We start from the raw sequence: 55111 nt of genomic DNA, 5'->3' as shown, positions 1-55111 counted from the left end.
GATCCAGGCCCATGGCATCGCGCCAGACCGGATCGAGGCCCACGGCGTCGGCTACCTGGCCCCCATTGCCAGCAACGCCACCGAAGAGGGCCGCAAGGCCAACCGCCGGGTCGAGGCGATCCTGCTGCCCTGACCCCCCTGATCGCAAAAGAAAACCCCGGCCAGTGACCGGGGCGTGAGGTCCGTGACTGAGACACGGGAGGGGAGGATCAGCAGGGCTGGATCACCAGTCCAGCGGGCCCTTGTTCTGGAAGGCCTCGACCAGGAAATCGATGAAGGCGCGCACCTTGGGCTGGGTGAACCGGCCCGGCGGATAGACCGCATAGATGCCCTGCATCTCGGTCGGCAAATCGGGGATCGCATCCTCGACCAGGCCCTGTTTCATCGCCTTGTGGTAGAGGAAGGACGGCAGATAGGCGATGCCCAGCCCCGCGATGGCCGCGTTCAGCAGCGACTGCCCGTCGTTCACCGACAGCCAGCCGGCGGTGCGGATCTGGCGTTTCTCGCCCGAGGGCGCCGTCAGCTTCCACACGTTGCCCGAGGCCTGGCTGGAGTAGTGCAGCAGCTTGTGCTCGTTCAGGTCGTCGATCTTGGCCGGTCGCCCGTATTTCTCGAAATAGGACGGGGCCGCGATCATCCGCTGCGCCGTCTCCGTCAGCTTGCGGGCCCGAAGCGAGCTGTCCTCCAGCTCGCCAATGCGAATCGCCATGTCGAACCCTTCGGAGATCAGTTCGACGTAGCGGTTGTTCAGCACCATGTTCACGGTGATGTCGGGATATTCCTGCAGGAAGCGGCCCAGCACCGGCGACAGGTGATTCACCCCGAAATCCGTGGCGACCGAGATTCGCAGGATGCCGGAGGGCGCCGATTGCATCGAGGTCACCAGCGCATCGGCCTCGCCCGCGTCGTTCAACACGCGGCGGGCGCGGTCATAGTAGGCCAGACCGATTTCCGTCGGCGACACGCGGCGCGTGGTGCGGTTCAACAGGCGGGCGCCCAGGCGCGCCTCCAGCGAGGAGACATGCTTCGAGACGGCGGATTTCGAGATCCCCATCTTCTTCGCCGCGTCGGTGAACCCGCCCTGGTCCACCACCGTGGCGAACGCCTCCATTTCCGTCAGCCGATCCATAGTCCTACCTGTATTACCGGATGGTCAGCGACGTTTATCAGCGTCGATCAAGGCAGGAAGTGGGCAGGCAGCCGACAATATCGCGATTTTCCACGGGATAGTTGCAGCTGAGGAAACGGGAGGCGCCGAATGGCGTCACTCTCGAAAAACCGGCGCTGCGGCTGCGCTCAGGCGGTGCCGGTTTCGACGCAATGGCGGCGGAAGGCGCGTTTCAGCATGTCCAGTTCCGCCCGCAGCAGCAGGATCTCGGCCTGGACTGTATCGCTGACCTCTTCCCCGGCCATGACCACGAAGGAATTCAGCACCTCGTCGGTGGCCCGGTCGCGGATCAGGAAGATCTGCACACCATCCGACAGGACCTCCGGCGGGATCGGCACGGTGACGGCCCAGTCGCCCGGCGCCTCCATCTTGGCCACGGCCACGTCGTCGATGCGTTCGTCGTGGACCACCACCTCGATCTGCGGCGCCGGCGCGCCGTCGGGCACGGACAGGACCCCTTCCCACTGGCCGGCGAAAAGGCGGGTCTTGCTCAGGGTGGTCTGGCTGGTCATCGGGGCACCTTGATCGGGGTTTGGGGAACGGGGCCGGCGGGTGGATCACAGATCGGCGCGGGGCCGGCGGCTGAGGGTGAAATCGCGCAGCGTGACCTCGTTCATCTGCGGCCCCTCGAAGATCAGGTCGATCCAGGCCTTTTCGATCCGCTTCTCGTTGATGTCGGAATAGGCCAGGTCGAACTCGACCATGCGATCGGCCTCGTGCAGGGGCAGTTCGCGGATCAGCTGTTCGGTGTTGGGGCCGTGCTTGATGTTCAGCCGGGCGAAGATCGCCAGCGGCTTTTCCATCTGCACCAGCGTGTCGAGGCGGATCAGGTGGCGTTTGCGCAGCCCCTCCAGCGCCTCGTCCGGCAGGTTGACCACCAGCGACAGGAAGGACCCGTCGAAGCCGAAGACATCCATGCGCAGGGCATAGGGCGCCAGGTCGCTTTCGCGGTGGTTGCGCACCTGGCGCAGGGTCAGCTCCGACGTTTCGCAATCGTGGAACATCGTCACCTCTTCGCCCAGCTTCTCGCCGGAGGCGACGGCGGTCAGCCCGTGCTGCGCCAGCGGGCCGCGCCACAGCTGCGGCCGCCAGGACCAGTCGGTACCATGGGGCACCGGGAAGGCATTCGACCCGATGGTGGGCAGGGCCAGGCGGCTGTCGCCGAAATAGATCAGGTAGTCGAGGCTGCCGCGCAGGGCCCGGGCCTGGTTGCGCTGCGCGCGCAGCTCGGACAGGGGGGCGGTGTGCACCTTGCGGGCCCGGCTGCTCCAGCGGCGCAGTTCGGACCGGTTCACCAGCCTGTCGAGGAATGAGCGTCGTGGTCCTGCCATCTTGCCGTCGGTCCGTCCTGTCTCTGCCTGCCGCTCTGGGCACTCTCCCGGCCCGAGGGGCATCGCCGCCCGTGGTCACCGCATCAGGTTACCCCAGCCGGGCCGGGAAACAACCATGTGCGGCGGCAGCGCTGCATCGCAGAGGGCCGCCTATGGCCTTTCTGCCGCGCCGGTCGCGCCCTCAATCGGGCGCGTTGAGGGTCGTGCCCAATCCTTCGGGCTCCTGCTCGGCCAGGCCGGCCCCATCGGTGGCGGCCTTGGCGGCCGGGTCCTGGCCGCCGGGCCGGTCGGGGCTGGCGGCCCGGATTGCCCGGGCCATGGCCAGCAGGATCGGTCGGCCAGCGGCGCCGGCGACCGAGCTGTCCTTCGGCCCGTAGGCCGCCAGAGACACCGCGTAGCCGTTCAGCAGGAAGGTGGCCCGCCATTGCCGGGGATCGGCGGCGGACACGCGCGCATTGCCGCCCTTGCCCAGGTGCAACAGGCGCACGCCGTCGCGGTCCATTACCTCCAACACGTCCATCCCGGCGAAATCCGCCGCCAGCGCGCGCGCCGGGGGCAGCTCCGCGCCCTCATAGGGTGTGACCGTCGCGGTCAGCAGCGCCAGGGCCACCGGGTCGCCCATCTCGCCGCCTGACAGGATGTCGCAGCGGGCCAGCAAGGCGAAACCGCCCCGCGCCCGGGTCTTCAGGCTTCGCCCCTCGATGCAGTAATCCTCAGGCCCGCGGATCACCACGTCGCCCCCTGCCGTGGCAGCAGTGACCAGAACCGGTCCGATCGGTCGACGCATGGAGGCAAAGAGCCCGCCGCCCCGTCCCTGTTCCTCAACCTGTCGGAACCCGGCAGACGGTGTGCCCGCGGTCTCCAGGCAAGCCGAGAGCATAAGGCAAAGCGGCAGCAGAAACGCCGCACGCCAGGGGCGCGCGGCGGCGGTCAGGGCGCGGGCCGCGCGGGACGTGCCCCGCCCGGCCCGGAGCCGATCAAAGATCGGCGTAGACATGCTTCTCGGCCTTGCCGCCGGGATGGGTCACGGCGCCCAGGTAGGTCGAGCCGACCAGCTGGGCATATTTCCACAGCGCGCCGGAGGCATAGATCGTGTCCTTCGGCCCGGCCCAGTCGGCCTTGCGGGCCTCCAGCTCGGCCTCGGGCAGGTCCACGTCAATGGTGCCCTTGATGGCGTCGATGGTGATCATGTCGCCGTTCTTCAGCAAGGCAATCGGCCCGCCGTGGGCCGCCTCGGGGCCGACGTGGCCGACGCAGAAGCCGCGCGTCGCGCCGGAGAAACGGCCGTCGGTGATCAGCGCCACCTTCTTGCCCATGCCCTGACCCGACAGGGCCGCGGTGGTGGCCAGCATCTCGCGCATGCCGGGACCGCCGGAGGGGCCCTCGTTGCGGATGACGATCACTTCGCCTTCCTCGTAGCCACGGTTCTGCACCGCCTCGAAGGCATCTTCCTCGCATTCGAAGACGCGCGCGGGGCCGGTGAAGACCTGCTGCTCGGCGGCCATGCCGGCCACCTTCACGATGGCGCCTTCGGGGGCGATGTTGCCCTTCAGGCCCACGACGCCGCCGGTCTTGGTGATCGGCGTGTCGATGGAATAGATCACCTTGCCATCGGCCTCGCGGTCGATGCGATCCAGTTCCTCGCCCAGCGACCGGCCCGAGGCGGTCATGCAGTCCTCGTAGATCAGGCCCGCCTTGCGCAGCTCCTTCATCACCACGGGGATGCCGCCAGCATCGAACAGGTCCTTGGCGACATAGGTGCCGCCCGGCTTCAGGTCGACGAAATAGGGGGTGTCGTGGAAGATGTCGCAGACGTCGAACAGGTTGAAGTCGATCCCGGCCTCATGCGCGATGGCAGGCAGGTGCAGACCGGCGTTGGTCGAACCGCCGGTGCAGGCCACGACGCGGGCCGCGTTGATCAGCGATTCCTTGGTGACGATGTCGCGGGCGCGGATGTTCTTCTCGATCAGGTTCATCACCGCGCGGCCCGAAGCCTCGCCGTATTGATCGCGGGATTCATACGGCGCGGGCATGCCCGACGAGTTCATCAGCGCCAGGCCAATGGCCTCGGACACGCAGGCCATGGTGTTGGCGGTGAACTGGCCACCGCAGGCGCCGGCGGAGGGGCAGGCCACCCGTTCCAGCATCGCCAGAGCGGCGTCGCTCAGGTCGTGATTCTGGTGCCGGCCCACGGCCTCGAACATGTCCTGCACGGTCAGATCGCGCGAGCGGAAGTCCTCGGGGATCTCGTCGACCTGGGGCGCCTTGCCCGGCAGGATCGAGCCCCCGTAGATGAAGACCGACGGCACGTTCAGGCGCACCATGGCCATCATCATGCCCGGCAGCGACTTGTCACAGCCCGCAAGGCCCACGACCGCGTCGTAGCAGTGGCCGCGCATGGTCAGCTCCACCGTATCGGCGATGGCTTCGCGCGAGGCGAGCGAGCTGCGCATGCCCTCGTGGCCCATGGCCATGCCGTCGGTCACGGTGATGGTGGTGAATTCGCGCGGCGTGCCCTCGGCGGCCTTCACGCCCAGCTTCACGGCCTGGGCCTGACGGTTCAGGGCGATGTTACAAGGGGCGGCCTCGTTCCAGCAGGTCGCGACGCCGACCAGCGGCTGGTGAATCTCGTCCTCGCCAAGGCCCATCGCGTAAAGGTAGGAGCGGTGCGGCGCGCGCGACGGACCTTCCGTGACATGGCGGCTGGGCAGTTTGGACTTGTCGAACTTCGTCATGGAAGCAGCTCCCCCGATCTTGTGGCTGGCATGGGGATAAATGACCGCCCCGCCCCGCACAAGCCCGTCCGGCGCAGATGCGACACGGCGGCCCGCCCGGCGCGGGCGCCTTTGTGCCGCGGGGCACGGCGCGAGAAGCGCGATTGCGGGCGCCCCGGGGGGGCGCTAGCTTGCCTCGCATGACAGGCCCTTCCCCCGACTCGACACCGCCCTGGCGGGATACACCGCCCGCCCTGTGGCGCACCGGCGCGGGGTTCTTGCTGTTCGTCGTCTTCTACGCGGTGCTGCTGTCGCTGTGGTTCATCGCGCTGACACCGATCATCTCGGCAATGATGGCGGGGCGCCAGGTGGCCACCCTCGTCATGCTGTCGTCCTTCGCGGTGGCGCTGCTGGCCCTGGAACTGGTGCTGCGGCTTCTGCACGGGCGTGGCCTGGGCGTGCTGATCGGATCGCTGCCCCTGACCCTGCGCCAGGGCGGGCGGGTCCTGCTCTACGCCCTGCCGGTGGTCCTCGTGATCTCGCTGCTGCCCATGTCCGAGGCGCTGGAGCCACGCCGCTACCTGTCGACCGGCACCTGGCTGCGCTGGCTGGTGCCGGGGCTGACGGCCGTGGCGATCCAGGTCTCGGCGGAGGAGTTCCTGTTCCGCGGCTACCTGCAAGGGCGGCTACAAGCGCGGCTGGATCACCCCGCGCTGTGGCTGGGCCTGCCCGCGCTGATCTTCGGGGCGCTGCATTTCGACGCTACCGCAGGCGACAACGCCATCTGGTTCGTCGTCTCTGCCGCGGCATTCGGGCTGGCCGCCGGCGACCTGACGGCGCGGGCGGGCACCCTGGGTCCGGCGCTGGCGCTGCATTTCCTCAACAACTGCATCGCCCTGCTGGGGGTGTCCTTCGGCGACGAACTGGGCGGGCTGGCCCTTTACCACCTGACGATCCGCCAGGACGATCCGGCGCTGCTGCCGCTGATCCCGGTGGAACTGGCCAGCACCTTCGTGCTCTGGCTGACCGCGCGGCTGGCCCTGCGGCGATGAGCGCCTTCTTCGACCCGGCCCGCGCCTACCACCGTCACGGTGCCTTCGCCGCCCCCGCCCTGCAAAGCCCCGAGCTGTGGCGCATCCTGCTGGGCCTGACGGCGATCGAGGCGATCTTTGCCCTGGCGATCCGGGGTTTCGATGCGGCGCTGGACAGCCTGGCACCGGCCCTGGCCATCGCCGTCTTCGAGGGCACGACGCCTGCCGGGCTGATGGTGCAACTGGCCAGCTATGGCTTCTTGGGTCTCGCCACCGCCTTTGTCACCGAACGGCTGCACCACCGCCCCGCCCGCAGCCTGATCGGAGCCCGCGGACAGGGCCTGCGGCTGATGACCCGCGGCTTTCTCGGCGCCATGGCCTTCTACATGGTGGTGCAGTTCATGCCGCCCTGGAGCGACTTCGCCGCCATCGAGGAGATCCGCCCCGCCGGTCCCTGGCTGCTGGCCCTGCCGCTGGCACTGGCGGCGCTGCTGGTGCAGACGGCCTCCGAAGAGCTGCTTTACCGCGGCTACCTGCAACAGCAGATCGCGGCGCGGTTCGCCCATCCCGCGATCTGGATGGTGGTGCCCAACCTGATCTTCGCCTCGGTCCACTGGAACGAGGGATCGGGCTGGGCCGATAACTGGCAGTATGTCATCTGGGCCTTCTGTTTCGGGCTGGCCTGCTCCGACCTGACGGCCCGGTCCGGCAACCTCGGCCCCGCCATCGGCCTGCACCTGGCGAACAACGCCTATGCCTTCCTCTTCTTCGGCGAGGTGGGCGGGCTGGACAGCGGACTGTCGCTGTTCCTCTTCCCCGCCACCCCCGAGATGCCGGACATGGCCGGGGCGGGCGCCGACGGGCCGATCCTGACCCTGATGCTGGCCGTGGAACTCTTCGTGCTGGCGCTCGCGTGGCTTTCCGCTCGCCTTGCCATCAGGCGCTGATTGCAATCCCCGCCCCGCGCGCTTATTTCAGGGCGCGACGGAAACGCCCCAAAGAGGCCACGATGAACTGGATCAGCAATTACGTCCGGCCGCGGATCAACTCGATCTTCTCGCGCCGGGAAGTGCCCGAGAACCTCTGGTCCAAGTGCGACAGTTGCGGGACGATGCTGTTCCACCGAGAGCTGAAGGAAAACCTGAACGTCTGCACCAGTTGCGGGCATCACATGGGGATCTCGCCGCGCGACCGCTTCCGCAACCTGTTCGACGGCGGCATCTTCACCGAGGTCTCCGTGCCGGAACCCGTGGCCGACCCGCTGCATTTCCGCGACCAGAAGAAATACCCCGACCGTATGCGTGAGGCGCGCCGCAAGACCTCCGAGAAGGAGGCGATGCTGGTGGCCGAGGGCGAGATGGGCCGCGCGCCGGTCGTCGCCGCCTGCCAGGACTTTTCCTTCATGGCCGGGTCCATGGGCATGTACGTGGGCAACGCGATCATCGCCGCCGCCGAACGCGCCGTGCAGAAGAAGTGCCCGCTGGTGCTGTTCTCCGCCGCCGGGGGCGCGCGGATGCAGGAAGGCATCCTGTCGCTGATGCAGATGCCGCGGACCACCGTGGCGGTGCAGATGCTGAAAGAGGCCGGGCTGCCCTACATCGTCGTTCTGACCCACCCGACCACCGGGGGCGTCACCGCCTCCTACGCGATGCTGGGCGACGTGCAGATCGCCGAACCCAATGCGCTGATCTGCTTCGCCGGGCCGCGCGTGATCGAACAGACGATCCGCGAACAGCTGCCCGAGGGCTTCCAGCGGGCGGAATACCTGCTGGATCACGGCATGCTGGACCGCGTGACCCCGCGCACCAAGATGCGCGAAGAACTGATCACCATCACCCGCATGCTGATGGGCCAGCCGCCCGCCGTCGCCGGAGACCTGCCGCCGCCCGCCCCGATGACCGAGGCCACCGAGGCGGAAGCCGAGGCCGAAGCGCAGGCTGCCGCTGCAGCAGCCGAGGCAGAGAACGCAAAGGCCGAGGCCAAGCCCGCCGACGCCGGCAAGAAGAGCAAGTCCGAAAAGTGACCGCAGCGACGTCCGACGCGCTTCTGGCGCGCATGATGCAGTTGCACCCCAAGGTCATCGACCTGGTGCTGGACCGTGTCTGGCGGCTGCTGGCCGCGCTGGATCATCCCGAGGAAAAGCTGCCGCCGGTGATCCACCTGGCGGGCACCAACGGCAAGGGATCCACCCAGGCCATGTTGCGTGCGGGCATCGAGGGGGCGGGCAAGACGACCCATGCCTATACCTCGCCGCACTTGGTGCGCTTCCACGAACGCATCCGCTTGGCCGGCACGCTGATCCCCGAGGATGAGCTGACGGTGATCCTCGACGAATGCCTGGCGGCCAACGGCCCCGAGGCAATCACCTATTTCGAGATCACTACCGTCGCCGCCCTGCTGGCCTTCGCCCGCACGCCCGCCGACTGGTGCCTGCTGGAAACCGGCCTGGGCGGGCGCCTGGACGCGACCAACGTCGTGGCCCAGCCGGCGATGACCATCATCACCCCAATCTCCTTGGACCACGAGGCCTTCCTGGGCGACACCCTGGCCCGGATCGCCGCCGAGAAGGCCGGCATCCTCAAGCGGGGCGTGCCCTGCGTCGTCGGCCCCCAGCCCGAGGAGGCTCTGGAGGTGATCGAGGCCCGCGCCGCCGCCTTGGGCGCGCCGCTGCTGGCCTACGGGCAGCACTGGCATGCCTGGGAAGAACGCGGGCGGCTGATCTTCCAGGACGAAAACGGCCTGCTGGACCTGCCCCTGCCCGCCCTGCCCGGCGCCCACCAGATCCAGAACGCCGGCGCCGCCCTGGCCGCCCTGCGCTACCTGGGCTTCGACGAGGCCGCCTGCGAGGCGGCCGTCACCTGCGCCACATGGTCCGCGCGGCTGCAAAGGCTGACGACGGGCACCCTGGCAGAGGCCGCCCCCGAGGCGGAGATCTGGCTGGACGGCGGACACAACCCCGCCGCCGGCGAGGCCCTGGCCGACTTCCTGTCGTCGCGCCCCGCCCGGCCGACCCACCTGATCTGCGGCATGCTGAACACCAAGGATGCCAGTGGCTACCTCGGCCCCCTGGCCGCATGCACCGACGGGCTGACGGCGGTGACGATCGCGGGCGCGGATGCCGCCCTGCCCGCCGACACCCTGGCGCAGACAGCGCGGGACTGCGGGATGCAGGCACAGACGGCGCCAAGCATAGAGGCGGCCCTGGCGGCCATCGTCGCCGAGACGCCCCAGGCCCGTGTCATGTTCTGCGGATCGCTTTATTTCGCGGGCGACGTGCTGCGGATCAACGGCTGACCCGGCTTAGGCGGGGTGGCAGCCCCCCCTTGGCCCGGAACCTGCGGAAATTTCCGTTACTTCAAGAGTGACTCGTAAGACGCTGTTCCGAATCGGGTTTCCGAATCACGTCTTGACCGGCGGGACGAAACCATCCGTAAGCCGATTCGTTTTGCATTGACCGATTCGATCCGATTCGCATAAAGTCCTTACAGATCAGGCGTTCATCTGCATGGGACGGCTCGCACAGCAGCCTATCACCGCGTGCCGGACCATGTCGCAGACTTGGGATCTATCGGGCAGAACACAGGGGGTCGGACAACGACCCCCTTTTTGCTTTCAGGCGCCCCGATGGGGCGACGGGTCGGACAGCGACCCCCTTTTTGCTTTCAGGCCGCTCCTCCCGGAACCCGGACGGGGGCCCCGCGCTGCCTCAGTCGTCTTCGGCGCCCCAGTCCTTGTCCTGCATCTCGCGCAGGCGGCTGGCGGTGCGCTCGAACTCGAACACCCCTTCGCCCTCGCGATAAAGGCTTTCGGGCTGATCCGCGGCAGAACAGATCAGCCGCACCTTCGCCTCGTAAAGCGCGTCGATCAGGGTGACAAAACGTTTCGCCTCGTTGAAATTCGACCGGCCCAGGCAGGGGATGTCTTCGAGGATCAGCACCTCGACCGCCTCGGCCACGGCCAGGTAATCGCCCGGGCCCAGCATGGCCCCGCAGAGGTCGTGGAATGACGCCCGCCCCACGCCGGAGCGATAGGCGGGAATCGTCACCTCGCGTCCCTTCACCTTCAGCACCAGCGGCTCACCGGCGCCGGTGTCGCCGGTCAGGTCGTGCCAATAGGCCTCGATCTGACGGCGTGCCTCGGCATTGACGGGGGTGAAATAGACCTGCTGGCCGGACAGGCGGTGCTGCCGGTAGTCATGCGGGCTTTCCAGCTCATGCACCACCAGCCGGTCCTTGATCAGCTCGATGAAGGGCAGGAACAGCTGCCGGTTCAGCCCGTCCTTGTAGAGGTCATCGGGCACCCGGTTGGAGGTCGTGACCACCACCACGCCTGCATCGAACAGCGCTTCGAACAGGCGGCCGACGATCATCGCGTCGGTGATGTCGGTGATCTGCATCTCATCGAAGGCCAGCACCTTCACGTCCTCGACCACCTTGGCGGCGACGGGGGCCAGGCTGTCCTCGGTATTGGCCTTGCGGGCGGCATGCATGCCCTCGTGGATCTCCTGCATGAAGGCGTGGAAGTGGACACGGCGCACCGGCACGTCCAGGCTTTCGACGAAGAGATCCATCAGCATCGACTTGCCGCGCCCGACACCGCCCCACAGATACAGACCCTTCGGCGCCTCGGGGGCCTTCCTGCGACCGAAGAAGCCGCGCTTCGCCGGCTGGGCGGTCAGCCCCTCGCGGATACGGTCGAACTCGGGCAGGACGCGTTCCTGCGCGGGGTCGGGGCGGATCTCTCCGCTGGCGACGCGGGCGTGGTAGATGTCGGACATGCTCTGGCTCATGGGGGGCTAGATAATACGCCACCCCCGGCTGGGAAAGCGCACATTCTCGAATGACCCGCCTCACGAAGGCTGAATTGACTGCGCGCGACCAAAGTCTAATCTGCGCCCAATCTTTGGGAGGACCTCCGACATGACAGCCGCCCCACGCCTGCTGACCCCCGTTCTGATCGTGGGCTGCCTGATCATCCTGGTGAACTTCGCCATCCGCGCCAGTTTCGGGGTCTTCCAGATCCCGATCGCCGAGGAATTCAACTGGATGCGCGCCGACTTCTCGCTGGCCATCGCGATCCAGAACTTGGCCTGGGGGATCGGCCAGCCCCTGTTCGGCGCCTTCGCCGAGAAGCTGGGCGACCGGCGGGCGATCATCCTGGGCGCGGTCATTTATGCCGCGGGCCTCGTGGCCTCCTCCTTCGCCGTGACACCCGAGGCGCATTGGGGGCTGGAGATCCTGGTGGGCTTCGGCATTGCCGGGACGGGCTTTGGCGTGATCCTGGCGGTGGTGGGCCGTGCGGCGGCGCCCGAACACCGGTCCATGGCGCTGGCCATCGCCACGGCGGCGGGCAGCGCCGGGCAGGTCGTCGGTGCGCCGGTGGCCGAATTCCTGCTGGGGATGATGCCCTGGCAGAATGTCTTCCTGGTCTTCGCCGCGGCGATCCTGGCCGTGCTGCTGCTTCTGCCGATGATGCGCAGCCCGACACCGCCTGCGACCAAGGCGGAGTTGGAGGAGACGCTGGGCCAGATCCTGCTGCGCGCGGGCAAGGATCCGACCTTCGCCATGATCTTCCTCGGGTTCTTTTCCTGCGGCTACCAGCTGGCCTTCATCACCGCGCATTTCCCGGCCTTCGTGACCGAGCTTTGCGGGCCCATTGCCTCGGGCGGGATCCTGGCGTCGCTGGGCATCACCACCACCTCGGCGCTTGGCGCCATAGCCATCTCGCTGATCGGGGTGTTCAACATCGGCGGCACGCTCTTCGCCGGCTGGCTGGGCAACCGGCTGCCGAAGAAATACCTGCTGGCGGGGATCTACACCCTGCGGACCATCGTGGCGGGGACGTTCATCGTGCTGCCGATCACGCCGGCCTCGGTGCTGATCTTCTCGGCCCTGATGGGCGGGCTGTGGCTGGCGACGGTGCCGCTGACCTCCGGTCTGATCGCCCATATCTACGGGATGCGCTACATGGGCACCCTTTACGGGATCGTCTTCCTCAGCCACCAGATCGGCGGCTTCCTGGGTGTCTGGCTGGGCGGCAAGATGTACGACATCCACGGCGACTACACGCTGGTGTGGTGGGTCGGCGTGGGCGTCGGCGCCTTCTCGGCGCTGATCCACCTGCCGGTGCGGGAAAACCGGCCCGGCCTGCCGACCTCGGCCGCGGCCTGAGGAGCAGGGGCCGCGGCGCGATCAGATCTCGCCGTCTTCCCACAGCCAGTCGCGGAAGGCGCGCACCACCGCCTCGGGGTGCGACAAGGGCAGCCAGTGGCCTGCCCCCGGCACCTCCTTCTGGACCGAGGCCCGGTTCCAGCGCGAGATGACGCCCATGCCTTCCAGCGGGATCACCTGGTCCTCGCTGGCCCAGATCGACAGCATCGGCAGGCCGGCCTTGGCGATCTTGCGGTGTTCCAGCTCCATCGGGTCGCGCAGCACGCCGCGCAGGGAGGACAGGACGGCAGGGGTGAAACCGCGCCAGTCGGCCTCCGCCGCCTGCATCCGGGTGTATTTGCGCGGCACGCCCTGGGCTTCGGCCCGCCGCGCAATGCGGCGATGCTGACCGGGGAACAGCAGATAGAACAGCCAGCGCCCGGTCGCGCCGCCATCGCGGATGCGGCGGGTCAAACCGGTCGGGTAGCCGCCCATTCCGGCGGGCGCCACCAGCACCAGCTTCTCGATCTGCGACGGATAGCGCGCGGCGAAAGCGGCGGCGATGGCACCGCCCATCGAATAGCCGAAGAGCGTGACCGGCTCGGCCACGTTCAGCGCCTCCAGCAGGTCCACGAGCTGGCCAACGAAGAAATCGGCATCCTGCGCGCCATCGGGCCGGTCGGACCAGCCCCGCCCGTAGAGGTCATAGCTCAGCACGCGATAGCCCATGGCCACCAGCCCCGGCACGACGCCATCCCAGGCATAGGCGGGCGTGGTCAGCCCGTGGACCAGCACCGCCACCGGGTCATCCTCATCCCCGTGCCACTGGAAATGGATGCGCCCCCTAGGCAGATCGGCGATCTCGCCCGGGGGCCTGTCGCGCCTCTCGGCCACCTTGGGGCGCAGGTCCTCGCGCAGGAAGGGCGCCCAGGCCAGCGCACCGCCGCCCAGGACCAGGCCGATCAGGGGCGCGACGTTCACCGCGCCTCGCGCCAGGCGTCGAGGACGTGGCGGGCGGTCATCAGGTCCAGATGCGCACCGCCGCCGTTCTTGAACAGGGTGATCCCCTCGTCGTCCGTCCGGGTGAAGGCGCCGAGGTCGTAGTAATCCGCAACCAGGTCCGCGCGGGTGATCGCGCCGCTGTCCAGCGGGATCTGGATCTCGCCGATATGTCCGACGGTGGTGTCGAAACTGTCGACGAAGATGCGGGCCCGTTGCAGGGCACTGTCCATCGCCTCGCGCATGTCGGGGCGGTAGGCGCCGATCAGGTCGACGTGGGTGCCAGGTTTCAGCCAGGCACCGTCCAGGTAGGGTTCGGTGGCCATGGTGGCGCAGGTCACGATGTCTGCCCGGCCCACGGCGGCGGGCAGGTCGGTCACCGCCTCCATCGCCGGGTCGCCCTCGGCCAGCGCCTCGGCACCGGCGGGCGTGCGGTTCCACACCAGGAAGCGCGCCTGCGGAAAGGCCGCGCCGTAGGCTTCTCGCAGGGAGGCCGCGACGGCGCCTGCCCCCACGATCAGGATCACCCGGCTGTCAGGCCGCGCCAGGCGGCGGGCGGCCAGCAGGCTGTCGCCGGCGGTCTTCCACTTGGTGACCAGGTGGAAATCAACGATGGCCTCCAGCGTGCCGTCTTCGTCCGACATCAAGTTGACGGCACCGTTCACCGCCGGCTTGCCCACGGCCTTGTTACCCGGGTAGATCGTCGCGGCCTTCACCGCCACGCCCAGCCCGTCGATCCAGGCAGAGCGGGTCAGCAGCGTGTCCTCGCCGCGATAGAGGAAGGTATCCCCGATCTCGGCCTTGGGCAGATCATGCGCTGCAGCCAGCGCATCGGTCAGCCGCAGCCAGTCGAGGACGCTTTCGCCCTCTTGATAAGAGATCATGGCAATGTCGCTCATGCGGCCTCCTCCTCGCTCAGCAGCCCCTCCGCCACCAGGCGCGCGGCCCAGCCCTCGGGGTGCTCGAATTGATGGGTGCGCCAGCCGCGTGCGGCGGCGGCAGCGATGTTGTCGGCCCGGTCGTCGGTGAACAGCAGCTCGGCGCCCGACAACCCGCTGCCCTCTTCCAGCATTTCGTAGATGCGCGGGTCGGGCTTGATGACGCCCAGGTGACCGGAGACATAGCCCTGGTCGAATTCGTCCAGCACCGGGTATTCGGCGCGGGCTATCTCATAGGTGCCGATGCCGAAGTTGGACAGAGAGAAGACCGGGATGCCCTTGCCACGCAGGGCGCGCAGCAGGCGCCAGGAATGGGGGATGGCAGGCGAACACATGGTCAGCCAGTCCTCGTGCCAGGTCATGATCTCGTCATGCCATTCAGGATGGTCGGCGGCCAGGCGGCGGGCCAGCTCGCCCATGTCCTCGCCCCGGTCGACACGTTCGTTCATCGCGGCCAGGTCGACAGAGGCAAATATCTCCCGCCGCTTCTCCTCCCCGTACTTGGCGTCATAATGTGCCTCCGGGTTCCACTCCAGCAGCACGTTGCCGATGTCGAAGACGACGGCCTTGATGGGCGTTGCGGTCATAGGTCTTGGGTCCGTTTGCTATTTCGCAGCGCTGCGCAGTGCGGTTTCCAGAGCGTTCAGAAAACGAGAGCGGTCCGCCTTTGTAAAGCCCTTGCCCCCGCCGCCCGCGCCCAGCGGATTGGCGGCGCGCAAATCGGCCATCAGATCGCGCATCGCCAACTGCTGGCCGATGTTGGCCTCGGTGAACGTCTCGCCGTTGTGGCGCAGGCAAGTGGCCCCGGCGGCCACGCATTTCGCCGCCAGCGGGATGTCCCCGGTGACCACCACGTCGCCCGGGCCAGCGCGGTCGGCAATCCACATATCGGCCACGTCCGGCCCCTCCGCCACGATCTGGTGCCGCACGTAGGGATTGGCCGAGGGGCGCAGTCCGCCGTTCGACACCATCCAAAGGGTCACCTTGTGGCGGGTCGCCACCTTCTCGGCCTCGGCCTTCACCGGGCAGGCATCGGCATCAATGTAGATCTCGGTCATCGGGCTCCGTTTCGGGTCAGGCATCCGGGTTCAGGACCCGGGGATCAAGCACGCAGGGTCAGGATCTCGTCCAGGGGTTTCTTGATCTTCGCCACCTCGGGCACCGTGGCATCTGCCGCCGGGTGGCCGACGGCCAGGATCATCACTGGCTTCTCATGCTCAGGCCGGTCGCAAAGATCGTTGAGGAACCGCATCGGATTGGGCGTATGGGTCAGGCAGGACAGGCCCGCTGTATGCAGCGCGGTGATCAGCATGCCGGTGGCGATGCCCACGCTTTCGGGCACGTAGTAGTTCTTGTATCGCTCGCCCTCCTGCGTCAGCCCGTAGCGCTGCGCGAAGATGACGATCAGCCAGGGCGCGACCTCAAGATGCGGCTTTGCCACGCCCGTCCCGATGGGTTCCAGCGCGGCCAGCCATTCGTCACCGGCGCCACCCGCGTAGAACTTCTCCTCCTCCGCCTCGGCGGCGGCACGGATGCGCGCCTTCATCGCCGGGTCGGCAATGGCGACGAAATGCCAGGGCTGGTGGTTCGCGCCAGAGGGCGCCAGGCCGGCGGCGGCGACGCAGGTGGCAATCACCTCGGAGGCAACGGGCCGGTCGCTGAACGCGCGCACCGAATGGCGCTGCGCCATCAGCGCGCGGAACGCCTCCGCCGCCCGTTGCATCTCCTCCGGGGCCAGCTCTCGCCGGTCCGGCAGCGGCAACGCCCGGTAGGCCACCTTGCCCTTGCTGTACATCCATCCCCCTCGGGCCGAAAAGCCCGTTTCCCTTGCGCCGGATCATCGCAGAGCGGCCTGTGGCGTCAACCTCTGGCCGCAACCCTTGCCGTGGCCCGACACAAGCGCCATTATCTCCCGGCAAACGCGGAGGTTACATGACCCGTCAAACATCCCCCGGTCGTCGGGGGCGAAAATACGATCAGGTTCTGGAAGGCGCCCGGCGCATCTTCCTGAAGGACGGGTTCGACAAGGCCAACGTCGATGACATCGCCCGCGAGGCCGGGGTGTCGAAGGCGACACTCTACAGCTACTTCCCCGACAAGCGGTTGCTGTTCATCGAGATCGCCCGCAGCGAATGCCATCGCCACGCGGATCAGGCCAAGGATTTCGTCCTGCCCGACCTGCCCGCCGAGGAGCTGCTGACCGCCATCGCCCGGCGCACCGTGCACGACCTGAGCCACCCGCTCGTCGTGTCGATGTACCGGCTGGCGACCTCGGAATCGAACCGCTTTCCCGACCTCGCCCAGGCCTTCTACGAGGCCGGGCCGCAGTTGACCCTGGGAAAGCTCTCGACCTACCTGGCGGAAGCGACAGAGCGGGGCGAGCTGCAGGTGCACGACCCGGACCTGGCCGCCGATCAGTTCCTCGCGCTGTGCAAGAGCTCGCTGATGCTGAAGCTGCAATTCGGCATGATCGACGCCCTGCCGGCCGCCGAGGGCGAAAGAATCGCCGACGAGGCCGTGAAGACCTTTCTCTGCCGCTACGGCGTCACCACCAAGGAAAGCCCATGAAACCTGCCCCGCTCGCTCTCGTCCTGGTCCTGCTGACCTCGGCCTGCGCCACCGCCATGAGCCCGGGGCCGAAGACGCCCTGCGGCCTGGAAACACTCGACCATGTCATCGGCCAGCCCTGGTCCGAAGACCTGCTGCCGCCGCGCGACGGCCGCGTGCGCGTCCTGCGGCCCGGTGACATGATGACGATGGATCACCTGCCCGAGCGGCTGAACGTGCACCTCGACGATGAGGACCGGGTGAGCGAGCTGCGCTGCGGTTGATCCGCAGCGCGCCTGGTCGACCGCGACCCTGTCGCGCCTCAGTCGACGCGATAGCCCTGATGGCAGGCGCCACAAGCCGCGCCGATCGGGCGGAAGCCGGCCTGCACGCTTTCCAGCGACCCTGTGTCCAGCGCCGCCACGGCGGTCTGCAGTTCGGATGCCATGGTGGTGAAACCGTCCCAGTCTTCCCAGATCGCCGGAGCGGCTTCGGATTCAGGGTCCATCTCGTTGGCCTCGAACTTCGCCGGGATCATCGCGGCGGAGGCCTCCAGCGTCGCCTTGGCATCGGCTGCGGCCTCGGCGTCGAAGGCGGTCTTGCCCTGCACCATGCCACCCAGGGTGGCGAAGGCGCCGCGGATATCGCCCATCAGGTCCATCCGTTCCTTGACGACGGGGTTCTCGACATCGGCATGGGCCAGGGCGGCGGCGCCGATGGTGACGGTGACGGCCGCGAGGGCCAAGGTCTTCAGCTGCATCGGAGGGTCTCCACGTTGCTAGGGTGCGCGTTGCCATCACCTTACAGGCATTGCGGGGTCCGCCAAACGCCACGTGCGACGCATCACGAAAAGGTCAGAGCCCGTGGCCCCCTTCCGCGACACGCCGTCCGGGCCAGGCTGGCGGGGAGTTCGCCTGAATTTGAGGCATCGCGCGCCGCGGGCCTGGCCTTCCGTCCGGGAAACCGGCTTGCTTTTGCCCCTTGCCGGGCGCAGGCTTGACCCATGAACATGCAGACCAATGCCCCGATCCCGGGTGTGTCCGCCGACCAGGTGGTGTTCCACCGGACCGAGCTGAACGTCATCCTGTCGCTCTACGGCCGCTTTGTCGCCGCCGGCGAATGGCGCGATTACGGCATTTCCAGCCTGCGGGAGGTGGCGATCTTCTCGGTCTTCCGCCGCTCGGCGGAATACCCCCTCTACCGGATCGAGAAACGCCCCAAGCTGCGCAACAAGCAGGGCATGTATGCGGTCGTCGGCATGGACGGCCAGGTGCTGCGCCGGGGTCACGACCTGAAGACGGTGTTGCGGGTCCTGGAACGCAAGCTGATCCGTTCCGTCGATACGCCCGACTGACGCGCACCTAGAGGCGCCGCCGCGCCGTGAGCGGCCCCTCCCCGGCTGCCGCGATGCGATGGATCGCGCCCGACAGGGCCTCATGGGCGACGCTCATCGTATGGGCATTGGCATGCAGGATCCGGTCCGGCCCGGACACCCAGGCCACGTGGCCTTTCCAGAACACCAGATCGCCGCGCCGCAGGGGCGCATCTTCGGGCAATGCCTCGCCCAGTTCCGCCGCCTGCTGGTCGCTGTCGCCCGGACAGGCAATGCCGCAGGCGCGGCAGGCTTCCTGCACCAGCCCGGAACAGTCGATCCCGCCGGCGCCATTGGCGCCCCAGAGATAGGGCAGGCCCAGCAGGCGTTCCGCCAGGACCACCGGATCAGCGCCCTGCACCGCGGACTGGCTGAGATGTGACAGGGGGATATGGCCCGCATCGGTCTCCGCCCAGCCGTCGGTCGCGCCCAGCAGGGTCACCCCCGCCCCGAAGGACAGCCGCGCCCGTGCCATGGCCCGGGCCTTCGGCGCCTCCCAGGCCAGGGTTTCGCGGATCGCCACCCAGGCCGACGGCAGCGGCGCGCCCTCCGGCGCCAAGGCCTCGGCCGCCACATAACCCGTGTAGCCGTCGTATTCGGCCTCGACGAAGGCGTGGCCGTCGCGGATCTCGTAGACCCGCAGCGCGGCACCGCGCAGCAGTTGGCGATCCCGCGCCCCGCCGGGGGCGGCCAGCAGGTCGGCGGCCGTCGCGCCCAGCACGCGCCGCGCGCCCTCTGTATGGCCCACCTCCCCCGCACGCCCCTTAAGGCGCTGGGCGGCGACGCGGGTATTGGCGGGCCAACGGCGCCGGTCCTCGCCGGCGGGAATGGGGCTCACAGCCCCAGGATCCCCGGCAGGGCGGCATGCAGCGCGCGGATGCCCTGCCCGGCCCCGCCCTTGGGTCGCGCGGGCTGCGCGGCAGGCACCCAGCCGTAGATGTCGAAATGGGTGTAGCGCGCGCGCGGCCCGGCGAAGCGGCGCAGGAACAGCGCGGCGGTGATCGCCCCGGCAAAGCCGCCCTTGGGCGCGTTGTCCAGATCCGCGATGCCCGGTTCGATCATCGTCTCGTAGGGCTCGTGGAAGGGCATCCGCCAGACCGGATCGGCCACCACAGCCCCCGCCGACCCGAGCGCGGAGGCGACATTGACATCATCGGTGAAGAAGGGCGCGATGTCGGGCCCCACGGCCACCCGCGCCGCCCCGGTCAGCGTCGCGAAGGAAATCATCAGGTCGGGGTTTTCCTCCGCCCCGAAGGCCAGGGCATCGGCCAGCACCAGCCGCCCTTCGGCGTCGGTGTTGTTGATCTCGACCGTCAGCCCGTTGCGCGCCGTCAGGATGTCCTGCGGACGGAAGGCATCGCCCGCCACGGCGTTTTCCACCGCAGGGATCAGCACCCGTAGCCGCAGGGGCATGCCACGCGCCATCAGGATCTTCGCCAGCCCCAGCACGTTGGCCGCCCCGCCCATGTCCTTCTTCATCAACCCCATGGAGGCGCCGCCCTTCAGGTTCAGCCCGCCGGTGTCGAAACACACGCCCTTGCCCACCAGGGTCAGCGCCGGGCCGTCATCGCCCCAGCGGATGTCGATCAGCCGGGGCGCGCGGGCCTCCGTCGCGGCGCGGCCCACGGTATGGATCATTGGGAAGTTCTGCTCCAGCAGCTCCGCGCCGGTGGTCACCGCGATGGTCGCGCCATGGGCCTCTGCCAGGGCACGCGCGGCCGCCTCCAACTCGGCTGGCCCCATGTCGGAGGCGGGCGTGTTGATCAGGTCGCGCGCCAATGCCTCGCCGGCGGCAATCGCCTCGATCCGGGCCGCGTCCACGCCCTCGGGCGCCACCAGCCGGGCGCCATGGGCGGGCTGGGCGCGGTAGCGCTCGAAGGTATAGGCGGAGAAGAGCCAGCCGGTCGCCTCCGCCTCCAGCGTCTCATGCGGCAGATCGGTGGCCAGCCGGTAGGCGCCCGCCGGCAGCTTCGGCGCCGCGCCGCCCAGCCAGAAGCGTCCGCGCGCCCGGGCCGCCGCATCGCCATAGCCCACCAGGGCCATCGCCGGTGCGCCGCCCTCGCCCGGCACCATCAGGACCTGGCCCAAACCGCCGGCGAACCCGTTGGCGCGCACCCAGGCGGCCACGCTGTCGGGCTGGCCCTCGACGAAGGCCTCCAGGCCATCGGCCTCGACCAGGTGAAGCGGCAGGGCATCGCCTGCGGCATCGGCGGGCAGGAAGGTCATCATGTCGGCGGTCATAGCGGGCTCCGGATCTTGTTCGTTCCTCAGCCTAGCCCGGGCATCGTCCGCCGCAAGGGCCTTCGACCGGCAGGCGCATCGCCGCCCGAAACCTGGGCGGACCGCTGCGGTCCCGGCCCGGGTTCAGAGAGACGCGTCCTGCAGGTCCCAGACGGCAGTGAGAGAGCGTTCGCCCACGCGCAGCAGCCGCGCCAGCGTCGCGGCCAGGGCGACCGGATCGCAATCGTCGATACAGCGGGTCACATCCTCGGCCACAGCGGCCAGGTTCTTCATCCCCACCTGGTCGGCGATCGCCACCAGCGACCGGGCGGATTTGCGCATCTCGCGCAGCCGGTCCTGGCGGTAGAGCCGTTCGGTATGCGACAGGCGCACCGCGATCTCCTCCATCGCGCGACAGACCACGTCTTCGGCGCCGGCCTCTCCCAGCCGCATGTACAGCTCGCGCAGCCGCTCCGGGTCCACCCGAACCGGTTCGTCCTGCGTCAGCACCAGGATATGCTCCACGGTTTCACCCCTTTCCCATTCACCCCCACGGCGGCAGGCACCATGGCGGGCGGAAGTTCTCAAATCCTTGAAAGCGGACCGGGAAACGGGCTGGATTTTGCAGGTGTTTTAGGCGGTTTTTCCAGGCCCATAGCCCAGTCGACCGGTCGGCTGGCCGCAAACGCGGTTTCCCGGCCCCCATCCGTCCCAGCCAGAACGCCCATTCCCATTTGCCGTGGACCCGCAGAAGATTATAACGACCGTCACGTACAGCATCCTTAGGAGTCGTTCATGCACAGAGCCAAGCCCCTGCCCTCGCTGCTGGTCCAGCGCTACCATGGCTGGAAAGCGACGACCTATACGGAGAACAAGTCCTGGTACAAACGCCTGGCCGACGAGGGCCAGCGCCCGAAGACCATGATCATTTCCTGCTGCGACAGCCGCGTGCATGTGACCTCTCTCTTCGGTGCCGACCAGGGGGAGTTCTTCATTCACCGCAACATCGCCAACCTGGTCCCGCCCTACGAACCCGACGGCAACCAGCACGGCACCTCGGCGGCGGTGGAATATGCCGTGACGGCGCTGAAGGTGGCGCATCTGATCGTCATGGGCCACAGCTCCTGCGGAGGTGTCGCGGGGTGCCATGCCATGTGCTCCGGCCAGGCACCCGAACTGGACGAGAAATCCTCCTTCGTCGGCCGCTGGATGGACCTGCTGCGCCCGGGCTACGAGCGGGTGAAGGACATCGAGGGCGAACAGGCGCAGCGTGATGCGCTGGAACGCCAGGCGGTGCTGATCTCGCTGGAGAACCTGATGACCTTCCCCTTCCTGCGAGACCGCGTGGAATCGGGCGATCTGTCGGTGCACGGGCTGTGGCACGACATCGGCAACGGCACGCTGGAACAGTATCTGCCCAGCGAAGACAGCTTCGCCGCGATCTGATCCGGCCACGGCGCCAGTACGCGCCACGCCCCCGCTTCACCAGATGGCCCCGTCGGATGCCTCCGGCGGGGATATTTTTGGCAAGGAGACGCCACTGCCCCCTTGCCCTTGGCCAGCGCGCCGCCGGTCATCGTAAGGGAAACTTAACCCTGCCGGCACAGTCTCGCCCCTGCGGTACAGGCGGCAATGCCGATGACCGCGCATGGAGTAGACCCCCGGTTTCCTCGCTGGCAGCCGGGGGTCGGCCCGGCGCGGCCCATATCCCAAGGGAGGCTTGGGCGCGCCAGGCCGCACGGTTCAACGCAGGACCATGTCCTCGGGCCAGGTCACCTCGTGCGACAGGGCGATCTCCTGCTCGGCGCCCGGCGCCAGCTCGAACTGCCATTCCAGAACACCGCGACGGTCGTCGAAATCCTGCACGTCGGGCATCGGCGTGGCCTCCCAGGCGATATCCAGGTCCTCCTGCTCGGAATAAGGCACGCGGTCCAGCAGGCGCAGATCCCAGGCTTGATCGGTGCGGTTCTCGGCCGTGATCGTCACCGCCTCGCGGCGGTCGTTGGCGCGGCGGATGACGCCCCGGTCGCCTTCCATCCGGTCGTCCAGACGGCGGGTGACGCGCAGCCCGTCGATGGGACCGAAGGCCCATTCGACCTCTTCGTCCACGGGCAGCATGTCGAGATGTGTGCGCCCGACATAGGTGCCATCGCGGAACAGCTGCGCCGGGCCGGGCAGCAGCATCTCGCCGCTGTCATTGGTCAGCTGCGCCACGAGGTAGGCCGAGGGATCATAAAGCGGCACGGCACGGGCGAAGACCTCCGGGGTCATCTCCAGCCGGCCCAGCTCGATCTTGGCGGCATCGGCGCCATTGGCCAGGCTGACGGGTTGCGGCGCGGCATAGGTCACGTTGATCCCGTCAAAGCCGGCCTGCGCCTCCTCCATCACCGGCTCGGCCATGGCGTCCATCGCCATGTCTGCGCCAGCAGCACGGGAGAAGAGCTCCGGCGCCTTGGGTTGCGGTGCCTCCGGATCGACGATGCGCAGCAGCTGGCCCGCAATCCCACTGGGCGCGATCCGCCCCGAGGGGCGCGCGGTCGAAAGGGTCACCGCCACGTCCGACCAGTCCTCGCCGGTGGCCTGGCTGAGATAGGCGCCACGTCGCACCTGCAGCGCCGGCGCCTCGCCCGTCTGCAGATGCAGGTCATAGGCGGGATACCAGGAGGCCTCCCAGCTGGCGTAGTGCAGGGTCAGCACACCGGAGACCGGGGCCTCGGCGATGACCTCCACCGCCAGCACGCTTTCGTCCTCGGAGGCGGTCAGCAGCGCATCCAGGGCGGCCTCGGCCTCGGCCAGGTCCTCCTCCAGCGGGGTCTTCTCCTCGCGGATCTCACGGGCGCGCAATTCGGCCTCGCGGGCGGCGCGGCGGGCGGCGAGGCCCTCCTCTCCCACCAGTTCCAGCAGCATCTGCAACCGGTCCCGGTCGGCGTCGCCGGCGGCGTCGGATCCGCCCAGCCCGGTGAGGAAGGCGATGCGGTCGCGGCTTGCTTCGGCTTCCAGCTCGGCCGCACGGGCACGGTCCTCGACCGCCTGAATCCGGTTCTCTATCTCCTCGATCCGGTCGCGGGCCGCGGCGATCTCGGCCGGTTCCTCGGCGCCCGAGGGAGGCACCTGGCGATCGCGGTAGGACAGGGTGCCGATGGTCAGCCCCTCGGCTGCCAGGCGCAGGCTGTCCAACTCGATCAGCGGCATGTCGGTCAGTACCAGGGTGTGCCGCCCGGCGGGCAGATCGAAGGCGGCCTCCCGCGTCAGCGTGGCCCCCTGGGGGTAAAGCACTGCCTCGGTCACGGCGCTGTCGGCGTCGAAGCTGTCGGCCATGGCGGCGCTGCCCGCCAGGGCGGCGGCCAGGGCCAGGGTGCTGGTGGTCAGCGCGGTCAGGGGACGGGCATACAGGGGGCGGGTGGTCATCGACTCTCCTCCGGGTGGTCTTTTCCCCAGAGGACATGAGCGCGCCGGAAAGGCCAAGTGACGTTTTGCGTTACCAGCGGTGATGGGCGGGTTTCGGCACGCCCCCGACGGCAGAACGGCGCCCCCTTCGCAGGGGGCGCCGCTTCGGAAATCTCAAGCTGTCAGGCGGGATTTCAGCCCTTCTGCAGCACGCGCTTGCCCAGGGTCTCGGCGATCTGCACGGCGTTCAGGGCCGCGCCCTTGCGCAGGTTGTCCGAAACGCACCACAGGTTGATGCCGTTCTCGACGGTCACGTCCTGGCGGATGCGGCTGATGAAGGTGGCGAAGTCGCCGACGCATTCGATGGGCGTGACGTAGCCACCGTCCTCGCGCTTGTCGATCACCATGATGCCCGGCGCCTCGCGCAGGATGTCGCGGGCCTCGTCCTCGTCCAGGAAGTCCTCGAATTCGATGTTGATCGATTCCGAGTGGCCGACGAAGACCGGCACGCGCACGCAGGTCGCGGTGACCTTGATCGACGGATCGACGATCTTCTTCGTCTCCGTGACCATCTTCCACTCTTCCTTGGTGTCGCCGCTGTCGAGGAACTTGTCGATATGCGGGATCACGTTGAAGGCGATCTGCTTGGGGTAGACCTTGGCCTGGTAGTCGTCGGTCGGGTTGTAGATCGACTTGGTCTGATCCCAGAGCTCGTCGATGGCATCCTTGCCCGAGCCGGAAACGGCCTGGTAGGTGGAGACGACGACGCGCTTGATCTTGGCGCGATCATGCAGCGGCTTCAGCGCCACGACCATCTGCGCAGTGGAGCAGTTGGGGTTGGCGATGATGTTCTTCTTGGCATAGCCGTCGACCGCCTCGGGGTTCACTTCCGGCACGACCAGCGGAACATCCGGATCGTAGCGGTAGAGCGAGGAATTGTCGATCACGATGCAGCCCGAGGCTGCAGCCTTGGGGGCGTATTTCTCCGTCGGGCCGGACCCCACGGCGAAGAGCGCGATATCCCAACCGGTGAAATCGAAGGTATCCAGATCCTGGGTCTTCAGGGTCTTGTCGCCAAAGCTCACCTCGGTGCCCAGCGACTTCCGGGATGCGAGCACGGCAATCTCGTCCACCGGGAAGTGGCGCTCGGCCAGGATGTTCAGCATTTCGCGGCCCACGTTGCCCGTGGCGCCTGCGACGACGACCTTATAGCCCATAATGGATGACTCCTTTCAATAGGGACGGGGGTGCATACCCCAGCTTTGCTTGGCTGGAAAGGGTATTGCGGTGATGCGACATATCAAGGGGCGCGATCGGACGCGGCGCCGGAGGGGGCCAGAGGCGCGCAAAGGGGGCTCTGCCCCCGGCGCCCGGGGGGCGCCTCCCCCGGAGTATTTCCGGCTGTCGGATGAGGCCGGGACGGGCGGAGGTGTCGCACAGCTACTCGGGGCTGTAGCGGGCGACCAGACGGGCAGCCAGCCCCCCGACCCGGGACCCCAGCAGGATGACCAGCACACAGGCCAGCGGCCAGGCGATGACCCAGCTGTGCATCCAGGTCGAGGGCCATTCGGCGACGAAGCCCAGGGGCAGCCAGCTGAGGAAGCCCGACAGGCAGAAGGACATGATCCCCGACATGATGATGGCGGCCAGGATGGCGATCTTGCGTTGCTGGGACATGCGCCCCCCTCTGAGGCAAATCTCTGCCCGTCCAGATGCCCCCCGCAGCGGCGATTGCCAAGGGGGCGCAGTGTGCGCCCGCGCGCAGAGCCGTCGCGCGCCCTCAGGCCGCCACGTCGTCGGGCAGCACCGGGGCCGCGGCCACCAGCGCCTGTGTATAGGGGTGCTGCGGGCTGTCGAAGACCTGTTCGGTCGGCCCCTCCTCCACGATCTCGCCGGATTTCATCACCAGCACCCGGTCGGTGATCGAGCGCACCACCGACAGGTCGTGGGAGATGAAGAGATAGCTGAGGCCGAAACGATCCGACAGATCCGCGAGCAGATCGAGGATCTGCGCCCGCACCTGCACGTCCAGCGCGCTGACGGCCTCATCCAGCAGGATCAGTTCTGGCCGGGTGATCAGGGCGCGGGCGATGGCAATCCGCTGCCGCTGGCCGCCGGAGAACTCGTGGATGTACTTGGCCCCGTCGGCGGCCGACAGCCCCACGGCCTCCAGCGCCTCGGCCACGGCGCGGTCACGCTCCGCCCGGGGTGTGTCGGGCAGCAGGTGGAAGGGTTCGGCCACCAGCCGGGCGACCCTGTGACGCGGGTTGAAGCTGCCGTAGGGGTCCTGGAAGACCACCTGCATCTTGCGCCGCACCTCCGGGTTGGGCTTGTGCCCGGTAAAGACCGGCGCGCCCGCCAGCGCGATCTCGCCCGACTGGACCTCTTCCAGGCCCAGGATCGCCCGGGTCAGGGTGGACTTGCCGCAGCCCGATTCGCCCACGAGCCCGAGGCTTTCGCCGCGTTTCAGGGTGAAGGACACGCCCTTCACCGCCTCGATCTCGCGTCGCGCGCCGAAGGGCGTCTTGGCCGGCAGGGCATAGCTGCGGCGCACTTTGCGCACCTCCAGAAGGGGCGTCTCCGCCACCTCCGCGCCACGCTCCGGCGCATGGGTGGAGGCCGCCAGCAGGGCCTTGGAATAGGGGTGCTGCATCTCGCGGAAGAGCGTCTCTGCGGGGCCGGTTTCCACGACCCGGCCCTTCTGCATGATGGCGATCTCGTCGGCCATGTCGGCCACCACGGCGAGGTCGTGGGAGATCATCATCAGCCCCATGCCTTCCTCGCGCACCAGCTTCTTCAGCAGGGCGAGGATCTGGGCCTGGGTGGTGACATCCAGCGCGGTCGTAGGTTCATCCGCGATCAACAGGCGCGGGCGCAGGGCGATGGCCATGGCGATGACGACCCGCTGGCGCTGCCCGCCCGACAGCTCGTGCGGGAAGCGCGACATGGGGAATTTTTCGGGGGGCAGTTCGGCCCGGCGCAGGGCCTCGGCGGCCCGTTCCATCGCGGTACGGCGGGGGACCCGTTCGTGCTGGGTGATCGTTTCGGCCACCTGGTCGCCGATCCGTTTCAGCGGGTTCAGCGCCGTCATCGGCTCCTGAAAGACCATGCCGATCTCGCGGCCCCGCACAGAACACATGTCGCGTTCGGTGCGGGTCAGGATGTCCTGCCCATCGAGCAGGATCTGCCCGGTCGGTTCGGCCCCCTGCGGCAGCAGCTGCATGGTGGAAAAGGCGGTCATCGACTTGCCCGAGCCGCTTTCTCCGATCACGCCCAGGATGCGGCCTGCCTCCAGCGTCAGGGACACGTCGTGCAGGATCGGCGTGCCGTGGATCGCCAGCGACAGGTTGCGAATGTCCAGAAGGTTCATGTGCGGCCCCTCCGCAGCTTGGGATCGAAGAGGTCGCGCAACCCGTCGCCCATCAGGTTCAGGCCCAGCACGGTCAGCAGGATCGCGAGGCCCGGAAACAGGGCCATGTGCGGGGCGAAGCTGATGAAGGTCTGGCTGTCGGCCAGCATCCGGCCCCAGGAGGGGGTGGGGGGCTGCGCGCCCAGGCCCACGTAGCTGAGGCCCGCCTCAGCCAGGATGCCAAGGCTGAACTGGATGGTGCCCTGCACGATCAGCAGGTTCAGCACATTGGGCAGGATGTGTTCAAAGCTGATCCGCGCCGATCCCTTGCCGGCCACGCGGGCGGCCAGGATGAAATCGCGGTTCCACAGGGTCAGCGCGCCGGAGCGGGTGATCCGGGCGAAGACGGGGATGTTGAAGATGCCGATGGCGACGATGGCATTGGTGGCCGAAGGGCCGAAAGCCGCGGTAATCATCACCGCGATGACGAGGCTCGGGAAGGCGAAAACCAGGTCATTGCCGCGCATGATCACCTCATCCAGCAGCGAGCCGCGCTTGGCCGCGGCCCAGAGCCCCAGGGGCACGCCGATGACCATCCCGATGCCCACGGCCAGCACCGCCACGGCGATGGAGGTGCGCGCGCCCACCATCAGCATCGACAGGATGTCGCGCCCGTAGTGATCGGTGCCCAGAAGGTGCTCGGCATAGGGCGGCTTGATCTTGTTGGCGATCGCCATCTGGGTGACGTCATAAGGCACCCAGACAAAGCTGATCAGCGCCGCGCCCAGGAAGACCAGCGTCAGCAAGCCGCCCAGGATCAGGTTGCGGTTGCGCAGGGCAGCGGCCAGCGTACCCTGTTCGGTGGGCGCGCCGGTTTCGGTTTGGCTATGGGACATCAGCGGGCCCTCAGTCGGGGGTCGACGGCGGCATAGGCCAGCTCGACCAGGAAGTTCACGACGATCACGGCGAAGACCAGCAGCATCACCACGCTTTCCACCACGATCAGGTCGCGGGCAGAAATCGCCTGGAAGATCAGGCGGCCGAGGCCCGGCAGGTAGAAGACGTTCTCGATGATGATGCCGCCTGCCAGCAGGAAGGAAAACTGCATCCCGATGATCGTCAGCACCGGGATCAGCGCGTTGCGCAGGGCATGGCGCCACAGCGCCTCGCGCCGCGACAGGCCCTTGGCGCGGGCGGTGCGGATGAAGTCCTCCGAAAGCGTGTCCAGCAGGGCGGACCGCATGACCCGCGCCAGGATCGAGGCCTGCGGCAGGGCGAGCGCAATGGCCGGCAAGGTCAGGGATTTCAGCGCCGGAAACAGCCCGGCGTCCCAGCCGGCGAAGCCGCCGGCGCTGAACCATTGCAGGTTGATGGCGAAGACCAGCACCATCAGCATGGCGAACCAGAAGTTCGGGATCGCAACGCCCAGCTGGGTCAGCCCCATGATGGCGACGTCGGCCACCGATCCGCGCCGGGCCGCGGCCCAGATCCCCACCGGGAAGGCGATGACGATGGTCAGCGCCAGAGAGAAGAGCGCCAGCGGCAGCGACACCGCCAGACGGTCGCCGATCATCTCCACCACCGGCGTCCGGTAGGTGTAGGAGATGCCGAAATCGCCGCGCAGCAGCCCCCCGATCCAATCGAGGTAGCGGGCCGCCATGGGCTGATCCAGCCCCAGTTCGGCGCGCAGGGCGGCCAGGGTGTCGGGCTGGGCATTGACGCCCAGCATGATCGAGGCCGGATCGCCGGGCAGCACCTCGATGGCGGCGAAGATCACCACCGAGGCCACCGCCAGGCTGAGGCAGAGCGAAAGAAGCCGGGTCAGCGTAAAGCGCAGCATGGTCTTTTCAGCGGTCCACTTGTTGAGGTCGGGACGCGGGGGCGCTGCCCCCGCACCCCCGGAAGTATTTGAAACGAGATGAAGAGGAGCGCCGCGCCCCTGGCTTCATCTCGTTTGAAATACTCCCGCCGGAGGCGGCCCGACGCGGGCCACGGGCGGCCCGGCCGGGACATGGAAACGGGGGCCACATGCGTGTGGCCCCCGCAGATGATCGCAGGGGATCAGTTGTCCCAGTAGACGCCGGTCAGGTCGGTGGCCTGGGTCGGCATGTTGATCCACAGGCCCTCGACGCCGGTCTTGGCGACCGTGTGCAGCGGCAGTTCGAAGAGGAAGCCCGCGACATAGTCCTCCGCCAGCATGGTCTGAGCCTGACCCAGCAGGTCCGAACGCACCTCCGGATCGCTTTCCACGGCGATCTGGTCGATCACCTCGCGGAAGGCGGGGTTGTCGTAGCCGGTGTAGTAGTCGGGATCGGCCAGCGAAGCGATGTCCATCGGTTCGGTGTGGCTGATGATCGTCAGGTCGTAGTCATGCGCGTTGCGGAAGGTGTTTTCCAGCCACTGAGCCCATTCGACGTTTTCGATCTGCGCCACGATGCCGACCTCGCGCAGCTGCGCCGCCACGATCTCGCCGCCGCGACGGGCGTAGGAGGTCGGCGGCAGGGTCATCTTGACCGACAGCGGCAGCTCGACGCCCGCCTCTTCCAGCAGCGCCTTGGCCGCCTCGGGGTCGTAGGCCGACATCTCGGTCAGATCGACGTAATCCGGGTTGTGCGGGGCGAAGAAGGTGCCGATCGGGGTGCCGTATCCGAACATGGCGCCGTCGATGATGTCCTGACGGTTGATGGCATGGGCCACCGCCTCGCGCACCAGCTTGTTGTCGAAGGGCGGGCGAGCGTTGTTCATCGCCACGATGGTCTCGCCTTCTGTGTTGCCGATCAGCACATTGTAGCGCGGGTCGGCGTCGAACTGCGGCAGGTTTTCCGGCGCCGGGAAGGCCACGAAGACGTCGACGTCGCCGGCCATCATCGCCGCGAAGGCCGCGGTCGGATCCGAGATGAACTTGAAGGTGGCGCTGTCCAGCATCGCCGGCTCGCCCCAGTAGTCGGGGTTCTTCTGCAGGGTGATCGAATCGCCCTGCACCCAGTTGCCGAAGGTGAAGGCGCCGGTGCCCACGGGGTTGGTGGTGATGGTCTCGATCGATTCGGGTGCCACCATCACGGCGTCGCCCCAGGCCATCTTGAACAGGAACATGCCGTCAGGGGCCGACAGGGTCACCTGCACGGTGGCCGGGTCCAGCGCCTCGACGCTTTCGATGCCGGCGAAGAGGGATTTCTGCGCGTTCACGCTGTCCTCGGCCCGCGCGCGGTCCAGCGAGAAGACCACGTCGGTCGCCTCGAAATCGGTGCCGTCATGGAACTTGGCGCCTTCCACCAGGTGGAAGGTGTAGGTCAGGCCGTCCTCGGAAATGTCCCAGCTGCGCGCCAGGCTCGGGTTCACCGATCCATCGGGACCGAAGCGGGTCAGCCCCTCGAAGACGTTGGCATAGACCACCTGGTCGATGGCGCCCGCCGCGGCCGAGGTCGGGTCCATGTGCGGCGGTTCAAGCTGCAGGCCCAGCGTCAGGCTGTCCTGGGCCATCGCCGCCCCGGTGCCGGCCGTCAGCGCAATCACGCTGGCCGCCGCCGCTGTCTTCGCCACACTTCTCAACGCGTTGGTCATGGGGTCAACTCCTGTCTGTGCGGGGCCTTTTCCGGCGCCCTTCCCTGTTGTGTCCGCATGCTTGTCTCCTGCCGGGGCAGGGTCAAGCCTTTACGGCTTCTGTAATCTCTGGACCCGGGCGCGCAATATTGTTACCCCGCCAACCGCCCGAGTACTGTTGGAGGAGCAGAGCATGACCGCGCCCGAACCGATGTCCCCGCCCGAAGGCGAGGGGACGATCCTGCGTCGCCTGGACAGCTTGCGCGACCGCACCCGAACCTGGCGCCGCCGGGGCGAGGTCATCGGCGTCGTGCCCACCATGGGCGCCCTGCACGAGGGTCACCTGTCGCTGGTCCGCGCGGCGCGCGCCGATTGCGACCGGGTGATCGTGACGATCTTCGTCAACCCGCGCCAGTTCAACAGTCCCGAGGATCTGGCGAACTACCCCCGCACCGAGATCGAGGATGCCGCCAAGCTCGCCCCCTTCGGCGTCGACGTGATCTACGTCCCCGACGGCGACCAGGTCTATCCGCCGGGCTTCGCCAGCACCGTCAGCGTCGAGGGGCTGACGCAGGTCCTGTGCGGCGCGCACCGGCCGGGCCATTTCGACGGCATGGCGACGGTGGTGGCGAAACTCTTCGCGCAGACCGCGGCGGACCGTGCCTACTTCGGGCGCAAGGACTGGCAGCAGTTGCAGGTCGTGCGTCGCATGGCCCGCGACCTCGACATGGAGATCGAGGTGGTGGGCTGTCCCACGGTGCGCGAGGCCGACGGGCTGGCCATGTCCTCGCGCAACCTGCGGCTGGATGCCGAGGCCCGCGCCCGGGCACCCAGCCTCGGTGCGGTGATGCGCGACATGGCCGCGGCCCTGCGGGATGGCGCGGCGCTGACCGATCTGCTGCCCGGGGCCCATGCCCGTCTGGCCGAGGCCGGGTTCGGCGCCATCGACTACCTGGATCTGCGCGAGGCCAGCACGCTGGAGGCCTGCGACCACGCGACAGGCGACACGCGCCTCTTCGCCGCCGCCTGGCTGGGCGATGTGCGGCTGATCGACAATATCCCGGTCTCCGGCGAAGGCACCTGAACAGGCACGGACAGGGGCGCACAACCGGCGGGCTGTGGCCCGCCGCCGGGGCCAGTTATGCCGTGCCGCGCCCATCCGTTCAGCCGGTCAGCAGGTCGGCCAGCGACAGCGCCATGACCTCGGCCGATTGCAGCATGTCGTCGACGCCGACGTATTCGTCGGGCTTATGCGCCAGGTCGAGGATGCCGGGGCCATAGGCGATGCAGTTCTTCAGCCGGCCGATGCGGTCGATGTGCTTCTGGTCATAGGTGCCGGGGCTGACCACGTATTGCGGCGCGGTGCCCATGGTGTCCTGGATGGCCCGGGTCACCGACTGCACCACCGGCGCCTCGCGCTCGGTCATGGTGGGCAGCACGCGCATCATCTCGCGCATCTCGTAGCTGAAGTTCGGGCGCTCGCCCTTCACCTTGTCCAGCACCGTCTTCATCTCGCCGATGACCTCGTCGATGCTTTCCTCGATCAGGAAGCGGCGGTCGATGACCATGCGGGCGCTGTCGGGGACGCACGGCGAGGGCAGCGCGTTCACGTCGCGCGGGATCTCGGCCTGGCCGCCGTGCAGCGAGTTGATGTTCAGCGTCGACTGCTTGGCGCCCTCGGGCACCACCGGCATCTCGGTGCGTTTCTGCGCCAGGGCCGGGAAGAGGCTTTCCTCCATCTCGTGCAGCACCGCGCCCATGTGGCGCACGGCGCAGTCACCGAGGAACGGCATCGAGCCATGGGCGATCTCGCCGTGGGTCTCGATCTCGGCCCACCAGACGCCGCGGTGGCCCAGGCAGATCCGGTCCTTGTTCAGCGGCTCGGGGATGATGACGTGATCGACCTTGGCGTAGAACCCCTTCTCCGCCAAGTAGGCCACGCCGCCGAAGCCGCCCGATTCCTCATCCGCCGTGCCGGAGATCTCGATGGCGCCGGAGAAGTCGGGACACACGTCGATGAAGGCCTCTGCCGCGATGATCGAGGCGGCGAGCCCGCCCTTCATGTCGCAGGCGCCCCGGCCGTAGATCTTCCCATCCTTCAGCTCACCGCCAAAGGGATCGGTCGTCCAGCCGCGGCCCACGTCGACCACGTCGATATGGCTGTTGAAATGCACGCATTCGCCGGACCGGGCGCCTTCCTTCCGGGCCACGATGTTCCAGCGGGGATACTTGTCGCTGTCCCCCACGGCGCCCTCGGCGCGCACCAGCTGGGTCTCGAACCCCTTGCCGCGCAGCCGGCGGTCCAGGTAGTCGCAGATCTCCCGGTAGTTCTCCCCCGGCGGGTTCAGGGTCGGGATGCGGATCAGGTCCTGGGTCAGCGCGATCAACTCGTCGCGGCGGGCCAGGATCGCCTCGTGCAGGCGCATTTTCACTTGGGGCTCAGTCATGGGTTCCAGCTTTTGCCGGGACGGGCTACGGTCTCAATACCGTAGAACCACGGTGTGAAATAGTATAACAGCATGTCTCAGACCCCTCTCGACGCAATGGAACGCCTGGCCTGGGATCACGCTCCCATGGGTCTGGTGCTGGCCCAGGACCGGGTGATCCACGCCTGCAACCTGCCCTTCGCCCGGATGGTTGGCCGGACGCGCGAGGCCCTTGTGGGGCAGAGTTTCCGCGTCCTTTATTCCTCCGACCAGGAGTTCCGGACGATCCGTGACGTGGGCCTGGCTGCGCTGACGGAAACGGGGATCTATTCCGACGAACGGATGATGCGACACCCGGAGAACGGCGCCTTCTGGGTTCGGTTCCACGCCCGCACGCAGACGCCCGAGACGCCCCTGTCCAGCGTGGTGATGAGTTTCGCGCCACTGTCGCGGGCAGAGGACAGCCGCCTGACCCCGCGCGAGCGTGACGTGGTGGCGGGGCTGGAACGTGGCGAAACCTCGAAGGAGATGGCGCGCCGCCTGGGACTGTCACCGCGCACGGTCGAGGACGTCCGCGCGCGCCTGCTGAAGAAGTACGCAGTGCGCAATGCCGCCGGGCTGATCCGGCGGCTGGCCGGTCCGGGCCTGTAGGCGGGCCGACATGGGGTGCCACCACTGCGCCCGGGCAAGACCCGTCAGCCCCCGCCAGCACGAACATACGCAACCACCTGTATACAATGGACTTTTGCGGACAAAATTCCCCTACGTCAGTTAACCCAAATTGAGACAAATTATTTTGCAAACACGACTTTGCAGGGTAAGGCTTTGCGACGCGCTCCTGCTCTTTTCCTGCAAACGGATGGACTGATGAAGCCCTCTCTGCATCCTGATGAGGCCCGCCGCCTCGCGATCCTGCGGTCCTTCGAGATCCTCGATACGGATCCCGAAGAGCCCTTCGACGACGTGGTCAAGCTGGCCTCGGCGCTTTGCGGTACGCCCGTGTCGCTGATCAGCCTGGTTGACGAGGACCGGCAGTGGTTCAAGGCGCGCTACGGGCTGGATATCGACAGCACACCGAGAGAGCATTCGATCTGCGCTCATACGATCCTGCAGGACGAGGATGATTTCCTGGAGGTGCCCGACGCCACCCAGGATCCGCGCACCGCGGACAATCCGCTGGTGATGGGCGATGAACACCTGCGTTTCTATGCCGGTGTCGTCCTGCGCAGCAAGGAAGGCGCCCCCGTCGGTTCGCTCTGCGTGATCGATCGCAAACCCAACAGCCTGACACCGCTGCAGCGCGATGCGCTGCGGGTGCTGGCCGCCCAGGTCATCGCCCAGATGGAACTGAAGCGCGCCCTGTCGCAGGCCGAGCTGATGCGTCACGAGGTGGATCACCGGGTGAAGAACTCGTTGCAGTCGGTGTCGGCCCTGACCCGGATGCAGGCGCGCAGCGCCTCAAACGAGGAAACCCGCCTGGCCCTGCTGCAGGTCGGCCGCCGCATCGAGACGGTGGCAGCCCTGCACGAACAGCTCTACCGCGCCGACCGGGCGGAGACGATTTCTCTGGCCAGCTTCGGCCCTGCGGTCTGTCGTCTGATCGGCCAGTCCGCCCCGCCCAACATCACCCTCAACGCCGACTGGCCGGCGGCGGACCTGGACCCGAGCGTCGCCGCCGCCCTGGGGGTTATCCTAAACGAGTTCGCTTCCAACGCGATCAAGCATGCCTTCCCCGATGGCCAGGCTGGCACGATCTCCTGCCGGGTCGATCCGCCGGTCGAAGGGCGCTGCAAGCTGACCCTGGCCGACAACGGCGTGGGCCTGCCCGAAGGCGTCACGGCAAAGCAAGGGTTGGGGATGCAGGTGATCGAGGCCTCGGCGCGTCAGCTGGGCGGCACCTTTGCCCTGGCCTCCGGCCCGGATGGCACGCGGATCACCCTCGACTTCCCCTTGCAGGTGGCCGAGACGGCGCTCGGGGCCTGAGCGACGGCCGGGGGCCAGCCCCCGGACCCCCGGAGTATTTCGAGCCGTCGAATAGGGACAGGGGCGCGACGCCCCTCAGCCCGCCTTGCGCAGCTCGGGTAGCACCTTGGTGCCCACGGTCTCGATCGCCTTCAGCATCTCGGCGTGATCGATCACCCCGATGGCCATCTGCAGGGTCACCCGATCAAAGCCCAGATCCTCCTTCAGACCCAGGATCTTGTCGACGATCTGCGCCGGGCTGCCGACGAAATTGGCGCCCTCGGGGGTGATCGACGCGTCGAACTGCGCCCGGCTCTGCGGCGGCCAGCCGCGTTCGCGGCCGATCTGGTCCATCACCTGTTTCTGCGCCGGGAAGAAGATGTCGGCGGCCTTCTGGCTGTCCTCGTGGACGAAGCCGTGCACGTTCAGCGACACCCGTGCCTTGTCGGCGTGCCCCGCCTGGTCCGCGGCGCGGCGGTAGAGATCCGCCAGCGGCGCGAAGCGGCGCGGCTGGCCGCCGATGATCGCGAGCGCCAGCGGCGCGCCATAGGCGCCTGCGCGCACCATCGACTGCGGCGTGCCCCCCGCGGCGATCCAGATCGGCAGCTTGTCGTGCACGGGGCGCGGGTAGATGCCGAGGTTTTCCACCGCCTGCGTGTGCTTGGTGCCCTGCCAGGAGAGCTTCTCGCCCTCGTTCAGGGCCATCAGCATGGCCAGTTTCTCCTCGAAGAGATCGTCGTAGTCGCGCAGGTCATAGCCGAAAAGCGGGAAGCTCTCGATGAAGCTGCCGCGCCCGACCATGATCTCGGCCCGCCCGCCGGAAATCCCGTCGATGGTGGCGAACTGCTGGTAGACGCGCACCGGGTCCTCGGAGCTGAGGACGGTCACGGCGCTGCTGAGCTTGATCTGCCGTGTCTGCGCGGCGGCGGCGGCCAGAACCGTGGCGGGGCTGGAGATGGCGTAGTTGGGGCGGTGGTGTTCGCCCAGGCCGAAGAGGTCGAGGCCCAGCTCGTCCGCCAGCCGGATCTCTTCCAGCAGGCGGGTCAACCGGGTGGGGGCATCCACCTGCTCGCCCGTGACCGGGTTCCGCCCGACATCGCCGAATGTGTAAAGACCGACTTCCATGGGGGTCCTCCGTGGCTGTTTGCCCCCGCGCCTGCCGCAGGGGCCTTGGGCGCCAAGCTAGGGCAGCAGGGCGCGGCGCGCCACCGGGGGCCGTCGCACAGGCGTTGTGCAGATAGGGCGATCAGCCGGCCCAGTGCTTGATCCAGTCCGCCACCACCTGCGCGGTCTCGGCCAGGTGGTCGTCAAGCGTCCGGCCCGTTTCCCGCTTGCGCGGTTTCAGGTCGTGGTCGCCGTCATCGAGCCAGTGCAGGTCTATGGCGTCGGACAGGTCATAGCCTGCCACCTCCTGCGCCGTGCCGAAGGGATCGCGGGTGCCCTGGCAGATCAGCGTGGGCGTCGCGAGGTCCGCCAGATGTTCGGTGCGCAGTTTCTCCGGCTGCCCCTGCGGGTGGAAGGGGTAGCCGAGGCAAACGACACCGGCCACGCCCACCTCATCCGCAATCAGGCTGGCGACACGCCCGCCCATGCTCTTGCCGCCGATGAAAAGCGGCCCGTCGTGTGAAAGCCCCGCGATGGCCGCCCGGTATTCCTCCCGCAGCAGGTCGACCCGGGGCGGCGGGCGTTTCGATCCGCCGGTGCGGCGCCCGGCCATGTAGGCGAACTCGAACCGCGCGACGCGCAGGCCATGGCCCGCCAGCACCGCAGTCAGGGCGGTCATCCAAGGCGTGTCCATCGACGCACCCGCCCCATGGGCCAGCAGCAGGGTCGGCCCCTCGCCTTCGATCAGGAACTCCATCGCCTCTCTCCCCCAAGCAAAAGGGCGCCTCCTGGGCGCCCTTGTCGTCGGTTCAGACCGCTCAGACCAGCGTGTCGCAGCTGGTGCGGATCGCGCGGATGTTGGCGCCGTAGGGCGCAGGGTCCGCGACCGAGCCGCCCTTGAAGACGGCAGAGCCTGCCACCAGCACGTCGGCGCCGGCCGCGCGCATCAGGGGCGCGGTTTCGGGTGTGATGCCGCCGTCGATCTCGATATGGATGGGACGGTCACCGATCATGGCGCGAAGTTTCTCAACCTTGGCGATCTGGGAATGGATGAACTTCTGCCCGCCGAAACCGGGGTTTACGGTCATCACGCAGATCAGGTCGACCATGTCCAGCAGGTGGTCCACCGCGTCGATCGGCGTGCCGGGGTTCAGCGCCAGACCCGCCTTGCAGCCCGCGCCACGGATGGCCTGCAGGGTGCGGTGGATATGCGGCCCGGCCTCCAGATGCGCGGTCAGCACGTCGGCGCCGGCGTCGGCGAAGGCATCGATGTAGGGATCGACCGGCGCGATCATCAGGTGCACGTCCATGACCGTCTTGATGTGCTTGCGGATCGCCTTCACCAGCGGCGGGCCGAAGGTCAGGTTCGGCACGAAATGCCCGTCCATCACGTCGACATGGATCCAGTCGGCGCCCTGCGCCTCCACCGCCTCGATCTCGGCGCCGAAGTTGGCGAAATCGGCGGAGAGGATCGAGGGCGCGATCTTCAGGTTGCGGTCAAAGGACATGGGCGGGCCTCCTGCTGGGTCTGGCGCCCCTATAGCGCCGCCCGATCCGTATGGGAAGCCAAAGGGAGTGGGGGCCTTGCCCCCCTTGAGCCCGTGCCGGGCTCAATTCTCCCCAGAGTATTTCCGGCCAACGTATAGGAGGGACGCGGCGCCCGGGTCGAGCGGGGCGCCTTCGCCTGCGCCGCAGCTCAGCCGTGCAACGCCGTGATGCGCTCCACCTCTTCGGCAGAGCCGAAGACGAAGGGGCGGCGTTCGTGCAGCTGTTCGGCGGTCAGCGACAGGATCGGGGTCACGCCATCGGTGGCCAGCCCACCGGCCTGTTCGACGAGGAAGGCCATGGGCGCCACCTCGTAGACCATGCGCAGGCGACCGTTCTCGTAGCCCGGGCGGGCATCGGAGGGGTAGAGGAAGGTGCCGCCCCGGGTCAGGATGCGGTGCGTTTCCGCCACCAGCGACCCAACCCAGCGGAAGTTCATGTCCTTTCCCTTGCCGCCGGTCTTGCCCGCCTCGTTCTCCTCGACATAGGCGCGCACCGGAGCCGTCCAATGACGGCGGTTGGAGCTGTTGATCGAGAACTCCTTGGCAGCCTTAGGCAGCGCCATCTTCTCGTCAGCCAGGGCAAAGACACCTGTTTCGGGGTCCAGAACGTAGAGCAGGGTGCCCTCGCCCCAGGTCAGCGCCAGCAGGCACTGCGGCCCATAGGCGATGTACCCCGCCGCTACCTGCTCCGACGCAGGCCGCAGGAAGCTCTCATTCGCGCCCTCCTTCGCCTCGAAGACCGAGAAGATGGTGCCGATGGTCACGTTGACGTCGATGTTGGACGAGCCATCCAGCGGATCCGCAGCCACGGCGTAGCGCCCGGAGGCGTTGAGGCTCAGCACCTCTTCCTGCTCCTCGGAGGCATAGTATTTCACCCCGGCCTGGCGCAGCGCCGCCTCGAACATCTCGTCGGCCAGCACGTCCAGCGCCTTCTGCTGGTCGCCGTCGCTGTTCTCCCCCACGCCCGCGCCCAGGGCCTGGCCCAGGGGGCCGCGCGCGACAATGCGCGAGACGGCGGCGCCGGTGGCGCAGAGCGCGTCGATGACGGGGAGAAGGTCGGCGGGAAGGCGGGCGGGATCAATGGCGGGCATGGAAAACTCCTTGGGCTTCGCCAGCGTTATTCCACATCCCCCGCAAGGGAAAAACGGCTTTTCCGCCCCGCAGGCGGATGAGAACGCTAACGCGCGCAAAACCGCCCCTGCCCAGCCCCGGCTTGCCCTCCTTTGGCCAGAGGGCGCCCCGACCAGCCGGCAAAGGGCGCGCGCCTCGGCCTTGCGTGCCCCGCCCCCTGCTTCACGTCGTCCGAAATACTCCGGGGGAGTCGCGCGCCCCGCGCGACGGGGGCAGAGCCCCCTGCCGCCTCTCAAACCGTCGCAACACTGGGACGACGGGTCCGGCGCCCCTCCGCCGTCCCGCCCGGGCGCTCAGTTGCGGTACTGCTTCAGCTCCAGCTTGGCGATGGTTTCCCGATGCACCTCATCGGGGCCGTCGACCAGGCGCATGGTGCGGGCGTTGGCAAAGGCCGCTGCCAGGAAGGTGTCCTGACTGACCCCCTGGGCGCCATGCACCTGGATGGCACGATCCACGACGCGCTGCACCATGTTGGCGCCCACGACCTTGATCATGGCGATCTCCTTGCGGGCCGCCTTGTTGCCCACGGTGTCCATCATGTAGGCCGCATGCAGCGTCAGCAGCCGGGCCTGTTCGATCTCGCAGCGGCTCTCGGCGATCCAGTGCTTGGTCACCCCCATCTCCGCGATCGGCTTGCCGAAGGCGGTCCGCTCCATGCCGCGTTCGCAGATCGACTGCAGCGCCCGTTCCGCCTGCCCGATGGAACGCATGCAGTGATGGACGCGCCCCGGTCCAAGCCGGCCCTGGGCGATCTCGAAGCCGCGCCCCTCGCCCAGCAGGATGTTCTCGACCGGCACGCGCACATTCTCGTAGTGGATCTCCGCGTGGCCGTGCGGCGCGTGGTCATAGCCGATCACCTGCAGCGGGCGCACCACCTTCACGCCCGGCGTGTCCAGCGGCACCAGGATCATGCTTTGCTGCCGGTGCTTTTCGGCCCCGGGATCGGTCTTGCCCATGACGATGGCGATCTTGCAACGCGGGTCATTCCCGCCCGAGGACCACCACTTGCGCCCGTTGATGACGTAGTGATCGCCGTCCCGCTCGATCCGGGTCTCGATGTTGGTGGCGTCAGAACTGGCCACCGCCGGTTCGGTCATGGAAAAGCACGAACGGATCTCGCCCGCCATCAGCGGCTTCAGCCACTGTTCACGATGCGCATCGGTGCCATAGGCAAAGATCGTCTCCATGTTGCCGGTGTCTGGCGCGGAGCAGTTGAAGGGCTCGGACCCAATGGCAGAGCGGCCCATCAACTCGCAGAGCGTGCCGTATTCCACGTTGGTCAGGCCCATGCCCTCGTAGCCCGGCTTCGAGTGCGGCAGGAACATGTTCCACAGCCCCGCCGCGCGCGCCTTTTCCTTCAGCTCCTCCATGATCGGCACCGGCTGCCAGCGGTCGCCCTCGGCCACCTGCGCGGCATATGTCGCCTCCGCCGGGAAGATATGCGCGTCCATGAAGGCGATGAGCTGTTCGCGCAGCTCTTTCGCCCGATCGGAAATCGGGAAATGATCGTACATCTTTGTCTCCTCCACTCTTGCCCTCCTTGATGCCCGGCGCGGTCTCGCCCGTCAAGTTGCGGAATACTTTTCCGATCTGCGGGATATTGACGCGCGCGCCGACCCCGTGCCAGTCTCCACGGATCAGAGGAGAACTCCTGGGGAGGAGGGGTCCATCATGACCGACATGACAGAGGTCCGGCTGCGCGCAGCGCAGGTTCCGGACGAGATATTCGTGACCTTCGGCAAGGTGATCGCGGAGAACGGCGCCCGCCTGGGCGACCGCCCGGCGGTGACCGACGAGACCGGCACGATGAGCTGGGCCGACTTCGCCGCGCTGGCCGCACGGATCGCCGGGCGGCTGGCCGAGCGCGGCATCGGGCCGGGCCATCGCGTCGCCTCGCTGTCGGAAAACTCCGCCGCGCACCTGGCGCTTTACGCGGGCGTTCTGTCGGCGGGGGCCTGCATGGTGCCGCTGCCCTTCTCCGCCTCGGACGAGGCGCTGGCGAAGATGCGCGCCGATTGCGGGGCGGAGCTGCTCTTCACCTCCGCCCCCCAGGCGCCCCGCGCTGCCGCCCTGGGCGCCGAGGTCGTGACCCTGGAGGATCTGCACGCCTGGGCCGCGGGCCCCGAGGCCGCGCCCCGTGACGTGACCCCCGATGATCTTTTCGACATCATCTATTCCTCGGGCACCACCGGCACGCCCAAGGGCATCCAGCACGAGCACCGCTTCCGCTCGCGGCAGTTCGGGCGCTTTACCGTCTTCGGGCTGGACACGGAGGCGGTGCAGATCATGTCGACCCCGCTGTATTCCAACACCACCCTGGTCGCCGTTCTGTCGGGCCTGGTGGGCGGCGGGCACGTGGTTTCCATGGCCAAGTTCGACACCCTGGGCTTCCTCGATCTGGCCGCGCGCCACCGCGCCACCCACGCCATGCTGGTCCCTGTCCAGTACACGCGCCTGATGAAGGAGCCGCAGTTCGACAGCTTCGACCTGTCGGCCTTCCAGTGCAAATTCTCGACCTCCGCCCCCTTGCCCGGCGTGCTGATCAAGCAAGTCATGACCCGCTGGCCCGGCAACCTGGTGGAGTTCTACGGCATGACCGAGGGCGGTGTGACCACGGTTCTGGATTGCGCCGCACACCCCGACAAATGGGACACCGCCGGTATCGTGCCCGAGGGCAACGAGGTGAAGATCATCGACGAAGAGGGCCGCGAGCTGCCCCCCGGCGAATTCGGTGAAATCGTGGGCCGTTCGGGCTCCATGACGCCGGGCTACCTGAACCTGCCCAACAAGACCGCCGAACTGCTGTGGCGCGATGCGGCAGGTAACGATTTCATCCGCACCGGCGACATGGGCCGGCTGGACGAGGACGGCTTCCTGCACCTCATGGACCGGCGCAAGGACATGATCATTTCCGGCGGCTTCAACGTCTATGCCGCCGATCTGGAGGCCGTGTTGCGCCACCACCCGGCAGTGGCCGACGTGGCCGTCATCGCCGTGCCGTCGGAGGACTGGGGCGAGACGCCCCTTGCCCTGGTGGTGCCCGAAGGCAGCCCCGATCCGGAAGAGATCCGCACCTGGGCCAACGCCCGTCTGGGCAAGCTGCAACGCATTTCCGAGGTCGAGTTCCGCGACCACCTGCCCCGCTCCGAGATCGGCAAGATCCTGAAGCGCGAATTGCGCGTGCCCTACTGGGACGCGGTGAAGACGGCGGAGGAGGTCTGAGCCATGCCCGCGATCACACGTTTTGACGGCAAATATGCCATCGTCACCGGCGCCGCCTCGGGCATCGGGCGCGCCACCGCCGCGCGGCTGGCCGAGGAAGGCGCCCGCGTGCTGCTGCTGGACCGCAACGCCGAGGCGCTGGCCGAGGCCGTGCCTACAGGCGACCACCTGACCCGCACCTGCGATGTCTCGGACGAGGCACAGGTGGCCGAGGCCGTGGCCTTCGCCCAGGCCCACTTCGGTCGCATCGACGCGCTGGCCAACAACGCCGGTATCATCTGCGACCGCTCGCAGATCACCGAGACGGACAAGGCCACCTGGGAACGCACCCTGGGGGTCAACCTGATCGGCGCGGCGATGATGCTGAAGCATGTGGGCAAAGTCATGCAGGCCCAGGGCACCGGCGCCGTGGTCAACACCGCCTCGGTGGCGGGAATCCGGTCCGGCGCGGGGGGCAATGCCTACTCCGCCTCCAAGGCCGGGGTGATCTCGCTGACCATGACCGCGGCCTGTGACCTCGGCCAGTACGGGGTGCGCGTCAACGCCGTCTGCCCCGGGCTGATTGAGACCGGCATGACCGCCCCCGTCTTCGACTATGCCCGCGAGCACGGCAAGGAAGACCGCCTCGGCGCACGGGCCGAGCTGCGCCGTTACGGCCACCCCGAGGAGATCGCGGCGGCCATCGCCTTCCTCGCCTCCGACGATGCCTCCTTCATCACCGGGCAGGCCCTGCCGGTGGATGGCGGCAATACCGCCTCGCTGAACCTGCCGGGGATGAAGGTATGACGACGCGCCACCACGCCCACTGGCCCCCGGGCCTGCCGATGGACTTCCCCCTGCCGCAGGAGTCGGTGGCCCTGAACCTGGAACGATCCGCCGCCCGCGTGCCGGACCAGACCGCGCTGAGCTACCACGGCCACCGCCTGAGCTATGCCGAGCTGAACGACGCCGTGCAGCGCCTGGCCGGCTGGCTTCAAGCCCATGGCGTTCAGAAAGGCGACCGTGTCCTGCTCTACATGCAGAACGCGCCGCAATACGTCATCGCCTATTACGCCATCCTGCGCGCCGATGCTGCCGTGATCCCGGTGAACCCGATGAACCGCCAGGCCGAGCTGGAACACCTGGCCCGCGATACCGGCGCCCGGGTGGCGATCTGCGGCACCGAGCTGCTGGCCCATGTGCAGCCCCTGGCCGAGGCTGGTCTGCTGGATCACATCCTGGCCGCCGCCTATGCGGACATGGCCGACCCCGACCACGACATCCCCCTGCACGACACGCTGCGCGGACACAGCGACGAGGCCGCCCGTGGCCCCGGCACCCTGCCCTTCCGCGCGGCCCTCGCCGCCGATCACGCCCCCGGGCCGATCACCGCCGGGGCCGAGGATCTGGCAGTGATCCCCTATTCCTCGGGCACCACCGGCCACCCCAAGGGCTGCGTGCACACCCATGCCTCGGTCCAGGCGACGATCCACGGCGGCGCCGCCTGGAACCCCTCCGAGGAAGAGGACGAGGTGCATCTGACCACCCTGCCCCTGTTCCATGTGACGGGGATGCAGAACGGCATGTCGATCCCGATCCTGAACGGCCAGGAGATCGTGCTGATGTCCCGCTGGGACCGGGCGGCCGCCTGCGCCCTGATCCACCGCCACCGGGTGACCCGCTGGCGCTCGATCGCGACCATGGCCATCGACCTGTTGCAGGTGCCGAACCTCTCGGACTACGACCTGACCTCTCTGCGCGGCATCGGCGGCGGCGGGGCGGCCATGCCGGAGGCGGTGGCGGGGAAACTGCACGCGCTGACCGGGCTGGACTATATCGAGGGCTACGGGTTGTCGGAAACCATGGCCGGCACCCACATCAACCCGACCCACCGACCGAAACGGCAATGTCTGGGCATCCCGGTGATGGGCGTCGACAGCCGGGTCATCGACCCCGATACGCTGGAAGAACTCCCCCCCGGCGAAACGGGCGAGATCATCACCCATGCGCCGCAGGTCTTCCGCGGCTACTGGAACCGCCCCGAAGAGACCGCGGCGGCCTTCATCGAGCGCGACGGCAAACGCTTCTTCCGCACCGGCGATCTGGGCTATCATGACGAAGAGGGCTACTTCTTCATGGTCGACCGGGTAAAACGGATGATCAACGCCTCCGGCTTCAAGGTCTGGCCGGCAGAGGTGGAAGCCCTGATGCACGGCCACCCGGACCTGGCCGAAGTCTGCATCATCGGCACGCCCGATCCGCGCCGTGGCGAGACGGTGAAGGCCCTGGCCGTGCCACGGGCAGGCGCCGAGGGCCTCAGCGAGGCCCGGGTGATCGACTGGTGCCGGAGCCAGATGGCAGCCTATAAATGCCCGAAATCCGTGGATTTCGTGGACAGCCTGCCGAAATCCGCCTCCGGCAAGGTGCTGTGGCGGGAACTGGCGGAAAAAGAGGCGCGCCGGGACAGCGGGCCGGTCACTTGACCATGCGGCAGGCGGGGTGCCTTGACCCTCCGGCTGCCGCTTTGTAGCTGCGTCGAGACGCGCATCGGGGATATGAGTACATGCGGAAACGGGTAAGCGAGACGGGGACCGAGGCAGAGAAGGGCGATGGCGACCGCCAGTTCGTCACGGCGCTCTACCGGGGTCTGGAAATCCTCAAGGCCTTCCGCCCGGCGGACAAGGCGGGGCTGGGCAATTCGGAACTGGCCGAACGCACCGGCCTGCCCAATTCCACCGTGTCGCGCCTGACCTTCACCCTGCTGAAATCCGGCTACCTGGTCTATGATGAGGGCACGGGCCGCTACCGCATGGGCCTGCCGGTGCTGTCTCTGGGCTATGCCTGCCTGGCCGGCATGCAGGTGCGCGAAACGGCCCAGGTTTACATGCAGAAACTGGCCGACGATTGCGGCGACGGGGTGCTTGTCGCCTTGGGCGGGCGCGACGACATGGCGGTGACCTATATCGCCGCGGCGCGCTCCGAAGGGGTGATCTCGCTGCAACTCAACGTCGGCTCGCGCATCTCGCTGGCGCGCTCGGCCATGGGGCGGGCCTATATCGCGGGCACCCATGAGGCCGAACGGGCCGAGATCCTGGACCGCATCCGTGACCGCTACGAGGGTGACAAGCTGACCGAGGTGCTGCGCGGCATCGAGGACGCCCAGGACCAGATCGCGCGCAAGGGCTTCTACGCCAACTTCGGCGACTGGCAGCGCGACGTGCACGCCGTTTCCGTGCCCTACCGCTCGCCCCAGCCCGACACGCCGATGCTGGCCTTCAACCTGGGCGGCTACGCCTTCTCGCTGACCCGCGACCGGCTGGAGAACGAACTGGGCCCGAAACTCGTGGACCTGTCGCGCATGGTCAGCCGCACGGGGTACTAGGCGCGCGTTCCGCGTCCCGTTTGCTCGCGCGCGTTCCGCAGTATCTTTTGCTCGCGCGCGTTCCGCGCGACCCTGCTCCTATCCGATGGCCCAAAATACTCTCGGGGGGAGACGCCCCAAAGGGGTGGCGGGGGGCCGACGGCCCCCTCTCCGACCTCGCCCCCCTTGGCTCCCGATCGCAGGGGGCGCTGCCCCCGCCCGCCTGCGACGGCCACCCCCGGAGTATTTTCGGCTGCCGGATAAGATAAGCCCGCCACCGCCGGGCGCGCCTCTCTTTCCCTATTCGATGGCCAAAAATACTCCCGCCGGAGGCATCGGCCGCAAGGCCGACCCCCCGTGCCCGCTCAGGGCACCAGCGCGATCTTGCCCGTGGCGCCGCGCCCCAGAACCCGGGTCAGCACGCTCGCCGCCTCGGTCATCGGGTAACGCCCCTCGATCAGCGGCTTCACCCGGCCTTTGGAATACCAGTCCAGAAGCTCGACCATATTGGCGCGATAGGCCTCCGGCTCGGCCCGGGTCCAGTTGCCCCAGAAGACGCCGACCACCGCATATTCCTTCACCAGCGCCAGGTTCACCGGGAACTGCGGGATCTCGCCGCTGGCAAAACCGATCACCAGTAGCCGCCCGTTGCGCGCCATGAACCGCGTCGCCGCATCGAAGGCAGCCCCACCGACGGGATCGTAGACCACATCGGCGCCGTGGCCGTCGGTCAGCGCCTTCACCTCGGCCTTCAGATCGTCATAGCCGATGGCGTGGTCAGCGCCGTTCTCCAGCGCGATGGCGCGCTTTTCCTCGGTGGAGCATACGGCGATCACCTTTGCCCCCATCACCTTGCCGATCTGCACCGCCGCGATCCCGGTGGCGCCAGCCGCGCCGAAGACCACCAGCCAGTCCCCTGCCGCCAGCGCCCCGCGCTGTTTCAGCGCATGGTGCGAGGTGCCATAGGCCACCAGCAGGGCGCAGGCCTCCGCGGCATCCATCCCCTCGGGCAGCGGCATGCAGCGCGCGGCGGGGCAAACCGCCTTCTCCGCGTAGCCGCCCATCTGCACTGCCGCCAGCACCCGGTCGCCCGGCGCCAGGCCGTTGACGCCTTCGCCAACGCTCTCGATCTCACCTGCGACCTCCATCCCCGGGGAAAAGGGACGCTCGGGCTTCACCTGGTAGAGGCCCTGGACCAGCAGGCCGTCGGGGTAGTTCACCCCCGCAGCCTCGGTGCGGATCAGCACCTCGCCGGGGCCGGGCCGCGGGTCGGCAACCTCCTCCCAGGCCAGGTCCTCCAGCGGACCAAATTCATGACAGACGATGGCTTTCACGTCGCGCCTCCCTTGTGATTCGCGCCCCGCGTCTCCCGCGCCGGGCCTCTGCCGCCAGACTAGGGCAGGCGCCCGGATATAGCATTGAAAACGCTACGGAATGCGCGGAGATTCACCGAAAATCGGCGCCGCGACGCAGCAAATCGCCCGGCATTTCCGACGGGCGGAATTAAAACGGAAAAATATTCCGCAGACGCTGCGTCGCCCTTGGGGGCGCCCCGGCGCGAGGTTACATTTCTCCCAGATAGTTCTGGGAGGAGAACCGCCATGGAAGGCATGATGATGCACCGGCCGCTGCTGGTGTCGAATATTCTCGAATACGGCATGAACGCGCACCGCAAGGCGGGCATCACCTCGGTCCGGACCGAGGGGGACATCCATTCCTACACCTACCCCGAAGCCGGCGCGCGCATCGCGCAGCTGGCCCACGGGCTGCGCCGCAGGGGCGTGCAGATCGGCGACCGCGTGGCGACGCTGGCCTGGAACGGCTACCGCCACTTTGAGCTGTATTATGCAGTGGGCGGCATCGGCGCGATCTGTCACACGATCAACCCGCGCCTCTCGGCCGAGCAGCTGATCTACATCGTCAATCACGCCGAGGACAAACTGCTGTTCCTCGACACCACCTTCGTGCCAGTGATCGCCGCCGTGGCCGAGCACCTCCCCGACGACCTGACCTTCGTCATCATGACCGACCGGGCGCACATGCCTGACACCCCCTTCGACGCGCTCTGCTACGAGGAGCTGCTGGAGGGCGAGGAGGAGGCGATCGCCTGGCCCGAACTGGACGAGAACACCGCCTGCGGGTTGTGCTATACCTCCGGCACGACGGGCCATCCGAAGGGCGCGCTCTATTCCAACCGCTCCTCCGTGCTGCATGCCCTGACCCTGGTGGTCAGCCAGAAGCGCAGCTTCGAGGAGGGCAAGCCGATCCTGCCCGTGGTGCCGCTGTTCCATGTGAACGCCTGGGGCCTGCCCTACGTGGCGCCGATGATCGGCGCCTCGCTGGTGATGCCGGGCCCCGCGCTGGACGGGCCGAGCCTGTTCAAGCTGATGGACCAGGAGAAGGTCTATTCCGCCTGGGGCGTGCCCACCGTCTGGATGGGCCTGCTGGGAGAGATCAAGGCCCAGGGTCGCATCCCCGAAGGCTTCGGCGACGTGGTCATCGGCGGCTCCGCCGCGCCGCGCTCTATGATCGAGGCCTTCGAGACGCGCGGCGTGGCGGTCGGCCACGCCTGGGGCATGACCGAGATGTCGCCCATCGGCACCCACGGCTGTCTGCCCGCCTGGATGGAGGAGCTTCCCTTCGAGGAGCGCATCGACGCCAAGACCAAACAGGGCCGGCGGTGCTATGGCGTCGACCTGAAGATCGTCGACGAGGACGGTAAGGTCCTGCCCCAGGACGGCGAGGCCGTGGGCGAGCTTTACGTGCGCGGCAATGCCGTGGTCGCGGGCTATTTCCGCAACCCCGAGGCCAGCGCCGACAGCCATGACGCCGACGGCTGGTTCGCCACCGGCGACGTGGCCTCGGTCGATCCGGACGGGTTCCTGTCGATCCAGGACCGGGCGAAGGACCTGATCAAGTCGGGCGGCGAGTGGATTTCCTCGATCGACCTGGAAAACGCCGCCACCGCCCATCCGGCGATCGCGCAATGCGCCGCCATCGGCGTGCCGCACCCCCGCTGGGACGAACGCCCGGTGCTGGTCGCCGTGGCCGCCGGCGAGGACCGCCCCACGGCGGAGGACCTGCACGAGCTGCTGTCGGAACATTTCGCCAAGTGGCAGATGCCGGACGACATCATCTGGCTGGACAGCCTGCCGATGACCGCCACCGGCAAGGTGTCGAAACTGACCCTGCGCAAGACGCTGGGCGATTACCAGCACCCGGATCTGCGCGTCAGCGCCTGATCCCGGTCGCCAGGGCCAGACAAGGGGGCGTCCCGCGGGGCGCCCCTTTTGCATGACGGACATGGCCGGGCGCCATGGGGCGGCGATTGACCGGCTCCGCCCCGGTTGCTAGGCCCGGGGCGCGTCGGGACGACCCGGCGCCTGGTTCTCATCCCGGGACGGCCCGGCCCCTGGAACGGAGGTCAGGTCATGCCCTGGCTCTATCTCACCCTCGCCGGTTGCCTGGAAATCGTCTGGGCCAGCTTCATGAAGAAGTCCGCGGGTTTCACCCTGCTGCTGCCCTCGATCATCACCCTTGTCACCATGATCGCCAGCTTCAGCCTGCTGGCGCTGGCCATGCGGTCGCTGCCCCTGGGCACGGCCTACACGGTCTGGACCGGCATCGGCGCGGTCGGCGCCTTCGCCGTGGGCGTTCTGTGGATGGGCGAGGCGGTGACGCCCCTGCGCCTGCTGGCCGCCCTGCTGATCCTGTCAGGGATCGTGCTGATGAAGCTGTCGGGCGGGGAGCAGTAGGCGAGACAGAGGGCGCGCCCATTTCGGGCCCGTGATGGGAGCAGGTGCCTCGGAGCCAAAAGCCCCGAGGTCGTGATCGCTACAGACTTGGGGCTACGCCCGGGTCCGGCGGGGCTCCGCCCGTGAAACCCCCAAACCTTCCCCCCGGAAGGTTTGCCGCGCGCAGCGCGGGTCGTTGGGGGCTCCGCCCGTGAGTTTCCCAAACGCTCCCCCGGAGCGTTTGCCTCGGGGCCCCAGGCCCCGAGGTCCGGAAGGGCTCCGCCCGTGATTTGCCCAAACCCTCCCCCGGAGGGTTTGCCCGGGCCTAGCCCGGGTCCGGCAGATCACACCTCCAGCCATTCCTTGCGGATGTCCTCGCGGGTGGCGAAATCGGCGGGGGTGCCGCCGTAGACGATCTCGCCATGGCCCATGACATAGACCCGGTCGGCGATCTTCAGCGCGATGGACAACTTCTGTTCCACCAGCAGGATCGACACCCCCGCCTTGGCGATCTCGGCGATCATCTCGCCCACCTGTTGCACGATCAGCGGCGCCAGCCCCTCGGTCGGCTCGTCGATGATGATCAGCTCGGGATCGCCCATCAGGGTCCGGCACATGGTCAGCATCTGCTTCTCGCCGCCCGACAGCACCCCGGCGGCGTTGTCCGCGCGGCGGCCGAGGTTGGGGAACATCTCCAGCATCTGGTCGATCGTCCACTTGCCGGGGCGGCGCATGTTCTTGATCCCCAGCATCAGGTTCTGGCGCACGGTCATCGTCGGGAAGATGTCCCGGCTTTCCGGCACGTAGCCCAGGCCAAGGCGGGCGATGCGGTGATTGGCCATGCCGCCGATCTCCTGCCCCTTGAACCGGACGGAGCCGACGGGCACCACCTCACCCATGATCGCCTTTGCGGTGGTGGACCGACCCACGCCGTTGCGGCCGAGAAGGGCGATCACCTCGCCCGGCATGATCTCCAGGTTGACGCCGTTCAGGACGTGGCTCTTGCCGTAGTAGGCATGCAGATCCGTCAGCTGCAGCATCGGTTCGGGGTTCGCGTCCAGGCTCATGCCACGCCCTCCAGTGCCTGGGCATCTTCGCCCAGATATGCTTCGCGGACCTTGGCATCGCCGCGGATTTCCTCCGGCGTGCCGGTGGCGATGATCTCGCCATAGACCAGCACGGAAATCCGGTCGGCCATGCCGAAGACCACGCCCATGTCGTGTTCGACGATCAGCAGGGTCTTGCCCTGGCTGGCCTTCTCGATCAGCGCCACGGCGCGGTCGGTTTCCGAATGGCTCATGCCCGCCGTGGGTTCGTCCAGCAGGATCACCTCCGCCCCGCCGGCGATGGTGATCGCGATCTCCAGCGTGCGCTGATCGGCATAGGGCAGCGAGGCGGCCGGCAGGTTCGCCTTGTCCAGCAGCCCCACTTCGTCGAGGATCTGCGCCGTCTTCTGCGACACCTCCTTCAGGTTGCCGATATTGCGCCAGAAGCTCATGCCGTAGCCCATGGAGTAGAGGACGCCGCAGCGCACATTCTCCCGCACGGTCATGTTGGTGAAGATGTTCGACACCTGGAAGGACCGCGACAGCCCCATCCGGTTGATCTCGAACGGGCGCTTGCCCGAGATCACCTCACCGTTCAGCTTTACCTCTCCCGACGACGGGAAGAACCGCCCCGAGATCAGGTTGAACAGCGTCGACTTGCCCGCCCCGTTGGGGCCGATGATCGCATGCCGTTCCCCCTTCTCGATCTGCAGGTTCACCCCCTGGATGATCTTGGCGGGGCCGAAGCTTTTCCTCAGGTCCTTGAGTTCGAGGGCCAGGGTCATTTGCCACCTCCCTTCGCGGCGCGGCGCAGGGCGAGGATGCCCAGCACCAGGGACAGGATGCCGATCACCCAGGTCAGCGGGTTCTCGACGGTCAGTTGCAGGCCGAAGGGCTCGAACACCTCGCCGTAGCCATCGGACCAGCGGAAGGCGACCTCGACAATGGTGATGATCGCGGCCCCCACGAGGGCCAGCCCCATGAGGCGCAGCATCCAGGTGCGCCACATCTCGCCCGCGCGGCCCTGGCGGATCGTGTCGGCGGTGCCGTAGACGATGCCGGCGATGCCGTCGGGCAGGAACATCACCACGCAGACGAACATCAGGCCCAGGTACAGCAGCCAGCCGGCGGTGTAGTCGGAAAGGTTGCTCCCCATGTAGGTCATCACGATGGCGCCCATGATCGGCCCGGTGAAATAGCGGATCCCGCCCACGTAGGTGGCGATCAGGATCGCGCCCGAGGGGATCAGCGACAGGTTCTCCGGGGTGAAGATCTCGTCCTGCACGGCCGACATGCCGCCCGCCATCCCCGCGAAGGCGCCTGCGAAGATGAAGACCAGGTAGCGCACGCGCTGCGGGCTGTAGCCCACGAATTCCACCCGTTCGGGGTTGTCGCGCGTGGCCTCCGACAGCTTGCCCAGGGGGGTGCGGGTGAAGGCATAGGTGCCCAGCACGCCGATGAAGGTCCAGAAGGCGATGAACCAATAGACCTCGTCCACGGGGCCCAACGACAGGCCAAACAGCTCCGGCCCGTTCATCCGGTCGCCCGAGATGCCCATCTCGCCGCCGAACAGGCTGTCGAACATGAAGCCCGCGGCGGCCACCAGCTCGGCCACGCCGAGGGAGATCATGGCAAAGGGCGTACCCGCGCGGCGACACGACGGCCAGCCGATCACGGCCCCGGCCAGCGCGCCCGCGCCAAAGCCGAAGGCGGGCATGGAGAACATCGGGACCGAGCCCCAGATGCCGGTGCCCTCGGCGATCCAGTTCATCACGTGAACCGCGAAGTAACCGCCCAGCCCCATGTAAACCGCATGGCCGAAGGACAGAAGGCCCGCACGCCCCAGCAGCATGTTGTAGCTCAGCGCGAAGACGATGGTGATGCCCATGTGATTGAGCAGGGTCACCATGCTGCGCGAGGGGTTGAACAGCGGGATCACCAGCAGGACCACCGCAAAGAGGATCAGCGGCACGGTCCGCTGGCGGAACTTGTCGCTGCGCGAGGGTTCCAGCGCAGCGTGGGATGCAGTCATGTCGGTCATACTTCACGGTCCCCCATGAGGCCACGCGGGCGGATCATCAGGATCAGCACCAGCAGCAGGAAGGGCAGCATCGGCGCCATGGAGGCGATGGTGATCTCGCCCAGTTCGGTGTCGGCCCCCAGGCCGATGAAGCCGAAGATGTCGGCCAGCGAGGCATTGATGGAAATCGCCGATGTCTGCAGCAGGCCGATCAGCATGGCGGCGATGAAGGCGCCCTCCAGGCTGCCCAGGCCGCCGACCACCACGACGACGAAGACGATGGGCCCCATTTGCACGGCCATGGCCGGATCGGTGACGAAGTAGTTGCCGCCGATGACCCCCGCCAGACCGGCCAGCGCGCAGCCCGCGCCGAAGACCGTCATGAAGATCAGCGGCACGTTGTGGCCCAGGCTGCCCACCATGTGCGGGTGGCTCAGCGCGGCCTGGATGATCAGGCCCGCGCGGGTCTTCTTCAGCAGATACCACAGCGCCACCAGCATGAAGGCCGCAACGAAGAGGATGAAGATCCGGTAGGCCGGGTATTGCGCCCCGTAGAGGGTGAAGAGCGGGAAATCCAGGATCTCGGGCACGCGGTAGTTCACCGCCGTGCGCCCCCAGAAGATCTTCACCAGCTCGTCGATCAGATAGGCCAGGCCGAAGGTGAACAGCAGCTCCGCCACATGCCCCTGGGCATGGACCTTTCGCAGGCCATAGCGTTCGACCAGCATGCCGACGCCGCCGACCAGGACCGGCGCCAGGAACAGCGCGATCCAGAAGGAGGTGCCCTCAGTGATCGTGAAGGCCAGGTAGGCCCCCAGCATGTAGAAGCTTGCATGGGCGAAGTTCAGCACGCCCATCATCGAGAAGATCAGCGTCAGCCCGCTGGACAGCATGAAGAGCAGAAGCCCGTAGATCGCGCCGTTGAGCAGCGCGAAGACCAGAGTTTCCATGAGAGAGGTCCTGTCTTGTCCCACCCCGCCGTCCATCGGCGGATGGGCGATGTCACGGCTGGGAAGACCGTCCGTGACATCGCGGTTGCAGTGGGGAAGGGCTTAGTCGGGCCGTTCCATTTCACAGGTGGTGGGCGTCTCCGCCGCGTCAGCCGGGATCACGCCACCCTCGACCAGGCGCCAGCCCAGGTTGGTGTTGTCGACCGGGTAGGTGACATCCGCCGCGACGGTGGTGATGTAGAGCGGCTGTTGCAGCTGGTGATCCTCGGCGCGCATGGTCGCGGCGCCATAGCCACCCTCGACCGACATCCCTTCCAGGGCATGGGCCACGGCGATGGGATCGTTGCTGCCGGCTTCCTCGGCCGCCTTGTCGAACATGTCCAGCGTCACGAAGGCGCGGTGGTAGTAGTAGTCGTAGTCGGGGAACCGCTCCTTGTACTCTTCCACCAGGGCGTTCTGTTCATCCGAGACGTCCTCCATGTTCGCCGCCAGTTCGGAGACCTGGTACAGCGTGTCGATCGCCCCTTCGCCCAGGGCCGCCACGGCTCCGTTCGAGCCGCCATAGAAAGTCAGGTATGGAATTTCCTGGCCCGCATCGGCGGCGGCCTTCACCAGCAGGGTCATGTCCTGGCCCCAGTTGCCGGTGATCACTGCATCGGCGCCGGAGGAGATGATCTTCTGCACGTAGGGGGTGAAATCCTTCACCTTCGCCAGCGGGTGCAACTCGTTGCCGACGATCTCGATGTCGGGGCGTTTCTCGGCCAGCTGGGTCTCGGCGGCATGAGCCACGGCCTCGCCGTGCACGTAGTCCTGGCCGATCAGATAGACCTTCTTGATGTCCTCGCGAGAGGCGATCCAGTCGGTGATCCCGTTCATCTTCATGTCCGTATGGGCATCGAACCGGAAGTGCCAGAAGCTGCAGGCCTCGTTGGTGAACTCCGGCGTGACCGCGGCATAGTTGAAGAATAGAACCTCTTCCCCGGGGTTCCGCGCGTTGTGCTTGTTCACCGCGTCGATGATCGCCGAGGCCACGGACGAACCGTTGCCCTGGATGATGTAGCGCGCACCTTGGTCGATCGCCTTCTGCAGCTGGACCAGCGATTCCTTCGGGCTGATCTTGTTGTCCAGGCCCAGGATCTCGATCATGTCGCCGTTCACGCCACCGTCGGCGTTGATGTGCTCGGCGGCGAGGACGAAGCTCTGGTAGGCGGGTTCACCCGAAGAGGCCATGGCACCCGACAGCGGGTCGATGAAGGCCATCTTGAGGGTGTCGGCCTGCGCGGCCTGAACGGCGCACAGCGACACGGCAGCCGCAAGCGCGGCTTTCACGGTCGATTTCATAATGTTCTCCTCCCTAGATGGAAAACAGGGTATGCAGGCCCCGCCTTCCTGCCAAGGATCAAAAGACCTCGACGGCGGCTTGTCAAGCAATGTGTGAAATTCTATTCTGCAATGCGAAAGACAAACCGTTGGGGAGGACGGTATGCTGCAGCACAGCGACGACCCGGACACGTTCCGGGCCAATATTTCCTCATGGATCGAGGCCCATTGCGCCCCCGAGCTGCGGGCGATTCCCCGCACCGATCAGCAGATCTGCTGGGGCGGCAAACGCTTCGAATTTTCCAGTGCGGCGCAGAAGGCCTGGATGCAGGCGGCGGCGGAAACCGGCCTGTCGGCCCCTCGCTGGCCGATCGAGTACGGCGGCGCAGGCCTGTCGCGCCAGCAGGAGAAGGTCTACCGCGAGGAGCTGGCGCGGCTGAACGCCCCCACGCCCCTGGAAAGCTTCGGGTTGTGGATGCTGGGCCCCGCCCTGCTGGAATTCGGCACCCACGAGCAGAAGCTGCACTACCTGCCGCAGATCACCCGCGGCGAGATTCGCTGGTG

General features: G+C 67.7%; 54 protein-coding genes (2 of these 54 only partly in view). 20 read left to right on the top strand and 34 right to left on the bottom strand.

Annotated elements, in window-relative coordinates; genetic code table 11:
* Positions 1-133, top strand: the 3' end of a protein-coding gene (locus tag CVM50_RS10605) for an OmpA family protein (RefSeq protein WP_085889024.1). The gene continues 896 nt to the left of window position 1, outside the view; 133 of the gene's 1029 nt are visible here — the last part of the coding sequence; the start codon falls outside the window, past its left edge; it ends in the stop codon at positions 131-133.
* A 90-nt stretch (positions 134-223) separates the two neighbouring features.
* Here the strand turns inward: CVM50_RS10605 and CVM50_RS10600 are convergent, their stop codons facing one another.
* From CVM50_RS10600 to ilvD, 5 genes are all read right to left on the bottom strand, one after another.
* Positions 224-1129, bottom strand: a complete 906-nt coding sequence (locus CVM50_RS10600; protein WP_085889025.1) for a LysR family transcriptional regulator — start codon at positions 1127-1129, stop codon at positions 224-226.
* A gap of 167 nt (positions 1130-1296) precedes the next feature.
* Positions 1297-1680 carry a hypothetical protein gene (locus CVM50_RS10595; RefSeq protein WP_085889026.1) on the bottom strand — a complete coding sequence of 128 codons (384 nt, stop codon included), beginning with the start codon at positions 1678-1680 and terminating at the stop codon, positions 1297-1299.
* A 45-nt stretch (positions 1681-1725) separates the two neighbouring features.
* Complete coding sequence (locus CVM50_RS10590) at positions 1726-2499, bottom strand: DUF6478 family protein (protein WP_085889027.1); 774 nt, start codon at positions 2497-2499, stop codon at positions 1726-1728.
* Positions 2500-2680: 181 nt separating this feature from the next.
* The gene (locus CVM50_RS10585; protein WP_085889028.1) at positions 2681-3286 is read right to left on the bottom strand and encodes a hypothetical protein; all 606 of its coding nucleotides are present in this window, start codon (positions 3284-3286) and stop codon (positions 2681-2683) included.
* Between the two features lie 190 nt (positions 3287-3476).
* Positions 3477-5234 (bottom strand): dihydroxy-acid dehydratase, encoded by a 1758-nt coding sequence (gene ilvD, locus CVM50_RS10580; RefSeq protein WP_085889029.1) that lies wholly within the window; start codon positions 5232-5234, stop codon positions 3477-3479.
* 179 nt (positions 5235-5413) lie between these two features.
* Between ilvD and CVM50_RS10575 the strand changes: the two genes are divergently transcribed.
* From CVM50_RS10575 to CVM50_RS10560, 4 genes are all read left to right on the top strand, one after another.
* Entirely contained in the window at positions 5414-6265 is an 852-nt protein-coding gene (locus CVM50_RS10575) for a CPBP family intramembrane glutamic endopeptidase (RefSeq protein ID WP_157792170.1), read from the top strand.
* Positions 6262-7191: a CPBP family intramembrane glutamic endopeptidase gene (locus CVM50_RS10570; protein WP_085889031.1), complete on the top strand. Its 930-nt coding sequence runs from the start codon at positions 6262-6264 to the stop codon at positions 7189-7191. Before CVM50_RS10575 ends, CVM50_RS10570 begins: the two co-directional genes overlap by 4 nt.
* A gap of 62 nt (positions 7192-7253) precedes the next feature.
* Positions 7254-8267, top strand: a complete 1014-nt coding sequence (gene accD, locus CVM50_RS10565; protein WP_085889032.1) for an acetyl-CoA carboxylase, carboxyltransferase subunit beta — start codon at positions 7254-7256, stop codon at positions 8265-8267.
* 32 nt (positions 8268-8299) lie between these two features.
* Complete coding sequence (locus CVM50_RS10560) at positions 8300-9538, top strand: bifunctional folylpolyglutamate synthase/dihydrofolate synthase (protein WP_085889265.1); 1239 nt, start codon at positions 8300-8302, stop codon at positions 9536-9538.
* A 412-nt stretch (positions 9539-9950) separates the two neighbouring features.
* Here CVM50_RS10560 and zapE read toward each other — a convergent pair whose 3' ends face one another.
* On the bottom strand, positions 9951-11021 hold the full coding sequence (zapE, locus tag CVM50_RS10555) for a cell division protein ZapE (RefSeq protein ID WP_232618217.1): 1071 nt from the start codon (positions 11019-11021) through the stop codon (positions 9951-9953).
* Positions 11022-11163: 142 nt separating this feature from the next.
* On the opposite strand from zapE, the gene CVM50_RS10550 reads away from it, so the two are divergent.
* A complete protein-coding gene (locus CVM50_RS10550; RefSeq protein ID WP_085889034.1) occupies positions 11164-12414 on the top strand; it encodes an MFS transporter in 1251 nt (416 codons plus the stop codon).
* 21 nt (positions 12415-12435) lie between these two features.
* On the opposite strand, the gene CVM50_RS10545 is transcribed toward CVM50_RS10550, so the two are convergent.
* Genes CVM50_RS10545 through CVM50_RS10525 form a run of 5 tightly spaced genes read right to left on the bottom strand, consistent with a single transcriptional unit; the run spans position 12436 to position 16125 of the window.
* The gene (locus CVM50_RS10545; RefSeq protein WP_232618216.1) at positions 12436-13374 is read right to left on the bottom strand and encodes an alpha/beta fold hydrolase; all 939 of its coding nucleotides are present in this window, start codon (positions 13372-13374) and stop codon (positions 12436-12438) included.
* Positions 13371-14291, bottom strand: coding sequence for an ornithine cyclodeaminase family protein (locus tag CVM50_RS10540; RefSeq protein ID WP_085889035.1), 921 nt, complete (start codon positions 14289-14291; stop codon positions 13371-13373). Before CVM50_RS10540 ends, CVM50_RS10545 begins: the two co-directional genes overlap by 4 nt.
* On the bottom strand, positions 14288-14917 hold the full coding sequence (locus CVM50_RS10535; protein WP_085889036.1) for an HAD family hydrolase: 630 nt from the start codon (positions 14915-14917) through the stop codon (positions 14288-14290). Before CVM50_RS10535 ends, CVM50_RS10540 begins: the two co-directional genes overlap by 4 nt.
* Before the next feature lie 18 nt (positions 14918-14935).
* Positions 14936-15388 (bottom strand): YaiI/YqxD family protein, encoded by a 453-nt coding sequence (locus tag CVM50_RS10530; RefSeq protein ID WP_085889037.1) that lies wholly within the window; start codon positions 15386-15388, stop codon positions 14936-14938.
* 44 nt (positions 15389-15432) lie between these two features.
* Positions 15433-16125, bottom strand: coding sequence for a nitroreductase family protein (locus tag CVM50_RS10525; protein ID WP_085889038.1), 693 nt, complete (start codon positions 16123-16125; stop codon positions 15433-15435).
* A gap of 137 nt (positions 16126-16262) precedes the next feature.
* Between CVM50_RS10525 and CVM50_RS10520 the strand changes: the two genes are divergently transcribed.
* Both CVM50_RS10520 and CVM50_RS10515 read left to right on the top strand, forming a co-directional pair.
* Positions 16263-16898 (top strand): TetR/AcrR family transcriptional regulator, encoded by a 636-nt coding sequence (locus CVM50_RS10520; RefSeq protein WP_085889039.1) that lies wholly within the window; start codon positions 16263-16265, stop codon positions 16896-16898.
* Positions 16895-17161, top strand: coding sequence for an I78 family peptidase inhibitor (locus tag CVM50_RS10515; RefSeq protein WP_232618215.1), 267 nt, complete (start codon positions 16895-16897; stop codon positions 17159-17161). Before CVM50_RS10520 ends, CVM50_RS10515 begins: the two co-directional genes overlap by 4 nt.
* 38 nt (positions 17162-17199) lie before the next feature.
* On the opposite strand, the gene CVM50_RS10510 is transcribed toward CVM50_RS10515, so the two are convergent.
* Entirely contained in the window at positions 17200-17637 is a 438-nt protein-coding gene (locus CVM50_RS10510) for a c-type cytochrome (protein ID WP_085889040.1), read from the bottom strand.
* Positions 17638-17880: 243 nt separating this feature from the next.
* On the opposite strand from CVM50_RS10510, the gene CVM50_RS10505 reads away from it, so the two are divergent.
* A complete protein-coding gene (locus CVM50_RS10505) occupies positions 17881-18231 on the top strand; it encodes a DUF2794 domain-containing protein (protein WP_085889041.1) in 351 nt (116 codons plus the stop codon).
* 7 nt (positions 18232-18238) lie between these two features.
* On the opposite strand, the gene CVM50_RS10500 is transcribed toward CVM50_RS10505, so the two are convergent.
* From CVM50_RS10500 to CVM50_RS10490, 3 genes are all read right to left on the bottom strand, one after another.
* A complete protein-coding gene (locus CVM50_RS10500; RefSeq protein WP_085889042.1) occupies positions 18239-19087 on the bottom strand; it encodes a C40 family peptidase in 849 nt (282 codons plus the stop codon).
* Positions 19084-20490, bottom strand: coding sequence for a leucyl aminopeptidase family protein (locus tag CVM50_RS10495; protein WP_232618214.1), 1407 nt, complete (start codon positions 20488-20490; stop codon positions 19084-19086). Before CVM50_RS10495 ends, CVM50_RS10500 begins: the two co-directional genes overlap by 4 nt.
* Before the next feature lie 123 nt (positions 20491-20613).
* Positions 20614-20994, bottom strand: coding sequence for a hypothetical protein (locus tag CVM50_RS10490; RefSeq protein ID WP_085889043.1), 381 nt, complete (start codon positions 20992-20994; stop codon positions 20614-20616).
* Between the two features lie 270 nt (positions 20995-21264).
* On the opposite strand from CVM50_RS10490, the gene CVM50_RS10485 reads away from it, so the two are divergent.
* Entirely contained in the window at positions 21265-21915 is a 651-nt protein-coding gene (locus CVM50_RS10485; RefSeq protein WP_085889044.1) for a carbonic anhydrase, read from the top strand.
* Between the two features lie 297 nt (positions 21916-22212).
* Here the strand turns inward: CVM50_RS10485 and CVM50_RS10480 are convergent, their stop codons facing one another.
* The 7 genes from CVM50_RS10480 to CVM50_RS10450 all read right to left on the bottom strand — a co-directional run bounded on the left by CVM50_RS10480 (position 22213) and on the right by CVM50_RS10450 (position 30766).
* On the bottom strand, positions 22213-23877 hold the full coding sequence (locus tag CVM50_RS10480) for a DUF4139 domain-containing protein (protein ID WP_100148477.1): 1665 nt from the start codon (positions 23875-23877) through the stop codon (positions 22213-22215).
* A gap of 173 nt (positions 23878-24050) precedes the next feature.
* On the bottom strand, positions 24051-25073 hold the full coding sequence (locus CVM50_RS10475) for an aspartate-semialdehyde dehydrogenase (protein ID WP_085889045.1): 1023 nt from the start codon (positions 25071-25073) through the stop codon (positions 24051-24053).
* 223 nt (positions 25074-25296) lie between these two features.
* A complete protein-coding gene (locus CVM50_RS10470; RefSeq protein WP_085889046.1) occupies positions 25297-25533 on the bottom strand; it encodes a DUF2798 domain-containing protein in 237 nt (78 codons plus the stop codon).
* A 103-nt stretch (positions 25534-25636) separates the two neighbouring features.
* A complete protein-coding gene (locus CVM50_RS10465) occupies positions 25637-27226 on the bottom strand; it encodes an ABC transporter ATP-binding protein (RefSeq protein ID WP_085889047.1) in 1590 nt (529 codons plus the stop codon).
* Positions 27223-28101: an ABC transporter permease gene (locus CVM50_RS10460; RefSeq protein ID WP_232618213.1), complete on the bottom strand. Its 879-nt coding sequence runs from the start codon at positions 28099-28101 to the stop codon at positions 27223-27225. The genes CVM50_RS10465 and CVM50_RS10460 overlap by 4 nt, the downstream gene beginning before the upstream one ends.
* Positions 28101-29045: an ABC transporter permease gene (locus CVM50_RS10455; RefSeq protein WP_085889048.1), complete on the bottom strand. Its 945-nt coding sequence runs from the start codon at positions 29043-29045 to the stop codon at positions 28101-28103. The genes CVM50_RS10460 and CVM50_RS10455 overlap by 1 nt, the downstream gene beginning before the upstream one ends.
* A gap of 221 nt (positions 29046-29266) precedes the next feature.
* The gene (locus CVM50_RS10450; RefSeq protein WP_085889049.1) at positions 29267-30766 is read right to left on the bottom strand and encodes an ABC transporter substrate-binding protein; all 1500 of its coding nucleotides are present in this window, start codon (positions 30764-30766) and stop codon (positions 29267-29269) included.
* A gap of 172 nt (positions 30767-30938) precedes the next feature.
* On the opposite strand from CVM50_RS10450, the gene panC reads away from it, so the two are divergent.
* A complete protein-coding gene (gene panC, locus CVM50_RS10445) occupies positions 30939-31829 on the top strand; it encodes a pantoate--beta-alanine ligase (RefSeq protein ID WP_232618212.1) in 891 nt (296 codons plus the stop codon).
* 79 nt (positions 31830-31908) lie between these two features.
* Here the strand turns inward: panC and CVM50_RS10440 are convergent, their stop codons facing one another.
* Complete coding sequence (locus CVM50_RS10440; RefSeq protein ID WP_085889050.1) at positions 31909-33192, bottom strand: acetylornithine deacetylase/succinyl-diaminopimelate desuccinylase family protein; 1284 nt, start codon at positions 33190-33192, stop codon at positions 31909-31911.
* 72 nt (positions 33193-33264) lie between these two features.
* On the opposite strand from CVM50_RS10440, the gene CVM50_RS10435 reads away from it, so the two are divergent.
* Both CVM50_RS10435 and CVM50_RS10430 read left to right on the top strand, forming a co-directional pair.
* Positions 33265-33822, top strand: coding sequence for a PAS and helix-turn-helix domain-containing protein (locus CVM50_RS10435; protein WP_232618211.1), 558 nt, complete (start codon positions 33265-33267; stop codon positions 33820-33822).
* 216 nt (positions 33823-34038) lie between these two features.
* On the top strand, positions 34039-35154 hold the full coding sequence (locus CVM50_RS10430) for a sensor histidine kinase (protein ID WP_085889051.1): 1116 nt from the start codon (positions 34039-34041) through the stop codon (positions 35152-35154).
* A gap of 75 nt (positions 35155-35229) precedes the next feature.
* On the opposite strand, the gene CVM50_RS10425 is transcribed toward CVM50_RS10430, so the two are convergent.
* The 5 genes from CVM50_RS10425 to CVM50_RS10405 all read right to left on the bottom strand — a co-directional run bounded on the left by CVM50_RS10425 (position 35230) and on the right by CVM50_RS10405 (position 40429).
* Positions 35230-36258, bottom strand: a complete 1029-nt coding sequence (locus CVM50_RS10425) for an LLM class flavin-dependent oxidoreductase (protein ID WP_085889052.1) — start codon at positions 36256-36258, stop codon at positions 35230-35232.
* Positions 36259-36379: 121 nt separating this feature from the next.
* On the bottom strand, positions 36380-36994 hold the full coding sequence (locus CVM50_RS10420) for an alpha/beta family hydrolase (RefSeq protein WP_085889053.1): 615 nt from the start codon (positions 36992-36994) through the stop codon (positions 36380-36382).
* 61 nt (positions 36995-37055) lie between these two features.
* Positions 37056-37745: a ribulose-phosphate 3-epimerase gene (gene rpe, locus CVM50_RS10415; RefSeq protein WP_085889054.1), complete on the bottom strand. Its 690-nt coding sequence runs from the start codon at positions 37743-37745 to the stop codon at positions 37056-37058.
* Positions 37746-37933: 188 nt separating this feature from the next.
* Positions 37934-38875 carry a class 1 fructose-bisphosphatase gene (locus CVM50_RS10410; protein ID WP_085889055.1) on the bottom strand — a complete coding sequence of 314 codons (942 nt, stop codon included), beginning with the start codon at positions 38873-38875 and terminating at the stop codon, positions 37934-37936.
* Between the two features lie 333 nt (positions 38876-39208).
* Positions 39209-40429: an acyl-CoA dehydrogenase family protein gene (locus CVM50_RS10405; RefSeq protein WP_085889056.1), complete on the bottom strand. Its 1221-nt coding sequence runs from the start codon at positions 40427-40429 to the stop codon at positions 39209-39211.
* A gap of 157 nt (positions 40430-40586) precedes the next feature.
* On the opposite strand from CVM50_RS10405, the gene CVM50_RS10400 reads away from it, so the two are divergent.
* The 4 genes from CVM50_RS10400 to CVM50_RS10385 all read left to right on the top strand — a co-directional run bounded on the left by CVM50_RS10400 (position 40587) and on the right by CVM50_RS10385 (position 45498).
* Positions 40587-42137, top strand: coding sequence for a class I adenylate-forming enzyme family protein (locus CVM50_RS10400; protein ID WP_085889057.1), 1551 nt, complete (start codon positions 40587-40589; stop codon positions 42135-42137).
* Between the two features lie 3 nt (positions 42138-42140).
* Entirely contained in the window at positions 42141-42923 is a 783-nt protein-coding gene (locus tag CVM50_RS10395) for an SDR family NAD(P)-dependent oxidoreductase (RefSeq protein WP_198431889.1), read from the top strand.
* Positions 42920-44599, top strand: coding sequence for a long-chain-fatty-acid--CoA ligase (locus tag CVM50_RS10390; RefSeq protein ID WP_085889058.1), 1680 nt, complete (start codon positions 42920-42922; stop codon positions 44597-44599). Before CVM50_RS10395 ends, CVM50_RS10390 begins: the two co-directional genes overlap by 4 nt.
* A gap of 80 nt (positions 44600-44679) precedes the next feature.
* Positions 44680-45498 (top strand): IclR family transcriptional regulator, encoded by an 819-nt coding sequence (locus CVM50_RS10385; RefSeq protein WP_085889059.1) that lies wholly within the window; start codon positions 44680-44682, stop codon positions 45496-45498.
* 344 nt (positions 45499-45842) lie between these two features.
* On the opposite strand, the gene CVM50_RS10380 is transcribed toward CVM50_RS10385, so the two are convergent.
* Positions 45843-46811: an NADPH:quinone oxidoreductase family protein gene (locus CVM50_RS10380; RefSeq protein ID WP_085889060.1), complete on the bottom strand. Its 969-nt coding sequence runs from the start codon at positions 46809-46811 to the stop codon at positions 45843-45845.
* Positions 46812-47078: 267 nt separating this feature from the next.
* Between CVM50_RS10380 and CVM50_RS10375 the strand changes: the two genes are divergently transcribed.
* The gene (locus tag CVM50_RS10375) at positions 47079-48719 is read left to right on the top strand and encodes a long-chain fatty acid--CoA ligase (protein WP_085889061.1); all 1641 of its coding nucleotides are present in this window, start codon (positions 47079-47081) and stop codon (positions 48717-48719) included.
* A gap of 189 nt (positions 48720-48908) precedes the next feature.
* Entirely contained in the window at positions 48909-49232 is a 324-nt protein-coding gene (locus tag CVM50_RS10370; protein WP_085889062.1) for a DMT family transporter, read from the top strand.
* A 323-nt stretch (positions 49233-49555) separates the two neighbouring features.
* On the opposite strand, the gene CVM50_RS10365 is transcribed toward CVM50_RS10370, so the two are convergent.
* From CVM50_RS10365 to CVM50_RS10345, 5 genes are all read right to left on the bottom strand, one after another.
* Positions 49556-50278 (bottom strand): ABC transporter ATP-binding protein, encoded by a 723-nt coding sequence (locus CVM50_RS10365; RefSeq protein ID WP_198431888.1) that lies wholly within the window; start codon positions 50276-50278, stop codon positions 49556-49558.
* Entirely contained in the window at positions 50275-51042 is a 768-nt protein-coding gene (locus CVM50_RS10360) for an ABC transporter ATP-binding protein (RefSeq protein ID WP_085889063.1), read from the bottom strand. The genes CVM50_RS10365 and CVM50_RS10360 overlap by 4 nt, the downstream gene beginning before the upstream one ends.
* On the bottom strand, positions 51039-52298 hold the full coding sequence (locus tag CVM50_RS10355) for a branched-chain amino acid ABC transporter permease (RefSeq protein ID WP_085889064.1): 1260 nt from the start codon (positions 52296-52298) through the stop codon (positions 51039-51041). Before CVM50_RS10355 ends, CVM50_RS10360 begins: the two co-directional genes overlap by 4 nt.
* Positions 52295-53227: a branched-chain amino acid ABC transporter permease gene (locus CVM50_RS10350; protein WP_085889065.1), complete on the bottom strand. Its 933-nt coding sequence runs from the start codon at positions 53225-53227 to the stop codon at positions 52295-52297. Before CVM50_RS10350 ends, CVM50_RS10355 begins: the two co-directional genes overlap by 4 nt.
* 102 nt (positions 53228-53329) lie before the next feature.
* Positions 53330-54568: a branched-chain amino acid ABC transporter substrate-binding protein gene (locus tag CVM50_RS10345; protein WP_085889066.1), complete on the bottom strand. Its 1239-nt coding sequence runs from the start codon at positions 54566-54568 to the stop codon at positions 53330-53332.
* A gap of 142 nt (positions 54569-54710) precedes the next feature.
* Here CVM50_RS10345 and CVM50_RS10340 point away from each other — a divergent pair, with 142 nt between their 5' ends.
* A protein-coding gene (locus tag CVM50_RS10340; protein WP_198431887.1) for an acyl-CoA dehydrogenase family protein crosses the window boundary here: on the top strand, positions 54711-55111 show its 5' end (the start). 793 nt of this gene lie beyond the right edge of the window; the window shows 401 of its 1194 coding nt (coding positions 1-401); it begins with the start codon at positions 54711-54713; its stop codon lies off the right edge, out of view.

The sequence above is a fragment of the Pseudooceanicola marinus genome, assembly GCF_002786295.1.
GTDB lineage: Bacteria > Pseudomonadota > Alphaproteobacteria > Rhodobacterales > Rhodobacteraceae > Pseudooceanicola > Pseudooceanicola marinus.
The sequence above is the reverse complement of the archived record's forward strand: the minus strand, read 5'-3'. Positions and strand labels throughout refer to the sequence as shown.

Coding starts and splice junctions, on each gene's coding strand:
- CVM50_RS10435 (WP_232618211.1), top strand. CDS start 33,265: ATGTCTCAGACCCCTCTCGACGCAATGGAACGCCTGGCCTGGGATCAC.
- ilvD (WP_085889029.1), bottom strand. CDS start 5,234: ATGACGAAGTTCGACAAGTCCAAACTGCCCAGCCGCCATGTCACGGAA.
- zapE (WP_232618217.1), bottom strand. CDS start 11,021: ATGTCCGACATCTACCACGCCCGCGTCGCCAGCGGAGAGATCCGCCCC.
- CVM50_RS10510 (WP_085889040.1), bottom strand. CDS start 17,637: ATGCAGCTGAAGACCTTGGCCCTCGCGGCCGTCACCGTCACCATCGGC.
- CVM50_RS10585 (WP_085889028.1), bottom strand. CDS start 3,286: ATGCGTCGACCGATCGGACCGGTTCTGGTCACTGCTGCCACGGCAGGG.
- CVM50_RS10355 (WP_085889064.1), bottom strand. CDS start 52,298: ATGACCGACATGACTGCATCCCACGCTGCGCTGGAACCCTCGCGCAGC.
- CVM50_RS10365 (WP_198431888.1), bottom strand. CDS start 50,278: ATGAGCCTGGACGCGAACCCCGAACCGATGCTGCAGCTGACGGATCTG.
- CVM50_RS10350 (WP_085889065.1), bottom strand. CDS start 53,227: ATGGAAACTCTGGTCTTCGCGCTGCTCAACGGCGCGATCTACGGGCTT.
- CVM50_RS10515 (WP_232618215.1), top strand. CDS start 16,895: ATGAAACCTGCCCCGCTCGCTCTCGTCCTGGTCCTGCTGACCTCGGCC.
- CVM50_RS10590 (WP_085889027.1), bottom strand. CDS start 2,499: ATGGCAGGACCACGACGCTCATTCCTCGACAGGCTGGTGAACCGGTCC.
- CVM50_RS10430 (WP_085889051.1), top strand. CDS start 34,039: ATGAAGCCCTCTCTGCATCCTGATGAGGCCCGCCGCCTCGCGATCCTG.
- CVM50_RS10375 (WP_085889061.1), top strand. CDS start 47,079: ATGGAAGGCATGATGATGCACCGGCCGCTGCTGGTGTCGAATATTCTC.
- CVM50_RS10485 (WP_085889044.1), top strand. CDS start 21,265: ATGCACAGAGCCAAGCCCCTGCCCTCGCTGCTGGTCCAGCGCTACCAT.
- rpe (WP_085889054.1), bottom strand. CDS start 37,745: ATGTCCTTTGACCGCAACCTGAAGATCGCGCCCTCGATCCTCTCCGCC.
- CVM50_RS10360 (WP_085889063.1), bottom strand. CDS start 51,042: ATGACCCTGGCCCTCGAACTCAAGGACCTGAGGAAAAGCTTCGGCCCC.
- CVM50_RS10570 (WP_085889031.1), top strand. CDS start 6,262: ATGAGCGCCTTCTTCGACCCGGCCCGCGCCTACCACCGTCACGGTGCC.
- CVM50_RS10390 (WP_085889058.1), top strand. CDS start 42,920: ATGACGACGCGCCACCACGCCCACTGGCCCCCGGGCCTGCCGATGGAC.
- CVM50_RS10345 (WP_085889066.1), bottom strand. CDS start 54,568: ATGAAATCGACCGTGAAAGCCGCGCTTGCGGCTGCCGTGTCGCTGTGC.
- CVM50_RS10550 (WP_085889034.1), top strand. CDS start 11,164: ATGACAGCCGCCCCACGCCTGCTGACCCCCGTTCTGATCGTGGGCTGC.
- CVM50_RS10395 (WP_198431889.1), top strand. CDS start 42,141: ATGCCCGCGATCACACGTTTTGACGGCAAATATGCCATCGTCACCGGC.
- CVM50_RS10370 (WP_085889062.1), top strand. CDS start 48,909: ATGCCCTGGCTCTATCTCACCCTCGCCGGTTGCCTGGAAATCGTCTGG.
- CVM50_RS10460 (WP_232618213.1), bottom strand. CDS start 28,101: ATGTCCCATAGCCAAACCGAAACCGGCGCGCCCACCGAACAGGGTACG.
- CVM50_RS10425 (WP_085889052.1), bottom strand. CDS start 36,258: ATGGAAGTCGGTCTTTACACATTCGGCGATGTCGGGCGGAACCCGGTC.
- accD (WP_085889032.1), top strand. CDS start 7,254: ATGAACTGGATCAGCAATTACGTCCGGCCGCGGATCAACTCGATCTTC.
- CVM50_RS10540 (WP_085889035.1), bottom strand. CDS start 14,291: ATGAGCGACATTGCCATGATCTCTTATCAAGAGGGCGAAAGCGTCCTC.
- CVM50_RS10495 (WP_232618214.1), bottom strand. CDS start 20,490: ATGACCGCCGACATGATGACCTTCCTGCCCGCCGATGCCGCAGGCGAT.
- CVM50_RS10465 (WP_085889047.1), bottom strand. CDS start 27,226: ATGAACCTTCTGGACATTCGCAACCTGTCGCTGGCGATCCACGGCACG.
- CVM50_RS10520 (WP_085889039.1), top strand. CDS start 16,263: ATGACCCGTCAAACATCCCCCGGTCGTCGGGGGCGAAAATACGATCAG.
- CVM50_RS10525 (WP_085889038.1), bottom strand. CDS start 16,125: ATGTACAGCAAGGGCAAGGTGGCCTACCGGGCGTTGCCGCTGCCGGAC.
- CVM50_RS10450 (WP_085889049.1), bottom strand. CDS start 30,766: ATGACCAACGCGTTGAGAAGTGTGGCGAAGACAGCGGCGGCGGCCAGC.
- panC (WP_232618212.1), top strand. CDS start 30,939: ATGACCGCGCCCGAACCGATGTCCCCGCCCGAAGGCGAGGGGACGATC.
- CVM50_RS10440 (WP_085889050.1), bottom strand. CDS start 33,192: ATGACTGAGCCCCAAGTGAAAATGCGCCTGCACGAGGCGATCCTGGCC.
- CVM50_RS10410 (WP_085889055.1), bottom strand. CDS start 38,875: ATGCCCGCCATTGATCCCGCCCGCCTTCCCGCCGACCTTCTCCCCGTC.
- CVM50_RS10505 (WP_085889041.1), top strand. CDS start 17,881: ATGAACATGCAGACCAATGCCCCGATCCCGGGTGTGTCCGCCGACCAG.
- CVM50_RS10420 (WP_085889053.1), bottom strand. CDS start 36,994: ATGGAGTTCCTGATCGAAGGCGAGGGGCCGACCCTGCTGCTGGCCCAT.
- CVM50_RS10535 (WP_085889036.1), bottom strand. CDS start 14,917: ATGACCGCAACGCCCATCAAGGCCGTCGTCTTCGACATCGGCAACGTG.
- CVM50_RS10405 (WP_085889056.1), bottom strand. CDS start 40,429: ATGTACGATCATTTCCCGATTTCCGATCGGGCGAAAGAGCTGCGCGAA.
- CVM50_RS10470 (WP_085889046.1), bottom strand. CDS start 25,533: ATGTCCCAGCAACGCAAGATCGCCATCCTGGCCGCCATCATCATGTCG.
- CVM50_RS10385 (WP_085889059.1), top strand. CDS start 44,680: ATGCGGAAACGGGTAAGCGAGACGGGGACCGAGGCAGAGAAGGGCGAT.
- CVM50_RS10400 (WP_085889057.1), top strand. CDS start 40,587: ATGACCGACATGACAGAGGTCCGGCTGCGCGCAGCGCAGGTTCCGGAC.
- CVM50_RS10575 (WP_157792170.1), top strand. CDS start 5,414: ATGACAGGCCCTTCCCCCGACTCGACACCGCCCTGGCGGGATACACCG.
- CVM50_RS10475 (WP_085889045.1), bottom strand. CDS start 25,073: ATGGGCTATAAGGTCGTCGTCGCAGGCGCCACGGGCAACGTGGGCCGC.
- CVM50_RS10530 (WP_085889037.1), bottom strand. CDS start 15,388: ATGACCGAGATCTACATTGATGCCGATGCCTGCCCGGTGAAGGCCGAG.
- CVM50_RS10560 (WP_085889265.1), top strand. CDS start 8,300: ATGATGCAGTTGCACCCCAAGGTCATCGACCTGGTGCTGGACCGTGTC.
- CVM50_RS10600 (WP_085889025.1), bottom strand. CDS start 1,129: ATGGATCGGCTGACGGAAATGGAGGCGTTCGCCACGGTGGTGGACCAG.
- CVM50_RS10455 (WP_085889048.1), bottom strand. CDS start 29,045: ATGCTGCGCTTTACGCTGACCCGGCTTCTTTCGCTCTGCCTCAGCCTG.
- CVM50_RS10480 (WP_100148477.1), bottom strand. CDS start 23,877: ATGACCACCCGCCCCCTGTATGCCCGTCCCCTGACCGCGCTGACCACC.
- CVM50_RS10595 (WP_085889026.1), bottom strand. CDS start 1,680: ATGACCAGCCAGACCACCCTGAGCAAGACCCGCCTTTTCGCCGGCCAG.